The organism is Streptomyces turgidiscabies Car8 (genome assembly GCF_000331005.1).
GTDB classification, from domain to species: Bacteria; Actinomycetota; Actinomycetes; order Streptomycetales; family Streptomycetaceae; genus Streptomyces; species Streptomyces turgidiscabies.
In genome coordinates, this window is the sequence record NZ_AEJB01000648.1 from 1 (window position 1) to 54,931 (window position 54,931).

General features: G+C 70.6%; 56 protein-coding genes and 1 pseudogene. 25 read left to right on the top strand and 32 right to left on the bottom strand.

All coding sequences use genetic code 11. The features are described 5' to 3' along the window. Positions 1-13: 13 nt before the first annotated feature. On the bottom strand, positions 14-2,992 hold the full coding sequence (uvrA, locus tag STRTUCAR8_RS44905) for an excinuclease ABC subunit UvrA (protein ID WP_006383195.1): 2,979 nt from the start codon (positions 2,990-2,992) through the stop codon (positions 14-16). Positions 2,993-3,215: 223 nt separating this feature from the next. Between uvrA and STRTUCAR8_RS44910 the strand changes: the two genes are divergently transcribed. The 5 genes from STRTUCAR8_RS44910 to STRTUCAR8_RS44930 all read left to right on the top strand — a co-directional run bounded on the left by STRTUCAR8_RS44910 (position 3,216) and on the right by STRTUCAR8_RS44930 (position 7,460). Next, entirely contained in the window at positions 3,216-3,902 is a 687-nt protein-coding gene (locus STRTUCAR8_RS44910) for a maleylpyruvate isomerase family mycothiol-dependent enzyme (RefSeq protein ID WP_006383184.1), read from the top strand. A 29-nt stretch (positions 3,903-3,931) separates the two neighbouring features. Then, entirely contained in the window at positions 3,932-4,588 is a 657-nt protein-coding gene (locus STRTUCAR8_RS44915; protein ID WP_006383189.1) for an MBL fold metallo-hydrolase, read from the top strand. A gap of 318 nt (positions 4,589-4,906) precedes the next feature. Continuing rightward, entirely contained in the window at positions 4,907-5,791 is an 885-nt protein-coding gene (locus STRTUCAR8_RS44920) for an ABC transporter substrate-binding protein (protein ID WP_044473983.1), read from the top strand. Then, a complete protein-coding gene (locus STRTUCAR8_RS44925; protein WP_044473984.1) occupies positions 5,788-6,696 on the top strand; it encodes an amino acid ABC transporter permease in 909 nt (302 codons plus the stop codon). The genes STRTUCAR8_RS44920 and STRTUCAR8_RS44925 overlap by 4 nt, the downstream gene beginning before the upstream one ends. A gap of 35 nt (positions 6,697-6,731) precedes the next feature. After that, positions 6,732-7,460 (top strand): amino acid ABC transporter ATP-binding protein, encoded by a 729-nt coding sequence (locus tag STRTUCAR8_RS44930; RefSeq protein ID WP_179200465.1) that lies wholly within the window; start codon positions 6,732-6,734, stop codon positions 7,458-7,460. Position 7,461: 1 nt separating this feature from the next. Here STRTUCAR8_RS44930 and aroQ read toward each other — a convergent pair whose 3' ends face one another. Further along, positions 7,462-7,935 carry a type II 3-dehydroquinate dehydratase gene (gene aroQ, locus STRTUCAR8_RS44935; RefSeq protein WP_006383198.1) on the bottom strand — a complete coding sequence of 158 codons (474 nt, stop codon included), beginning with the start codon at positions 7,933-7,935 and terminating at the stop codon, positions 7,462-7,464. A 103-nt stretch (positions 7,936-8,038) separates the two neighbouring features. Between aroQ and STRTUCAR8_RS44940 the strand changes: the two genes are divergently transcribed. Next, positions 8,039-9,085 carry a S66 family peptidase gene (locus STRTUCAR8_RS44940; RefSeq protein WP_006383218.1) on the top strand — a complete coding sequence of 349 codons (1,047 nt, stop codon included), beginning with the start codon at positions 8,039-8,041 and terminating at the stop codon, positions 9,083-9,085. 92 nt (positions 9,086-9,177) lie between these two features. Then, positions 9,178-10,449 carry an MFS transporter gene (locus tag STRTUCAR8_RS44945; RefSeq protein ID WP_006383199.1) on the top strand — a complete coding sequence of 424 codons (1,272 nt, stop codon included), beginning with the start codon at positions 9,178-9,180 and terminating at the stop codon, positions 10,447-10,449. A 24-nt stretch (positions 10,450-10,473) separates the two neighbouring features. Here the strand turns inward: STRTUCAR8_RS44945 and STRTUCAR8_RS44950 are convergent, their stop codons facing one another. The 7 genes from STRTUCAR8_RS44950 to STRTUCAR8_RS44980 all read right to left on the bottom strand — a co-directional run bounded on the left by STRTUCAR8_RS44950 (position 10,474) and on the right by STRTUCAR8_RS44980 (position 19,510). Then, complete coding sequence (locus tag STRTUCAR8_RS44950; protein WP_006383181.1) at positions 10,474-11,574, bottom strand: calcium:cation antiporter; 1,101 nt, start codon at positions 11,572-11,574, stop codon at positions 10,474-10,476. Between the two features lie 266 nt (positions 11,575-11,840). Next, complete coding sequence (locus STRTUCAR8_RS44955) at positions 11,841-12,155, bottom strand: DUF1330 domain-containing protein (RefSeq protein ID WP_006383209.1); 315 nt, start codon at positions 12,153-12,155, stop codon at positions 11,841-11,843. A gap of 127 nt (positions 12,156-12,282) precedes the next feature. Continuing rightward, positions 12,283-13,284, bottom strand: coding sequence for a TerC family protein (locus STRTUCAR8_RS44960; protein WP_086025876.1), 1,002 nt, complete (start codon positions 13,282-13,284; stop codon positions 12,283-12,285). 285 nt (positions 13,285-13,569) lie between these two features. Beyond that, a complete protein-coding gene (locus tag STRTUCAR8_RS44965) occupies positions 13,570-15,621 on the bottom strand; it encodes a TerD family protein (protein ID WP_006383179.1) in 2,052 nt (683 codons plus the stop codon). Positions 15,622-15,672: 51 nt separating this feature from the next. After that, a complete protein-coding gene (locus STRTUCAR8_RS44970) occupies positions 15,673-16,239 on the bottom strand; it encodes a TerD family protein (protein WP_044473993.1) in 567 nt (188 codons plus the stop codon). Between the two features lie 226 nt (positions 16,240-16,465). Continuing rightward, complete coding sequence (gene uvrB / locus STRTUCAR8_RS44975) at positions 16,466-18,604, bottom strand: excinuclease ABC subunit UvrB (RefSeq protein WP_006383165.1); 2,139 nt, start codon at positions 18,602-18,604, stop codon at positions 16,466-16,468. Positions 18,605-18,643: 39 nt separating this feature from the next. Next, positions 18,644-19,510: an MHYT domain-containing protein gene (locus STRTUCAR8_RS44980; protein WP_006383213.1), complete on the bottom strand. Its 867-nt coding sequence runs from the start codon at positions 19,508-19,510 to the stop codon at positions 18,644-18,646. A gap of 313 nt (positions 19,511-19,823) precedes the next feature. Here STRTUCAR8_RS44980 and STRTUCAR8_RS44985 point away from each other — a divergent pair, with 313 nt between their 5' ends. Together STRTUCAR8_RS44985 and STRTUCAR8_RS44990 are read left to right on the top strand one after the other, a co-directional pair. Beyond that, a complete protein-coding gene (locus STRTUCAR8_RS44985) occupies positions 19,824-20,399 on the top strand; it encodes a methylated-DNA--[protein]-cysteine S-methyltransferase (protein WP_006383194.1) in 576 nt (191 codons plus the stop codon). A 156-nt stretch (positions 20,400-20,555) separates the two neighbouring features. Beyond that, positions 20,556-21,848: an MFS transporter gene (locus STRTUCAR8_RS44990; RefSeq protein ID WP_006383177.1), complete on the top strand. Its 1,293-nt coding sequence runs from the start codon at positions 20,556-20,558 to the stop codon at positions 21,846-21,848. Between the two features lie 27 nt (positions 21,849-21,875). Here the strand turns inward: STRTUCAR8_RS44990 and STRTUCAR8_RS44995 are convergent, their stop codons facing one another. Continuing rightward, the gene (locus tag STRTUCAR8_RS44995; protein ID WP_006383214.1) at positions 21,876-22,304 is read right to left on the bottom strand and encodes a VOC family protein; all 429 of its coding nucleotides are present in this window, start codon (positions 22,302-22,304) and stop codon (positions 21,876-21,878) included. 101 nt (positions 22,305-22,405) lie between these two features. Here STRTUCAR8_RS44995 and STRTUCAR8_RS45000 point away from each other — a divergent pair, with 101 nt between their 5' ends. Then, a complete protein-coding gene (locus STRTUCAR8_RS45000) occupies positions 22,406-23,311 on the top strand; it encodes a pseudouridine-5'-phosphate glycosidase (protein WP_044473986.1) in 906 nt (301 codons plus the stop codon). Continuing rightward, entirely contained in the window at positions 23,308-24,219 is a 912-nt protein-coding gene (locus STRTUCAR8_RS45005; RefSeq protein WP_006383168.1) for a carbohydrate kinase family protein, read from the top strand. The genes STRTUCAR8_RS45000 and STRTUCAR8_RS45005 overlap by 4 nt, the downstream gene beginning before the upstream one ends. 41 nt (positions 24,220-24,260) lie before the next feature. Here the strand turns inward: STRTUCAR8_RS45005 and STRTUCAR8_RS45010 are convergent, their stop codons facing one another. The 3 genes from STRTUCAR8_RS45010 to STRTUCAR8_RS45020 all read right to left on the bottom strand — a co-directional run bounded on the left by STRTUCAR8_RS45010 (position 24,261) and on the right by STRTUCAR8_RS45020 (position 26,612). After that, positions 24,261-25,055, bottom strand: a complete 795-nt coding sequence (locus STRTUCAR8_RS45010; protein ID WP_006383187.1) for a methyltransferase domain-containing protein — start codon at positions 25,053-25,055, stop codon at positions 24,261-24,263. A gap of 329 nt (positions 25,056-25,384) precedes the next feature. Beyond that, positions 25,385-25,813, bottom strand: a complete 429-nt coding sequence (locus tag STRTUCAR8_RS45015; RefSeq protein WP_006383229.1) for a CBS domain-containing protein — start codon at positions 25,811-25,813, stop codon at positions 25,385-25,387. 157 nt (positions 25,814-25,970) lie between these two features. Then, complete coding sequence (locus tag STRTUCAR8_RS45020; RefSeq protein WP_044473994.1) at positions 25,971-26,612, bottom strand: nucleoside/nucleotide kinase family protein; 642 nt, start codon at positions 26,610-26,612, stop codon at positions 25,971-25,973. A 91-nt stretch (positions 26,613-26,703) separates the two neighbouring features. Between STRTUCAR8_RS45020 and STRTUCAR8_RS45025 the strand changes: the two genes are divergently transcribed. The 3 genes from STRTUCAR8_RS45025 to STRTUCAR8_RS45035 all read left to right on the top strand — a co-directional run bounded on the left by STRTUCAR8_RS45025 (position 26,704) and on the right by STRTUCAR8_RS45035 (position 29,646). Further along, positions 26,704-27,438: a DUF2293 domain-containing protein gene (locus STRTUCAR8_RS45025; protein WP_006383186.1), complete on the top strand. Its 735-nt coding sequence runs from the start codon at positions 26,704-26,706 to the stop codon at positions 27,436-27,438. 120 nt (positions 27,439-27,558) lie between these two features. Next, a complete protein-coding gene (locus tag STRTUCAR8_RS45030; protein WP_006383167.1) occupies positions 27,559-28,038 on the top strand; it encodes an anthrone oxygenase family protein in 480 nt (159 codons plus the stop codon). Positions 28,039-28,158: 120 nt separating this feature from the next. Beyond that, entirely contained in the window at positions 28,159-29,646 is a 1,488-nt protein-coding gene (locus STRTUCAR8_RS45035; RefSeq protein WP_044473987.1) for a glutamate synthase subunit beta, read from the top strand. Positions 29,647-29,718: 72 nt separating this feature from the next. Here STRTUCAR8_RS45035 and STRTUCAR8_RS45040 read toward each other — a convergent pair whose 3' ends face one another. After that, on the bottom strand, positions 29,719-30,225 hold the full coding sequence (locus tag STRTUCAR8_RS45040; protein WP_044473995.1) for a carboxymuconolactone decarboxylase family protein: 507 nt from the start codon (positions 30,223-30,225) through the stop codon (positions 29,719-29,721). Between the two features lie 47 nt (positions 30,226-30,272). On the opposite strand from STRTUCAR8_RS45040, the gene pdxR reads away from it, so the two are divergent. After that, positions 30,273-31,727: a MocR-like pyridoxine biosynthesis transcription factor PdxR gene (gene pdxR, locus STRTUCAR8_RS45045; RefSeq protein ID WP_006383224.1), complete on the top strand. Its 1,455-nt coding sequence runs from the start codon at positions 30,273-30,275 to the stop codon at positions 31,725-31,727. A gap of 168 nt (positions 31,728-31,895) precedes the next feature. Here the strand turns inward: pdxR and STRTUCAR8_RS45050 are convergent, their stop codons facing one another. The 3 genes from STRTUCAR8_RS45050 to STRTUCAR8_RS45060 all read right to left on the bottom strand — a co-directional run bounded on the left by STRTUCAR8_RS45050 (position 31,896) and on the right by STRTUCAR8_RS45060 (position 34,004). Continuing rightward, on the bottom strand, positions 31,896-32,699 hold the full coding sequence (locus STRTUCAR8_RS45050; protein WP_006383225.1) for an SAM-dependent methyltransferase: 804 nt from the start codon (positions 32,697-32,699) through the stop codon (positions 31,896-31,898). 118 nt (positions 32,700-32,817) lie between these two features. Beyond that, positions 32,818-33,033, bottom strand: a complete 216-nt coding sequence (locus tag STRTUCAR8_RS45055) for a DUF397 domain-containing protein (RefSeq protein ID WP_086025877.1) — start codon at positions 33,031-33,033, stop codon at positions 32,818-32,820. Between the two features lie 110 nt (positions 33,034-33,143). Then, positions 33,144-34,004 (bottom strand): helix-turn-helix domain-containing protein, encoded by an 861-nt coding sequence (locus STRTUCAR8_RS45060; protein ID WP_006383216.1) that lies wholly within the window; start codon positions 34,002-34,004, stop codon positions 33,144-33,146. A gap of 222 nt (positions 34,005-34,226) precedes the next feature. Here STRTUCAR8_RS45060 and STRTUCAR8_RS45065 point away from each other — a divergent pair, with 222 nt between their 5' ends. Both STRTUCAR8_RS45065 and STRTUCAR8_RS45070 read left to right on the top strand, forming a co-directional pair. Further along, complete coding sequence (locus tag STRTUCAR8_RS45065; RefSeq protein WP_044473988.1) at positions 34,227-34,910, top strand: ATP-binding protein; 684 nt, start codon at positions 34,227-34,229, stop codon at positions 34,908-34,910. Continuing rightward, positions 34,901-35,353 (top strand): hypothetical protein, encoded by a 453-nt coding sequence (locus STRTUCAR8_RS45070; protein ID WP_044473989.1) that lies wholly within the window; start codon positions 34,901-34,903, stop codon positions 35,351-35,353. The genes STRTUCAR8_RS45065 and STRTUCAR8_RS45070 overlap by 10 nt, the downstream gene beginning before the upstream one ends. Before the next feature lie 36 nt (positions 35,354-35,389). Here STRTUCAR8_RS45070 and STRTUCAR8_RS53630 read toward each other — a convergent pair whose 3' ends face one another. The 4 genes from STRTUCAR8_RS53630 to STRTUCAR8_RS45085 all read right to left on the bottom strand — a co-directional run bounded on the left by STRTUCAR8_RS53630 (position 35,390) and on the right by STRTUCAR8_RS45085 (position 39,792). Then, a complete protein-coding gene (locus STRTUCAR8_RS53630; RefSeq protein ID WP_006383226.1) occupies positions 35,390-35,563 on the bottom strand; it encodes a hypothetical protein in 174 nt (57 codons plus the stop codon). Between the two features lie 165 nt (positions 35,564-35,728). After that, entirely contained in the window at positions 35,729-36,370 is a 642-nt protein-coding gene (locus tag STRTUCAR8_RS45075; protein ID WP_006383191.1) for a DUF899 domain-containing protein, read from the bottom strand. A 121-nt stretch (positions 36,371-36,491) separates the two neighbouring features. Next, a complete protein-coding gene (locus tag STRTUCAR8_RS45080) occupies positions 36,492-37,856 on the bottom strand; it encodes an amidohydrolase (RefSeq protein WP_006383164.1) in 1,365 nt (454 codons plus the stop codon). Positions 37,857-37,926: 70 nt separating this feature from the next. Continuing rightward, positions 37,927-39,792: an FUSC family protein gene (locus STRTUCAR8_RS45085; protein WP_006383208.1), complete on the bottom strand. Its 1,866-nt coding sequence runs from the start codon at positions 39,790-39,792 to the stop codon at positions 37,927-37,929. Positions 39,793-40,161: 369 nt separating this feature from the next. Here STRTUCAR8_RS45085 and STRTUCAR8_RS45090 point away from each other — a divergent pair, with 369 nt between their 5' ends. The 4 genes from STRTUCAR8_RS45090 to STRTUCAR8_RS45105 all read left to right on the top strand — a co-directional run bounded on the left by STRTUCAR8_RS45090 (position 40,162) and on the right by STRTUCAR8_RS45105 (position 43,040). Next, a complete protein-coding gene (locus tag STRTUCAR8_RS45090) occupies positions 40,162-40,863 on the top strand; it encodes a hypothetical protein (RefSeq protein WP_006383193.1) in 702 nt (233 codons plus the stop codon). A gap of 85 nt (positions 40,864-40,948) precedes the next feature. Next, positions 40,949-41,911, top strand: coding sequence for a GNAT family N-acetyltransferase (locus STRTUCAR8_RS45095; RefSeq protein WP_006383190.1), 963 nt, complete (start codon positions 40,949-40,951; stop codon positions 41,909-41,911). Between the two features lie 203 nt (positions 41,912-42,114). Beyond that, entirely contained in the window at positions 42,115-42,513 is a 399-nt protein-coding gene (locus STRTUCAR8_RS45100) for a RidA family protein (RefSeq protein WP_006383173.1), read from the top strand. 44 nt (positions 42,514-42,557) lie between these two features. Continuing rightward, positions 42,558-43,040 carry a GNAT family N-acetyltransferase gene (locus STRTUCAR8_RS45105; protein ID WP_006383204.1) on the top strand — a complete coding sequence of 161 codons (483 nt, stop codon included), beginning with the start codon at positions 42,558-42,560 and terminating at the stop codon, positions 43,038-43,040. Positions 43,041-43,326: 286 nt separating this feature from the next. Here STRTUCAR8_RS45105 and STRTUCAR8_RS45110 read toward each other — a convergent pair. Together STRTUCAR8_RS45110 and STRTUCAR8_RS45115 are read right to left on the bottom strand one after the other, a co-directional pair. Further along, positions 43,327-44,044 (bottom strand): annotated as a pseudogene (locus STRTUCAR8_RS45110) (aspartate/glutamate racemase family protein). A 2-nt stretch (positions 44,045-44,046) separates the two neighbouring features. Then, positions 44,047-45,540 (bottom strand): NCS1 family nucleobase:cation symporter-1, encoded by a 1,494-nt coding sequence (locus STRTUCAR8_RS45115; protein WP_006383207.1) that lies wholly within the window; start codon positions 45,538-45,540, stop codon positions 44,047-44,049. A gap of 173 nt (positions 45,541-45,713) precedes the next feature. On the opposite strand from STRTUCAR8_RS45115, the gene STRTUCAR8_RS45120 reads away from it, so the two are divergent. Both STRTUCAR8_RS45120 and STRTUCAR8_RS45125 read left to right on the top strand, forming a co-directional pair. Beyond that, positions 45,714-46,370: a GntR family transcriptional regulator gene (locus tag STRTUCAR8_RS45120; protein WP_006383210.1), complete on the top strand. Its 657-nt coding sequence runs from the start codon at positions 45,714-45,716 to the stop codon at positions 46,368-46,370. After that, on the top strand, positions 46,367-46,786 hold the full coding sequence (locus tag STRTUCAR8_RS45125) for a hypothetical protein (protein ID WP_006383203.1): 420 nt from the start codon (positions 46,367-46,369) through the stop codon (positions 46,784-46,786). The genes STRTUCAR8_RS45120 and STRTUCAR8_RS45125 overlap by 4 nt, the downstream gene beginning before the upstream one ends. A gap of 18 nt (positions 46,787-46,804) precedes the next feature. Here STRTUCAR8_RS45125 and pip read toward each other — a convergent pair whose 3' ends face one another. Both pip and STRTUCAR8_RS45135 read right to left on the bottom strand, forming a co-directional pair. Continuing rightward, positions 46,805-47,785, bottom strand: coding sequence for a prolyl aminopeptidase (gene pip, locus STRTUCAR8_RS45130; RefSeq protein WP_006383166.1), 981 nt, complete (start codon positions 47,783-47,785; stop codon positions 46,805-46,807). Between the two features lie 75 nt (positions 47,786-47,860). Beyond that, on the bottom strand, positions 47,861-48,562 hold the full coding sequence (locus STRTUCAR8_RS45135; RefSeq protein WP_006383223.1) for a uracil-DNA glycosylase: 702 nt from the start codon (positions 48,560-48,562) through the stop codon (positions 47,861-47,863). 50 nt (positions 48,563-48,612) lie between these two features. Between STRTUCAR8_RS45135 and STRTUCAR8_RS45140 the strand changes: the two genes are divergently transcribed. Beyond that, a complete protein-coding gene (locus STRTUCAR8_RS45140) occupies positions 48,613-49,134 on the top strand; it encodes an RNA-binding S4 domain-containing protein (protein WP_006383197.1) in 522 nt (173 codons plus the stop codon). 135 nt (positions 49,135-49,269) lie between these two features. Here STRTUCAR8_RS45140 and STRTUCAR8_RS45145 read toward each other — a convergent pair whose 3' ends face one another. The 4 genes from STRTUCAR8_RS45145 to STRTUCAR8_RS45160 form a co-directional block, all read right to left on the bottom strand. Next, positions 49,270-49,740, bottom strand: coding sequence for a DoxX family protein (locus STRTUCAR8_RS45145; RefSeq protein ID WP_006383220.1), 471 nt, complete (start codon positions 49,738-49,740; stop codon positions 49,270-49,272). 89 nt (positions 49,741-49,829) lie between these two features. Continuing rightward, entirely contained in the window at positions 49,830-50,372 is a 543-nt protein-coding gene (locus STRTUCAR8_RS45150; protein WP_006383201.1) for an MOSC domain-containing protein, read from the bottom strand. Between the two features lie 46 nt (positions 50,373-50,418). Beyond that, positions 50,419-51,096: a class I SAM-dependent methyltransferase gene (locus tag STRTUCAR8_RS45155; protein WP_006383222.1), complete on the bottom strand. Its 678-nt coding sequence runs from the start codon at positions 51,094-51,096 to the stop codon at positions 50,419-50,421. Positions 51,097-51,170: 74 nt separating this feature from the next. Continuing rightward, positions 51,171-52,163: an acyltransferase domain-containing protein gene (locus tag STRTUCAR8_RS45160; RefSeq protein WP_006383196.1), complete on the bottom strand. Its 993-nt coding sequence runs from the start codon at positions 52,161-52,163 to the stop codon at positions 51,171-51,173. 62 nt (positions 52,164-52,225) lie between these two features. Here STRTUCAR8_RS45160 and STRTUCAR8_RS45165 point away from each other — a divergent pair, with 62 nt between their 5' ends. Then, positions 52,226-52,489 (top strand): DUF6343 family protein, encoded by a 264-nt coding sequence (locus tag STRTUCAR8_RS45165; RefSeq protein ID WP_006383202.1) that lies wholly within the window; start codon positions 52,226-52,228, stop codon positions 52,487-52,489. Between the two features lie 52 nt (positions 52,490-52,541). On the opposite strand, the gene STRTUCAR8_RS45170 is transcribed toward STRTUCAR8_RS45165, so the two are convergent. The 3 genes from STRTUCAR8_RS45170 to STRTUCAR8_RS45180 form a co-directional block, all read right to left on the bottom strand. After that, positions 52,542-52,931, bottom strand: coding sequence for a tetratricopeptide repeat protein (locus STRTUCAR8_RS45170; protein ID WP_006383215.1), 390 nt, complete (start codon positions 52,929-52,931; stop codon positions 52,542-52,544). 50 nt (positions 52,932-52,981) lie between these two features. Continuing rightward, positions 52,982-53,590, bottom strand: a complete 609-nt coding sequence (gene coaE, locus STRTUCAR8_RS45175) for a dephospho-CoA kinase (protein WP_044473991.1) — start codon at positions 53,588-53,590, stop codon at positions 52,982-52,984. An 87-nt stretch (positions 53,591-53,677) separates the two neighbouring features. Further along, on the bottom strand, positions 53,678-54,616 hold the full coding sequence (locus tag STRTUCAR8_RS45180; protein WP_006383227.1) for a PAC2 family protein: 939 nt from the start codon (positions 54,614-54,616) through the stop codon (positions 53,678-53,680). Positions 54,617-54,931: the final 315 nt, after the last annotated feature.

Below are 54,931 nucleotides of genomic sequence, written 5' to 3' on the forward strand. Positions count from 1 at the left end.
ACTCGTGACCGGCTCAGGCCTTGCGGGCCCTCGCTGTCGTCTTCTTCGCCGCAGCCGCCTTCGTAGCGGTCCCGGCCGTCTTCTTGGCCGCCACCGCCTTCTTGGCGGCCGTCTTGCGCGGGGCCTTCACCGCGGTGGCGTCGCTGACCCGCTCGGCGCCCAGGACCTCGCGCAGGAACTTGCCGGTATGGCTGGCAGGGACCCCTGCGACCTCCTCGGGCGTGCCCTCGGCGACGACGAGACCGCCGCCGGCGCCGCCCTCGGGCCCCATGTCCACGACCCAGTCGGCGGTCTTGATGACATCGAGGTTGTGCTCGATGACGATGACCGTGTTGCCCTTGTCGACCAGGCCGGAGAGGACCTTGAGGAGCTTGCTGATGTCCTCGAAGTGCAGACCGGTGGTCGGCTCGTCCAGGACGTACACCGTGCGGCCGGTGGAGCGCTTCTGGAGTTCGCTGGCGAGCTTCACCCGCTGGGCCTCGCCGCCGGACAGGGTCGTGGCGGACTGGCCGAGCCTGACGTAGCCGAGGCCGACGTCGTGCAGGGTGTTGAGGTGGCGGGCGATCGCCGGGACGGCCTCGAAGAAGTGCCGGGCCTCCTCGATCGGCATGTTGAGGATGTCGGCGATGGACTTGCCCTTGTAGTGGACCTCCAGGGTCTCCCGGTTGTACCGGGCGCCGTGGCAGACCTCGCACGGGACGTACACGTCCGGGAGGAAGTTCATCTCGATCTTGATGGTGCCGTCGCCCGCGCAGTTCTCGCAGCGGCCGCCCTTGACGTTGAAGGAGAAGCGGCCGGGCAGATAACCCCGCACCTTCGCCTCGGCGGTCTCGGCGAAGAGCCGGCGGACGTGGTCGAAGACACCGGTGTACGTCGCCGGGTTCGACCGCGGGGTGCGGCCGATGGGCGACTGGTCGACGTGGACGACCTTGTCGACGAGGTCGTCGCCCTCCACGCGCGTGTGGCGGCCCGGCACGCTGCGGGCGCCGTTCAGTTCGCGGGCGAGGTGCGTGTACAGGATGTCGTTGACCAGCGTCGACTTGCCGGAGCCGGACACCCCGGTGACGGCCGTGAGGACACCCAGCGGGAACGACACGTCGATGTCCCGCAGGTTGTTCTCGCGGGCACCGTGCACGGTGAGCCGGCGGGAGGGGTCCTGCGGGCGCCGGATGTCGGGCAGCGGGATGGCCTTCTTGCCGGACAGGTACTGCCCGGTCATCGACTCGTCGTTGGCGAGCAGTTCCTTCAGGGAGCCGCTGTGGACGACCTTGCCGCCGTGCTCGCCCGCGCCGGGGCCGATGTCGACGATCCAGTCGGCGATCTTGATGGTGTCCTCGTCGTGCTCGACGACGATGAGCGTGTTGCCCATGTCCCGCAGCCGGACCAGGGTCTCGATCAGCCGGTGGTTGTCACGCTGGTGCAGCCCGATGGAGGGCTCGTCGAGGACGTACAGAACGCCGACGAGTCCGGACCCGATCTGGGTGGCGAGGCGGATGCGCTGGGCCTCGCCGCCGGAGAGCGTGCCGGCCGCGCGGTTCAGCGAGAGGTAGTCGAGGCCCACGTCGACCAGGAACTTCAGCCGCTCGTTGACCTCCTTGAGCACTCGCTCGGCGATCTTCTTGTCTCGGGGGTCGAGCTTCAGCTCGGCCAGGAAGTCCGCGCAGTCGCTGATCGACATCGCGGCGACCTCGGCGATGGACCTCTCCATGACCGTGACCGCGAGGACGATGGGCTTGAGGCGGGTGCCCTCACAGGTGGGGCAGGGCACCTCGCGCATGTAGCCCTCGAAGCGCTCCCGGCTGGCGTCGCTCTCCGACTCGCTGTGCCGCCGCTTCACGAACGGGACGGCGCCCTCGAAGGGCGTGGTGTACACGCGCTCCCGGCCGTAGCGGTTGCGGTAGCGGACCTCGATCTGGGTCTTGTGCCCGTGCAGGAGAGCCTTCCTGGCACGCTGCGGAAGGCCCGCGAAGGGGATGTCCGTGCGGAATCCCAGCGCGTCCGCGAGGGCGGTGATGAGGCGGCTGAAGTAGTCCTTGGTGTGGCCGTGCGACCAGGGGTGGATGGCCCCCTCGTCGAGGGACTTGTCCTCGTCCGGAACGATCAGCTCCGGGTCGACCTCCATGCGCGTGCCGATGCCCGAGCAGTCGGGACAGGCACCGAAGGGCGAGTTGAAGGAGAAGGAGCGGGGCTCCAGTTCCTCGAAGGACAGGTCGTCGTACGGGCAGTACAGGTGCTCCGAGAAGAGGCGCTCGCGCTCAGGGTCGTCCTCGGGGAGGTCGACGAAGTCGAGCACGACCATGCCGCCGGCGAGACCGAGTGCGGTCTCCACGGAGTCGGTGAGCCGGCGCTTGGCGGTGTCCTTGACCGTGAGGCGGTCGATGACCACCTCGATGGTGTGCTTCTCCTGCTTCTTCAGCGCGGGCGGGTCGGACAGCTGGATCGTCTCGCCGTCCACCCGCGCGCGGGAGTAGCCCTTGGTCTGGAGATCCGCGAAGAGATCGACGAACTCACCCTTGCGCTCGCGCACCAGCGGCGACAGCACCTGGAAGCGGCTGCCCTCCGGCAGCTCCAGGACCTTGTCGACGATGGCCTGCGGCGACTGACGCGCGATGGGGCGACGGCACTCGGGACAGTGCGGCTTGCCGATGCGCGCGAAGAGCAGGCGGAGATAGTCGTACACCTCGGTGATGGTGCCGACGGTGGAGCGTGGGTTGCGGGAGGTCGACTTCTGGTCGATCGAGACGGCCGGTGAGAGGCCCTCGATGAAGTCGACGTCCGGCTTGTCCATCTGGCCGAGGAACTGGCGGGCGTACGACGAGAGCGACTCGACGTAGCGGCGCTGGCCCTCGGCGAAGATCGTGTCGAAGGCCAGGGAGGACTTGCCCGACCCCGACAGGCCCGTGAAGACGATGAGCGAGTCGCGCGGGAGGTCGAGCGAGACATTCTTGAGATTGTGCTCGCGCGCGCCACGGACGATGAGACGGTCGGCCACGCCGGTCCGCACCTTTCTTGAGAGAAGTGACAGGGGCGGGGCCCCCGTGCTTTTTCAGACTAGGGGGAGCCACTGACAACGCCGGTCGGATTCCTGGGGAGGTAACAATCCCCGGCCATCCAGCATGCCCGACGCCGCACTCGACCATATAGCACGCACATTCGATTTACGGGCGTGGACCGCCACCTTCACCCGAACGTGTGGCGGGACTATCGTCGGCACCATGGCTGATCACGTGCGCGACCTGGCATCTCTACGTGAAGCGACGGAACGACTGCTCACCGCAGCCGCGAAATTGAACAACGATTCGATGGCCGAACCGTCACGGTTGCCGGGCTGGACCCGTGGCCACGTCCTCGCCCACCTCGCCCGCAACGCGGACGCTCTCGTGAACGTCACGGCTGGGCGCCCGATGTACCCGTCCGCGGAGGCCCGGGACGCCGACATCGACCGGGACGCCCCACGCCCCCTCGACGTCCAGCTGTCGGACGTACGCGAGAGCTCCGCCCGTCTCCAGGAGGTGTGGGCCGCGCCCGCGGACTGGACGCGCACGGTGGAGCTGCGCAACGGGGTCACCGACACCGCCTCCAGGGTGCCGTTCCGCCGCTGGATCGAGGTCGAGCTGCACCACGTCGACCTGGGGATCGGCTACGGCCTCGAGGATCTCCCGGCGGAGTTCACGGAGCGGGAGATCGCGTTCCTGGCCGCCCGGTTCACCGGCCATCCCGACGTGCCGCCCACGGTGGTCACGGACGGCACGCGCGTGTGGAGGACGGGAAGAGAGGCCGCCGAACCCGAGGCCACGGTCACCGGGCCGGCGCCCGCGCTGCTGGGGTGGCTCTGCGGCCGAGGCGACGGAGCCGGCCTCGACGTCTCGGGCGGAGCCCTGCCCGCACTGCCCCCGCTCTAGGCCGACGGCGTCGCTATAGGCTGCACGCCATGACGTACAGCGGAGCGGTGAAGGTCGGCGGCCCTGCCGATGTGCACGAGTTGCAGGACCTGATGATCACCAAGGTCGCGGTGGGCCCGATGAACAACAACGCCTATCTGCTGCGCTGCCGTGCCACGGACGAACAGCTGCTGATCGACGCGGCGAACGACGCGCATACGTTGATCACCCTGATCGGGGACGACGGCATCGCGTCGGTCGTCACCACCCACCAGCACGGGGACCACTGGCAGGCGCTCGCGGAGGTCGTGGAGGCCACCGGCGCCCGTACGTACGCGGGCCGGGACGACGCCGAGGGCATCCCCGTACCGACCGATGTGCCGGTCGCCGACGGCGACACGATCCACGTCGGGCGCGTGGAGCTCACCGTGCGCCATCTGGTCGGGCACACGCCGGGCTCGATCGCGCTCGTCTACGACGACCCGCACGGGCATCCGCACGTTTTCACCGGGGATTGTCTTTTCCCCGGTGGTGTAGGCAACACGCGCAAGGACCCGGAGGCGTTCGCCAGCCTGATCCGTGACGTGGAGACGAAGATCTTCGGCCAGCTCCCCGACGAGAGCTGGGTCTACCCGGGGCACGGCAGCGACACCACCCTGGGTGCGGAGCGGCCCCACCTGCCGGAGTGGCACGCACGAGGCTGGTGAGCCCGCGGGGTGAGACCTCGCATACGGGGTGGTGAACTCCAGCCAGGGGGCGTGCAGTTGCTGACCGCACGCCCCGTGCGAAACGAACACACATACCAGGAGCGCGCACGCGCTCCCGGCGTGCGCCCTGGCGTAGTCCACTGAAAAGCAGCCCCGCACAGGATGACGGCTCCTGAGCGGTACGGGCCGCCGACCTGTCGATCCCCGCCCTCGGTCGGCGGCCCCGGCGTTCACAGACATGCAACACACGTTCCCACTATGCGGACAATTCCGCCTGTGACCTGGACAAATGGCACGCTCCGCTGCCACTCTCCCGCCATGCACCTTGCCCCTCACACGCTGCGCCGTGTGGTCTCCGCCGCCACTGTCGCCCTGCTCGCCACCGCTGTCGGCTGCGCCCCGCAGCCGGAGGAGACGAGCGCCGCCAAACCCACCGGGACGGCCGGAGCCACCTGCGCCAAGGGCAAGCTGGCCACCCGGACCTCGGGCAAACTGACGATCGCCACCGACGAGCCCGCGTACGAGCCCTGGTTCAAGGACGGCAAGCCCGCCAGCGGCGAGGGCTTCGAGTCGGCGGTCGCGTACGCCGTGGCGCAGCAGCTCGGCTACGACAAGGCGAACGTCGTCTGGCAGAGCGTGCCCTTCAACAAGGCGTTCGCGCCCGGGGAGAAGACCTTCGACTTCGACGTCAACCAGGTGTCGATCAGCGCGGAGCGCAAGAAGGCCGTGGACTTCTCCTCCGGCTACTACGACGTGCGCCAGGCCGTCATCGCGCTGAAGAGCTCCAAGGCCGCGAAGGCGACCAGCATCGCGGACCTCAAGGGCCTCAAGCTGGGCGCCCAGGTCGGCACCACCAGCCTCAACTACATCGACGACGTGGTGAAGCCGACCCAGGAGCCGGCCGCGTACGCCAAGAACGACCAGGCCAAGTCGGCGCTGCAGAACGGCCAGGTCGACGCCATCGTCGTGGACCTGCCGACCGCCTTCTACATCACCGCCGCCGAGGTGACCGACGCGAAGATCGTCGGACAGTTCGAGAACCAGGGCGGTACGCCGGAGCAGTTCGGACTCGTGCTCGACAAGGGCAGCGCCCTCACCTCCTGTGTGACGACCGCGGTGGACGCCCTGCGCAAGGACGGCACGCTCGCCTCGATCGAGAAGCAGTGGCTGTCGGACGCCGTCGACGCTCCGGTGCTCAAGTGACCGCAGTGAAGGAGGAGTCCGGGCAGGAGGACCCGGCCGACCTGCCGGACCGGGGCGACGGTTACGTCCCCTCGCAGCGGCGGATCGACCGTGAGCGGTACAAGCGCACCCGCGCGCGCCGCGCCACGTCGATCGCCGCGCTGTCCACCCTGGTCACCGGGGTCGTCCTCTACCTGGTCGTGGTGAGCGCGCCGGGCTGGCCGCGCACCAAGGAGACGTTCTTCAACGGGCAGTACGCGCGCGAGGCGTTCCCCAAGGTCCTCGAAGGGCTGTGGCTCAACGTACGGCTGCTGCTGATCTGCGGGGTCGCCGTCCTCGTCCTGGGCATGCTGATCGCCATCGCCCGCACACTGCGCGGCCCGGTGTTCTTCCCGCTGCGCGCGCTGGCCGCCGCGTACACGGACTTCTTCCGCGGCCTGCCGCTGATCATCAACCTGATGATCGTCGTCCTGGGTGTCCCGGCGCTGCGGCTCCAGGGCATCACCGTGGACCCGGTGCTCCTCGGCGGTACGGCACTGACGCTGACGTACTCGGCGTACGTCGCCGAGGTGTTCCGGGCCGGCATCGAGTCCGTGCACCCGTCCCAGCGGGCGGCGGCGCGGTCGCTCGGGCTGACCAACCGGCAGGCGCTGCGGTACGTCGTGCTGCCCCAGGCCGTACGGCGCCAGGTGCCGCCGCTGCTCAACGACCTGGTGTCGCTGCAGAAGGACACGGGGCTCGTCTCGATCGGCGGCGCGGTCGACGCCGTACGCGCGGCCGACATCATCGTGGGCCGCAGCCTCAACTACACGCCGTACATCGTCGCGGGACTGGTCTTCGTCGCGCTGACCATCCCGATGACCCGCTTCACGGACTGGGTGACGGGCCGGATGGACCGGCAGCGGGCGCAGGGAGGAACACTGTGAGCGACATCCCCGACAGCTCCTCCCCCGTGCTGCGCATGGAGGCCGTGCGCAAGACCTTCGGTGACACGGTCGTCCTGCGGGACGTCGATCTGGAGGTCGCCCCGCACACGGTGACCGCTCTGATCGGCGCGTCCGGCTCCGGCAAGTCGACGCTGCTGCGGTGCGCGAACCTGCTGGAGGACATCGACGACGGCGCGATCTGGCTGGACGGCGAGGAGATCACCGACCCGCGGACCGACCAGGACGCCGTGCGCCGCCGCATCGGCGTGGTCTTCCAGGCGTACAACCTCTTCCCGCACATGACCGTGCTGGAGAACATCACCCTCGCCCCGCGCCGGGTGCACGGCGTGGACCGCAAGGAAGCCGAGCAGTACGGCCGTGAGCTGCTGGAGCGGCTCGGGCTGGGTGCGAAGGCGGGCGAGTACCCGGACCGGCTGAGCGGCGGCCAGCAGCAGCGGGCGGCGATCGTCCGCGCCCTTGCCGTACGTCCCCGGCTGCTGCTCCTCGACGAGGTCACCGCGGCCCTCGACCCGGAGCTCGTGGGCGAGGTCCTCGCCGTCGTCCGGGACTTGAAGGGCGACGGCATGACGATGGTGCTGGCCACCCACGAGATGGGCTTCGCCCGCGATGTCGCGGACCAGGTCTGCTTCCTGGAGGGCGGTGTGGTCCTGGAACGCGGCACGGCCGAGCAGGTGTTCGGCGATCCGCAACAGGAGCGCACGCGGCAGTTCCTGCGGCGGATCGTGGAGGCCGGGCGGCTGTAGGTCACGCCTCCGCGATCGCCGCTCCCACCAGCGCGGCGACCCGCTCCACGCCGAACACGTACCCCTGCACTCCGCACCCCGCGATGACGCCGTCGGCACGCAGTGAGACGTACGAGTGGTGCCGGAACGTCTCGCGCTGGTGGATGTTGGAGATGTGCACCTCCAGCACCGGCAGGCCGTCGCAGGTGTTGAGCGCGTCCAGGATCGCGACGGACGTGTGCGAGTAGGCGCCGGGGTTGATGACGATGCCGGCGTGGTGGAGGCGTGCCTCCTGGATCCAGTCGACCAGCTCGCCCTCGTGGTTGGACTGGCGGAAGTCCACCGTGCCACCGTGCCCGGCCGCCGCCTTGGCGCACAGGGCCTCTACGTCGGCGAGCGTGTCGGAACCGTAGATCTCGGGCTGGCGCTGGCCCAGGAGGTTCAGATTGGGCCCGTTGAGGATCATGATCGGGGCGTTGGCGAGGGTGCGGGGCACGGTTCCTCCGGTCCGTTCAGGGATGGCGGCCTGTCGAGGACCGCTGCTCAGCCCCCGGTTTATCATGGTGCGCCGACAACGGGGCGGCCCGTACTGTCCCGGCATGACGACCCCTGCCTATCCCCCCAAGCCCTCACCCGGCGACCGCATAGCCGTGATCTCGCCGGGCGCCGCCCTCCCCGGCCTCTTCCCTCGCCCGCACGAACTGGGACTGGAGCGGCTGCGCAAGGAGTTCGGGCTCGAACCCGTCGAGTATCCGGCGACCCGGAAGATGGGCTCGACGCCCCAGGAGCGCGCCGACGACATCCACGCCGCGTTCGCCGACCCGGACATCAAGGCGGTCATCGCGACGATCGGCGGCGACGACCAGATCACTGTCCTGCCTTTCCTGGACCGGGAGTTGATCCGGGCGAACCCGAAGCCGTTCTTCGGGATGAGCGACAACACGAACCTGCTGGCGTACCTGTACAGCACCGGGATCGTCGGCTACCACGGCGCGACCGTGATGACGGCGCTCGGACGTCCCGTGGCCATGGACCCGCTGACCGCCGAGTCCCTGCGGGCCGCCCTGTTCACGTCGGGCGAGTACGAACTGCGGCCCGCCGAGCGCTGGAACGACGTCAACCGCGACTGGGCCGACCCCGCCACGTTCGACGCCGAACCGGAGACCCGTCCCGGCAACGGCTGGACCTGGCTGAACGCCGACCGGGTGGTGGAGGGCCGCGGTTGGGGCGGCTGTCTGGAGATCCTCGGCTGGCTGCTGATGGCCGACCGCGAGATCTCCCACGATCTGACGGTGTACGACGGCGGAGTGCTGCTCCTGGAGACCTCGGAGGAACTGCCGAGCGGCGAGGAGGTTTTCCGCACGTTGCGCAACATGGGCGAGCGCGGACTGCTCCAGCGCTTCTCGGCGCTGCTGATGGGGCGCGCGAAGACCTGGTCCTTCGAACGCCCCAACAGCCCCGAGGAGGGCGACCGTTACGCCGCCGAGCAGCGGGAGGCTGTCCAGCGCGCGCTGAACACCTACGCTCCCGGCCTGATGACCGTCTTCGACGTGGACTTCGGCCACACGGATCCGCAACTCGTCCTCCCCTTTGGAGGGTCGATACGGGTGGACGGCCCCGACCGGCGCATCACCGTGACGTACTGATCCCGCTCGTCTCCCGCACGCCCCCGTAACGCACGGTCACCATGGGTAGTTGACCCGGCATGCACGACGTACGCAGGGTAAGGGCGCCTTCCATGGTGCGGCTGGCCGCCGCCTCGCTCGCGGGGACGGCCATCGAGTTCTACGACTTCTTCGTCTACGGCACCGCGGCCGCACTGGTTCTGGGGCCCCTGTTCTTCCCGACGTTCTCGCCGGTGGCCGCGACGCTCGCCGCCTTCGGGACGTTCGGTGTGGGGTTCCTCGCCCGGCCGCTGGGATCGGTGCTGTTCGGGCACATCGGGGACCGGCACGGGCGGCGGCCGGTCCTCGTCGCCTCCCTGCTGCTGACCGGGGCGTCGACGGTCGCGGTCGGCTGCGTACCGACGTACGAGTCGATCGGCACCGCGGCTCCCGTGCTCCTCCTCGCGCTGCGTTTCCTCCAGGGGCTAGGGCTGGGCGGGGAGTGGGGCGGGGCCGTTCTGCTGACCGCGGAGCACGCGCCCGCCGAACGGCGCGCTCTGTGGGCGAGCTTCCCGCAGATCGGCCCCGCGGTGGGCTTCCTGCTCGCCAACGGCGTGATGCTCGTGCTGTCGGCGTCCCTCACCGAGGGGCAGTTCGCCTCGTGGGGGTGGCGGGTGCCGTTCTGGGCTGCAGGCGTGCTCGCGGTGGCGGGGCTGTGGCTGCGTTCTTCGCTCCCCGAGAGCCCGAGTTTCCTGGAGATCGACGACCACGCGCGCGTGCCGCTCGCCGAAGTGGTGCGCGACCACTGGCGGCTGGTCCTGCTGACGGCGGGCGCGCTCGCGGTCGGATACGCGGTCTTCTACGCGGTGACGACCTGGTCCCTCGCCTACGGAACGGAACGGCTCGGTGTCAGCCGTACCGTCATGCTGGCCTGCATCATGGCCGCGGTGGTGGTCAAGGGCGCCCTGACACCCGTGGTGGCTCTCCTGGGTGACCGTTACGGTCGCCGCCCGCTGTGCCTCACGGGTTGTGCCGCGGCCGCCGTGTGGATGTGCCCCATGGTCACGCTGCTGTCGACCGGCGAACCGCTGCTGATGTTCCTCGGATTCGTGGTGGCAATGATCGCGTTCGTCACGATGTTCGCGGTGATCGCGGCCTATCTGCCGGAGCTGTACGAGCCCCGCGTACGGTGCACGGGCGCCGCCGTCGGCTACAACCTCGGCGGTGTCCTTGGCGGCGCGCTCACTCCGATCGTGGCGACGGCGCTCGCCGAACACGGGGGCCGGATCCCGTGGGGCGTGGGGCTGTATCTGACGGGGATCGCCCTGTTCAGCCTGGGGTGCTTCACGCTGCTGCCGGAGACCCGGCCGGTGCCTCGTCTCGCCGCCGTGCCGGCCACGGAGTGACGGGGGCGGTGATCGGGGCAGCGATCAGGGGTTGATGGCCAGCTCCAGGTAGGCCGCGAACAGCACCAGATGTACGCCTCCCTGGAGCGGTGTGGCCCGCCCCGGCACCACCGTCAGGGAACCCACCACCACCGTCAGGGCCAGCAACACCATGTGGGTGGAGCCGAGGCCGAGGACCAGTGGCCCGGAGAGCCAGATGGACGCCAGGGCCACGGCGGGGATGGTCAGGCCGATGCTGGCCATCGCGGACCCGAGTGCGAGGTTCAGGCTGGTCTGCACCCGGTCGCGGCGCGCGGAGCGCAGCGCGGCGATGGTCTCGGGAAGCAGCACGAGCAGGGCGATGATCACACCGACGACGGCATGCGGCAGGCCGGCCGCCTCCACCCCGGACTCGATGGTGGGCGACACGCCCTTCGCGAGGCCGACCACGCCTACGAGCGCCATGCCCAGCAGCCCCAGGCTGACCTTGACCTCGCGGGCGCTCGGGAGTTCGGCATGGCCGTCCGCGGTGATGACCTCGCCCTGCCGGGAGACCGGGAGGAAGTAGTCGCGGTGCCGCACGGTCTGGGTCGCCACGAACAGGCCGTAGAGGACCAGAGAGGCGAGCGCGGCGAAGGTGAGCTGGGCCGTGGAGAACTCGGGACCCGGCTTGCTCGTCGTGAACGTCGGCAGCACAAGGCTGAGCGTGGCCAGCGTCGCCACCGTGGCGAGGGCGGCGCCGGTGCCCTCCGGGTTGAAGACCGCGGTCCCGTGACGGATCGAGGCGGTGAGGAGGCTCAGACCGACGATGCCGTTGCAGGTGATCATCACGGCCGCGAAGACGGTGTCCCTGGCGAGGGTGGAACTCTTGTCCCCGCCGTCCGCCATCAGCGTGACGATCAGGGCGACCTCGATGATCGTGACGGCGACGGCCAGCACGAGGGAGCCGAAGGGTTCACCGACCCGGTGGGCGATCACCTCCGCGTGGTGCACGGCGGCCAGCACGGCTCCCGCGAGGACCAGTGTCACCAGTGCGACGACCACGCCGGGAAGGTCGCGTCCCCAGGTGAACACCAGCAGGACGACCGCGGCCATCGGCACGACGGCCGTCCACCGCGTCGCGAGCGACCGGAGCTGGACGATCATTCAGCGATCGTCACAGACGGGCCTGCGCCACGCGCGCGCACACCGGTCCGCGCCCGCTCATGACGCCCACCCCACAGACGGTTCTCCACACTGCTCCCTTCGCGTTCTGTCTCGGCGTCGGTCTGCTGCCCCGGAACGGGGCGCATACTCCCGTGCCCCGGACCCTCGCCCCGGCCTCCCGCACCGGTTCGCCAGGCCCGGAGCCTACGGCGGCACCCAAGCCCCGGCGCGCTCGCCGTAGGGCCCGCCGGGTTGTCCCGCCGCCGCTACTTCATCTCGGTCTTCTCCCGTACGTCGCAGTCGGTGAAGATCGGGGGCCTCGTACACATCGAGGCCATCTGCTCCGCCATCCTGCTCGTCTCCGGGTCGTCGCTGTTACGCATGGCCTCGTCGTGGGAGTCGAACTCGATCACCACCAGGTACCTGTTGGGCTGGTTCCTGTCCTGCAGGACGAGGCGGTGCGTGGGTCCGCCGACACGGCCGCCGAGAGTCGCGTCGGCCTCCTCGACCAGCGCCCGCATCTCCTCCATCCGGTCGGTCTCGATGTCGATGATCTGAACGAACTTCGTCGGTGTGTCCACGATGCCTCCACCCGGCCGCGGCGTCCCCGGGCAAGGGACGCTCACCACCCAACGAAGCACCGGGAACGGTGATCGGCAATTCGCCGCGCACCGCTCCCGATAGTGGTTGTTCCTACGTCCGACGTGGTCAGGCCTCGATACTGTCCTTCGGAGCGCCTTCGCTGTCGTGCTGCGCCGCCTTGAGCGCCTCCTGCTTCCTGGAGGCCATCAGGCTGGTGATCGTGGTGATGACCAGGACGCCGCAGATCACTCCGAGGGAGACCGGTATGGAGATCTCCGGTACGTGGACACCGGACTCGTGCAGCGCGTGCAGCACCAGCTTGATGCCGATGAAGCCGAGGATGACCGACAGGCCGTACGAGAGGTGGACCAGCTTCCTCAGCAGCCCGCCGATGAGGAAGTACAGCTGCCGCAGGCCCATCAGAGCGAACGCGTTGGCGGTGAAGACGATGTAGGGGTCCTGGGTCAGGCCGAAGATCGCCGGGATCGAGTCGAGGGCGAACAGGACGTCCGTAGTACCGATCGCGAGCATCACGACCAGCATCGGAGTCATGATCCGCTTGCCGTTCTCCTCGATCCACAGCTTGGTGCCGTGGTAGCGGTCGGCCACACCGAACCGCTTCTCGGCAGCCTTGAGCAGCTTGTTCTCCTCGAACTCCTCGTCCTCGTCGTCGGCACGGGCCTCCTGGATCAGCTTCCAGGCGGTCCAGATGAGGAAGGCACCGAAGATGTAGAACACCCACGCGAAGCTGGCGAGGATGGCGGCACCGGCGGCGATGAATATCGCGCGCAGGACGAGTGCGATGAGGACTCCGACGAGGAGTACGCGCTGCTGGTACTGCGAGGGCACCGCGAACTTCGCCATGATCAGGACGAAGACGAAGAGGTTGTCGACACTCAACGACTTCTCGGTGATGAAGCCCGCGAAGAACTCACCGGCCGGCTCACCGCCACTGAAGACGAGCAGCCCCACGCCGAAGAGGCCTGCCAGGGCGATCCAGACGACCGTCCAGATTCCGGCTTCCTTGATCGACACGTCGTGAGGCTTGCGCCCGATGAAGAAGTCCACCGCGATCAGAGCGGCGAGACCCACGATGGTAAGGACCCAAAGGGTCACGGAAACATTCACTGCGCCTCCGGCAGTAGTAACGGCAAATTTCAGCGTCGTCGCTACCGGAGGTCTCTTCCACCCGCGACAACCGGGCTCCTTCACGCGCCCGGACGCCTGCGGGCCGACGCCCCGGGATCTGGATTGATCCGTATTGACGGGTACGCCGCAGCAGGTAGGGAGTACTCCCCTCCGTTGGGAAGACAGTACCCCAATCACCAAGGAAAGGTAAAGAGATTAGTAAAAGAAAATCAAAAACCGCAGGTCAGGAGACTTTACGGATACTTGGTGAAGTGGCTGTGGGTGTCAGCGGTTCCATGAACGGCGGGCCGCCGCGACCTGGCCGAGTACCTGCTGCAGCACCTGGCTGCCCTCCGGCACGACCGACGGCTCATACGTCCACGCATGGCCGACCCACGGGTCGGCGAGATGGTCGTCGGGAACGGGCGTGAGTCGCATCAGCGAACGCCAGAGCGGGTCGAGCAAGGGTCCGTACGCGGCGGCGTCCTCGCGGTCGGCCACCATCATCAGGTGGACTCCGACGGCCGGGCCCTCGTCGGCGAGATACCTCAGCTGGGTGACCGCCCGGTCGTCGAAACCGTGCGGGAAGTCGTTGACGATCACCAGCTGCTGAGCGGTGTCGAGGTCGGGCGGCAGTGAGTCGGCCGCGCCGCCGCGCACCGCCATCTGCACCAGGTCGACGCGCTGGGTAAGCCGGCCCAGGACGTCCGCGACACCGGCGGCCCCGGCGGCGGGCGGACCCGCGAGCACACCGGTCCGCACCAGCGGCGCGAGGGCCGGGGCTCCTGAGCCTGCCGGATCGATGACGTGCACGGCGAATTCGCCCGCCGGATGGACCGCGAGCAGCCGTGCCGCGTGCGCCACCGCCGTGTCCATGGCCAGCCGCCGCAGCTCGTCGGAGTCGAGGAGCGAGCCGTCGAGGGACTCACCGCCGCTGTCGATCCACAGGCCGCGCTCCAACGGGAGCCGCACAAGCATCGGGATACTCAGCCCGGAACTCTCGGGCAGCCGCAGGTCGCCCACTCGGAGTGCCATGGGCATCTCCATCGGGACGCGGTAGCCGTGCCAGACCGGGTTGTCCCAGCGCGCGTACGCCAGCGGCAGCGCGGGCTCGACGACCTCGGCCTCGGCGGCGAGCTGGGAGAGGTCACGGTCGAGGGCGGCGCGGGCCTGGTCGACGAGCTGGGACTGCTTGGCGCGGGCCGCTTCCCGGGCGGCGTCGCCCCGGCCGCCGCCCCGGCTGCGTGGATCCGCCAGCGCCTTGTCGATCTCCTGCTCCATACGCGAGTCGGCGAAGTCCACGGCGCTGCGGTATGCGGCGACGGTTCGCGCCAGGTCCTCGAACATGCCCCAGACCTGGTTGTAGAGCCGCTCGTCCATGGACCATCCGGTCGCGTCGCCCGCGACCGGCCCCGCGGACTCACCGGACCGGGCCGGTGGTGCGGTCGGCGGTGCCGGTGGCGGAGCGGCCGTACGGCGGCTGGGATGGCTGTAGTTGACGGGAGTTCCGGCAGCGGTGTCGGCCTGCGCCGAACCGTCCGGTCGGCCGACCTGCGCCGGGGTGTTCTGCGGGTCCTGGACTTCGTACGGCGACGAAGGCCGGACAGCGCCCTGGTCCCCCTGAACCGGGGAACCGGCCTGCTCCGGGGTGCCGGGAGCCGGGGCGTCCTGCGGCCCCTGAGCCGCGTACGGCGACGTGGCTTGCGCGGGTGCGGGGGACGACGCCGTACGGCGGTTGCGGTCGCCGTCCGGTGTGCGGGGTGGCGGGGGTGCCACCGCGCGGGAGTGGGCCTGGGACACCGCCTCCTCGATGGCGTCCGCGAGCTGCCGGGCCTCGGGAAGGCCCTGGTCGGTGAGAAGTTCGGCGAGGCCACCGGCGTATCCCTGACCGATGGCGCGCACCTTCCAGGCGTCGTGCCTGCGGTAGAGCTCCAGGGCGACCACCGCCGACTCGGCCTCAAGGCCCGTGATCCGGTAACTGGCGACCTCGGTGCCGTCGAGGCCGGTGACGGCGACGAAGGGTGCGGCCACGGCGCCGAACCGGGCCGGCCCGCCCACACCGGACGGCAGGGCGAGCAGCACGCTGACCCGGTGCACGGACTCCGGCATGGCACCCAGGTCCACGGCGAGCCGGTGGTCGGCCGCCGCCTGCTTGGAGACCTCCAGGCCGGGGAGCGTGGGAGCTCCTGGATGGGCCACCCACTCGACGCCGTGAACCCTGCCCTGTTCGTCGCCGATCGTGGCCCCCGCCACGATCGGCGCACCGGCCGAGATCCGCACTTCGAGGCGGACCTGGGAGAGCGGATGGTTCTGCCCCCGGACCAGCTCGGCCGTCATCGCCTTCGTCCCCCCGTGTCGTTCTCTTGTTCCGTGGGCCGCCCGGCCCGGCTACAGATGCGGCAGGATCGCCGGCATCAGGTCCTGGAAGGTGCGGCCGTTGGCAGGCGTGCCAAGGGCTGTCATCTGCCAGCCCGCGCCCGCGCGGTGCACCTTCGCCATGATCTGGGCCGTGTACTGGCCCCCGCCGTCCAGCGTGTAGCGGGCGAGTTCGTCACCGTTGGTCTCGTCGACCAGACGGCAGAAGGCGTTCTGCACCTCCTGGAATGTCTGCCCCGTGAAGGAGTTCACGGTGAAGACGATCTGGTCGATGTGGACCGGCACCCGCGGCAGGTCGACGAGGATCGCCTCGTCGTCACCACCCTGGCCGACACCGCCGACGAGGTTGTCACCGGTGTGCCGCACGGAGCCGTCGTCGCTCACGAGGTGGCGGAAGAACACGACGTCCATGGGCTGCTTGTCGGCGAACAGGACGGCCGAGGCGTCCAGGTCGATCTCCCGCGTACGCGACCCGAACAGGCCTCGCCGGGGTGCCGCCTGCCAGCCGAGGCCCATCCGCACCGCGGTCAGGGTGCCCCCGTCGTTCTTCTGCAGGTTGATGGCCTGACCCTTGGTCAGATTGACGCTGCCACTGGGCGTTCCGCCCTTGGATACGTCCACCACGCGCTGTTCCCCTCTCGAGCCGTCCCCTGTTTCCGCGGGGTCCGCGGATGACCTGAACCCTACGCAGGGACACTGACAGTGCCGAAGCCTCGGGCGCACTTTGTGTCGGTGTTGCAACACTGCGCGTACGACGCAGCTCACGGACACCGACGGCCGCCGCCCCTCCTGCCCCGTGCGGCGGTCAGGCCAGGCCTGCCTCCTTCATCTGCCGCAGTTCCTTCTTCATCTCCGACACCTCGTCGCGCAGCCGGGCGGCGATCTCGAACTGCAGGTCGGCCGCGGCGGCGCGCATCCGTGCCGTCATCTCCTCGATCTGGTCGGCGAGTTCGGCTGCGGGGCGGTCGGTCGGCACCGTCTCCCCTGCCTTGCCCTTGCCGGCCCGGGCTCCCTTGGCGGCCTTGCCGCCGAGCGCGGGCACCGGGGCCTTGGCCGCCTTGCCGTCCTTCGACTTGCGGTAACCCGAGCCCAGGAGCTGTTCCGTGTCGACGTCCTCGCGGGCGATCTGCGCGACGATGTCGTTGATCTTCTTGCGGAGCGGCTGCGGGTCGATGCCCTTCTCCTTGTTGTACGCGACCTGCCTCTCCCGGCGTCGGTTGGTCTCCTCGATGGCCTTCTCCATCGCCGGAGTGATCTTGTCCGCGTACATGTGGACCTGACCAGACACATTGCGCGCCGCGCGGCCGATGGTCTGGATCAGGGAGGTGCCGGAGCGCAGGAAGCCCTCCTTGTCGGCGTCGAGGATCGACACCAGTGACACCTCTGGAAGGTCGAGGCCCTCACGGAGGAGGTTGATGCCGACGAGGACGTCGAACTCGCCCGCGCGCAGTTCGCGCAGCAGCTCGACCCGGCGCAGGGTGTCGACGTCGCTGTGCAGATACCGGACCTGGATGCCGAGTTCCAGGAAGTAGTCGGTGAGGTCCTCGGCCATCTTCTTGGTGAGCGTGGTGACCAGGACACGCTCGTCCTTCTCCGCGCGGGTGCGGATCTCGTGCACCAGGTCGTCGATCTGGCCCTCGGTGGGCTTGATGACGACCTCGGGGTCGATGAGGCCGGTGGGGCGGATGATCTGCTCGACGAAGCCGTCACCACGGGACAGCTCGTACTTGCCGGGGGTCGCCGACAGGTAGACGGTCTGGCCGATGCGCTTTTGGAACTCCTCCCATTTCAGGGGGCGGTTGTCCAGCGCGGAGGGCAGCCGGAAGCCGTGGTCCACGAGGGTGCGCTTACGGGACGCGTCGCCCTCGTACATGGCACCGATCTGCGGGACCGTGCTGTGCGACTCGTCGATGACCAGCAGGAAGTCGTCCGGGAAGTAGTCGATGAGGGTGTTAGGCGGAGATCCGGGGAGGCGGCCGTCGAAGTGCATCGAGTAGTTCTCGACGCCGGAGCAGGAACCGATCTGGCGAAGCATCTCGATGTCGTACGTCGTCCGCATCCTCAGGCGCTGGGCCTCCAGGAGTTTGTTCTGCTTCTCCAGTTCGGCGAGGCGGTCGCCGAGTTCCTTCTCGATGTCGTTGACGGCCCGCGCCATACGCTCGGGTCCTGCCACGTAGTGGGTGGCCGGGAAGACGTACATGTGCTCGTCTTCGCTGATGATCTCGCCGGTGAGCGGGTGGAGGGTGGAGAGGGCCTCGATCTCGTCGCCGAACATCTCGATGCGGACGGCCAGTTCCTCGTAGACCGGGAAGATCTCGATGGTGTCGCCGCGCACCCGGAACGTGCCGCGGGTGAAGGCCAGGTCGTTGCGCGTGTACTGGATGTCGACGAAGCGGCGCAGCAGCTGGTCCCGGTCGATCTCCTCGCCGACCTTGAGGGAGACCATCCGGTCCACGTACTCCTGCGGAGTACCGAGGCCGTAGATGCAGGAGACGGAGGCGACCACGATGACGTCACGCCGGGTGAGCAGCGAGTTGGTCGCGGAGTGGCGCAGCCGCTCGACCTCCTCGTTGATCGAGGAGTCCTTCTCGATGTAGGTGTCCGACTGTGGGACGTACGCCTCGGGCTGGTAGTAGTCGTAGTACGAGACGAAGTACTCGACGGCGTTGTTCGGCAGGAGTTCACGGAACTCGTTCGCCAACTGGGCGGCCAGGGTCTTGTTCGGCGCCATGACGAGCGTGGGGCGCTGAAGCTTCTCGATCATCCACGCGGTGGTGGCGGACTTGCCGGTGCCGGTCGCGCCGAGGAGCACGACGTCTTTCTCACCTGCTTCGATGCGCCGAGCCAGCTCGGCGATGGCCGTCGGCTGGTCGCCGCTCGGCTGGTAGGGGCTGACGACCTCGAAGGGCGCCACCGTGCGTTCGATCTTGGAAACTGGCCGCATGCATCCACCGTACGACCACCCACTGACAACGGGTCCTGATCACCGGTTCTGGGGAGTGCGGGACCGGCGCTCCCCGTGCCGCTGGCCGGCTCGCGGCGGGAGGCGTCGGCCGGGGTGCGGGACGGCCGGGTGGGCCGGGATGCCGGGCTTGTTGTCGGCGGGGCGTCGGCCGGGCTTGCCCATGATCATCAGGGGGTCGAACATCACGACGACGCCGGCCAGCAGGAGGAAGGCCAGCGGGCCGATCATCAGCGGGGCGAGCAGGGACGCGGGCGAGGCTCCCTCCGGGCTCCCGGACCCGGCGTGGAGGTGGACCCGCAGGGCGGCCATGCCCGTGTAGTGCATGCCGCTGACGGCGAGTCCCATGACGAGGCTGGCTCCCACGCTCCACAGAAAGCCGCGGACCTGCCCGGCCGCCCACAGGGCGGCGGTGGCGGCCACCACGGCTATCACGACCGAGGCGGAGACGGTGAGGGTGTTGTACTCCAGCTTCCCGTTGAGGCGCATTCCGGCCATGCCCAGGTAGTGCATGGAGGCGATACCGAGGCCGGTGATGGTGCCCCCGGTGAACAGTGCCGTTCCGCTCGTGCCCCGGTATCCGACGATGAAGATCCCGATGCCGACCATGACGACGGCGACCCCGAGGCTGGCGAAGGTCAGCCCCATGTCGTAGTTGATCGGGGTCTCCTTGACGGTGAACCCCATCATCGCGACGAAGTGCATGGTCCATATGCCGGAGCCGATCGCGGCCGACCCGAGCGCCAGCCACCCCGGTCGCCACGACTGGGCGACCAGCATCGATCTCGTGGTGCAGCGCAGACCCAGCGCGCCGCCCAGGCAGGCCATGAGGTAGGCCACCAGCGGAGTGACGAGTCCGTAGCTGAATCCGTCGACCGTGCCCTGCATGTGCGGCTGCCCTTCCGCCCTTTTGCGTTCCGGAATTCCCGGACTTGCTCCCCTGCCCCAGGACCGGCCAGCAGTCAGGGCTGTGGCAGAGAGTATGACTGGCTCCTGAAGGGTCGAACGATTTTCCGGCAAAGAAACACGACCTTGCCCCACTTGTGCGGCAGGGGTGTGCGGACTCGGGCAACTCCTTTCAATCTGTGTCTGTGCCGGACCTCTCTTCCCGTTGTGCCTCCCCTGTCACTCGTGGATCATGCGCACCCGCTCGGGATCCAGGCGCCGGGCGTTGTCAGTGCCGGGTCGTACGGTGGGGCGCATGGACAGCCACGGGCGGGACGAGCGGCGGGACCCGGAGAACGGGCAGCGGGTCGTGTGGGCGGTTGTCGGCACCGACATCGGCCCGCTACTGCTGGCCGCGACGCCCGAGGGCCTGGTGAACGTGGTGTTCCACGCCACGGAGCCGGTGCGCGAGAACGCTGTGGAGCGGCTCGCCGCCCGGCTGGGCGCGGAGCCCGTCGAAGAGCCCGGGTCCCCCTTCCTCGCCGAGGCGATACGCCAGTTCGCGGCGTACTTCGCGGGCGAGCGGCACGATTTCGAGCTGCCGCTCGACTGGACCCTGATCTCCGGCTTCAACCGGCAGGTCCTGCGCGAGCTCGCGTCGGGTGTGCCGTACGGCGCGGTCGTCGGGTACGGCGACCTGGCCGCCCGGGTCGGCCGGCCGGGCGCGGCTCAGGCGGTCGGCGCGGCGATGGGCGCCAATCCGCTGCCGCTCGTGGTGCCGTGCCATCGGGTCGTGGAGAGCGACGGTGGTATCGGCGGGTTCGGGGGCGGCCTGGAGACCAAGCGGAAGCTGCTCGCACTCGAAGGGGTACTGCCCGAGCCGCTGTTCTGAGGGTTTCAGCCGCGGGGCCCGAGGGTTTCATCAGTAGGGGGTCCTCAGTACGAGGGGACGGTCCCGTACGGGAAGAGGCTCCGTAGGGGACGGCGTGCGGAAACAAGGGGGGACCGCGCCAGTGGCCACATTCTTCGTCCGCGCGGGCGGGCCGCGGTGACCGCCGTCGAGGGGCGCCCTGGTGTGCCCGCCGCGGGTGAGCAGAGGATCGCGTTGCGGCGCCGGATCTCCGGTGTGCTGGTCGCGAGTCAGATTCTCGGCGGGCTCGGGGTGGCCACCGGCGTCGCGCTGGCTTCCGTACTGGCCCAGCGGATCAGCGGTACCGAGTCGCTGTCCGGGCTCGCACCCACCGCCATGGTCACGGGCACGGCGGTGGCCTCGCTGCCGCTGGCGGCGCTGATGACCGCGCGCGGGCGGCGGCCCGGGCTGGTCGTGGGGTATCTCGTCGGCGCCCTGGGGGCCGGCGTCGTCGTGGTCGCGGCGGTCGTCGACAGCTTTCCGCTGCTGCTGTGCGGCATGGCCGGGTTCGGTGCGGCGTCCGCGGCGAATCTGGGGGCGCGGTTCGCCGCCGCCGATCTCGCCGAGCCGGACCGGCGGGCCCGGGCCATCTCGAACGTCGTGTGGGCGACCACCATAGGGGCGGTCCTCGGGCCGAACATCGCCGCGCCCGCGGGGCGCAGTGTGTCCGGACTCGGGATACCCACGACGGCGGGACCCTTCCTCTGGGCCGCCGGGATCTTTCTGGCCGCCGCGGTGACGGTGGCCGTCCTGCTCCGCCCCGACCCGCTGCTCACGGCTCGCGCCCTCGCCCCCGTGGAGGAGCGGTCGGCCGGGGGCCGGTCGCTGCGGGCGGGCTTCGCCGCCGTCGCGGCCTCGCCGCGTGCCCGGCTCGCGCTCGTGACGGTCGCCATGTGCCACACGGCCATGGTGTCGGTCATGTCGATGACCCCGGTGGCGCTCGAACACCATGGCGCGAGCATCGATCTGATCGGTCTGGTCATCAGTGGCCACATCGCGGGCATGTACGCGTTCTCGCCGCTCATGGGGCGGTTGTCCGACGGGGTCGGACGACTGTCCGGCATCGGTCTCGCCGTGGGGCTGCTGGCCTGTGCGGCGTTCCTCGCGGGCACGGCCGACGGCAGTCACGGTCGTACCGCGGTGGGGCTCTTCGTCCTGGGGCTGGGCTGGTCGGCCGGGCTGGTCTCCGGGTCCGCCCTGCTGACGGACTCCGTGCCCGACGCCGTGCGCGCGGCGGCGCAGGGGCTGTCCGACCTCGTCATGAACACCGCGGCTGGCCTCGGCGGAGCGACCGCCGGTCTCGTGATGGCCACGGCGGGCTACGGGTGGCTGAATCTCGCCGCCGCGTGTCTGCTGATACCCGTGGGCGCGCTGGCGCTGTTCACCCGCGGCGGCCTGCGGCGGGGCCGGGATGCGAAGGCGCGCGGCTGAGCCCCCGGCCCGGAGGCCGGGCGGTCGTCACGCGTAGTGCCGCGCCTCGAAGACGTTGCCGTCGGGGTCGCGGAAGTAGAAACTGCGCTTCGCCGTCCCCCGGGCACCGTAGGAGTCGTACGAGAGCTCCGATACGGGGACGTCCCGATCCCGCAGGCGGGTTCGCAGGGCGTCGAAGGAGTCTCCGGACAGGGACAGACACACGTGGTTGACGGGGTGGCCCGCGCTGTCGGCGGCGCCGGGGAGCATGTTCATGCGCTCCGCCAGAGAGAGCGGCGCGAGATCGAAGATGGTCTCCTCGTTGAGGCGTACGGACGGGAACGACACCGTCCCGGCGGTGTACTCGGTGATCCTCAGGGGCTCCATGCCGACCGTCTTCTCGTAGAAGTCGGCCGCTGCGACCGGATCGCGTACCCAGAGGACGACATGGTCGAGACGCGTCGAGTTGTCCGTCATACACCCAGGCTGGTGGCCTGTCCCACAGGCCGCAAGGGTTTGACCGGGCGCGCCGCCCGCCAGAGATGAGGGAAGACCGAACGACAGGAAGCAGGCGTGTGATGCTGGTGGTGTCCGAAGAAGTGCGGGAAGCGGTCGACGCGCGTCGACCCGTGGTGGCCCTGGAGTCCACGATCATCGCGCACGGGCTGCCGCGCCCCCGCAATCTGCAGGTGGCGCTGGAACTCGAGGACGTCGTACGACAGGAGGGCGCCGTCCCGGCCACGATCGCCGTCCTGGACGGGCGCCCCCATGTCGGCCTGGACAAGGAGCAGTTGGAGCGGGTCGCGAACGAGGACGGGATCCGCAAGCTGGGCCACCGCGATCTGCCGCTCGCGGTGGCCACCGGAGCGAGCGGGGCGACCACGGTGTCGGCGACCGCGCTGCTGGCCGCCCGTGCCGGCGTACGGGTGTTCGCCACAGGTGGGCTCGGCGGAGTGCACCGGGAGTGGACGGTGACCCAGGACGAGTCCGCCGACCTGGGGCTGCTGGCGCGCACCAGGATCACGGTCGTCTGCGCGGGCGTGAAGTCGATTCTGGATGTGCCGGCCACCTTGCAGCGCCTGGAGACCCTCGGGGTCGCCGTGGCCGGATTCGGGACCGAACACTTCCCGGGCTTCTATCTCTCCGACTCCGGGCATCCGGTGGACTGGACGCTGCACACGCCGGAGCAGGTCGCGGACGTGATGCTGGCCCAGGACGGGCTCGACTCCCCCGAGTCGGCGTTCATCGTCGCCAATCCGGTACCCGAGCAGCAGCAGCTGGATCCCGGGCTCCACGCGCGCGTGCTCGCCGACGCGCTGCACGCGTGCGAGGAGCAGGGCGTGAGCGGACAGGCCGTGACGCCGTTCCTGCTCGACTACCTGGTGCGGCACACCGACGGCGCGTCACTGAGCGCCAACCTGGCGGCGGTCCGCGGCAACGTCCGGCTCGCGGGGCGGATCGCGGCGGCCTGGGCCCGGGCATGACCGAGCCGGGCGGAGCGCTGCTGGTCGTCGGGGACGTGATCACGGACATCGTCGCCCGGCACCGGGGTCCGCTCGCCGCGGGGACCGACACGACTGCCTCGATCCGGTCCCTGCCGGGTGGTGCGGGCGCCAACGTGGCCTGCTGGGCGGCCCATTGGGGCCGCGCGGAGGTACGCCTGCTCGGCCGGGTGGGCACGGACGCGGCGGAGTGGCACGAGCGCGAGCTGACCGCCTCCGGGGTACGGCCGCGTCTCGTCGTCGATCCCGAGGCGCCGACCGGGACGGTGATCTGCCTGGTGGACAAGGGCGCGGCGGCCGAGCGCACGTTCCTGACCCAGAGTGGCGCCGCGGTGCGGCTGGACCCCGACGACTGGTCGGACCTCCTGCTCGACGGGGTCGCACGGCTGCATCTGTCGGGCTATCTGCTGTTCTCCGCGCCGAGTCGGGCGTTGGTGGCGGTCGCGCTGGAGTCGGCACGCGCGCGTGGCGTGCCGGTGAGTCTGGATCCGGCGTCGGCGGGGTTTCTAGCCGAACTGGGAGTCGACCGCTTCCTGGAACTGGTGACGGGAGTGGACGTCCTGCTGCCGAGCCGTGACGAGGCCTGTCTGCTGACCGGGCTGCCCGACCCCGTGGACGCGGCGGCCAAGCTGAGCCGCCACGTCCCTTTGGTGGTCGTGAAGCAGGGGGCCGAAGGCGCGCTGGTGGCCCGCTCTGGGACCGTGTGCGCCCGTGTCCCGGCCGCGCCCGCGACACCCCGGGACACGACGGGCGCCGGTGACGCCTTCACCGGTGCGTTCCTCGCCGCGCTGCTCGTGGGTGCCGACCCCGAGGACGCGGCGGCGGAGGGCTGCCGGGCCGGCGCACGGGCGGTGGAGCGGGTGGGTGGGAGGCCGCCGGTTCTCGGTTGAGGGGACGGTGAGCCGCGCCCTCACCCGAAGGTCGTCGCCGGCTATCCCTTGCGTCCCCACGCCGAGATCATCGGTGCGGTCGCCAGATCCATCCCGCCTGCGGCGACATTGGCCAGGTGACGGTCGATGTCCTGGTCCGTGGCATGGCCCCCGGCGACGAGCCGCTCCCGGATCTGACGGATCGTCGCGGACTCCAGCGCGGCGCAGGCGGGCGAGGTGACGGGGAAGTACGCGTCGGCCTGGACGTTGCGCAGCCCCGCCTCGCGCAGCAGCCGCGGGAGTTTCCGGCCGTACGCCAGGTCGGCGCCGCTGTCCGCGAGCAGCTGACGGAAGCTGTGGCGCAGCCGGTTGGCGAGTTGCTGCTCGGGGCCGTGTTCGTCGGGGCAGAGCAGGGGCTGCAGCGCGGGATCGGCGTCCTCGATCAGGAGCCGTCCGCCGGGACGCAGCGACTTGATCATCGTGCGCAACGCCTGCTCCCGGTCGGGCACATGGACGAGGACGAGCCGGGCGTGCACCAGGTCGAACCCCTCCCCGGGCGGCCCGTCGACGCCGACGTCGTGGACGCGTACCTCGACCGGCGGACGGGCAGCCGGGGCCAACCACGAGGTGTCGAGGTCGGTCGCGACGACCTTCCCGGTCGGGCCGACCTTCTTGGCCAGCCAGGAGACCACCGAGGTGCCCCCGGCACCGGCCTCCCAGCAGCGCCAGCCGGCTCCGACGCCGAACCCTTCGAGGTGCCGGAACGTCGTGGGGTCGAAGAGGGCGGCGAAGGCGTCGAAGCGTTGTCCTGCCTCGGTCTGCCGGTTGTCGAGGAGATACCCGTCGGGTCGCGTCATGCCGCGATCATCCCAGTCATCCGCTTTGTTCTGCCGGGTCGACGCTCCCGTACGACGAGATGTCCGACGATCACGCCGTACCGAAGAAAGTGGAGCGGAACGTTCCGTTCCCCCAGCCTCCTCCGGCGTTCGCGAAGGACTGCCAAGCTGGCGAGCCAGGCGCACGGTGCGGACAGCACGGCGCGAGAGATTCACCCGAGGAGGCCCGGATGTCCATGGCGGGGAATGCGCGGAAGGTCACCGGTCCCGGCAGCGTGGGCGGCCTTCGCGAGGACACACGCTCGCCCGGCGCGGGCGGCCGGGCGAGGGTGGGTGGCGGTCCGGTGGGGTCAGCGCATCGTGGTCCTGGCGTAGACGGTCTCGGCCCAGGACGCGATCTGGTCGTCCGTGAGGTGCTGGGCCAGGTCGGCCTCGCTGATCATGCCGACCAGACGCTTGTTCTCGATCACCGGGAGCCGGCGGATCTGGTGGTCCTTCATCTCGTCGAGCACTTCGCTGACATCCGCGCTCGCGTCGATCCAGCGCGGGGTGCCCTGGGCCATCTCGCCCGCGGTGACCCTGGCCGGGTCGTGGCCCATGGCCACACAGCCGACGACGATGTCCCGGTCGGTGAGGATGCCGCAGAGGCGTTCGTTCTCGTCGCTGATCGGCAGGGCACCCACGTTGAGCTCGCGCATCATCTGGGCGGCCCGGTCGAGGGTCTGGTGGGCGGGAATCCACTGGGCGCCGCGATGCATGATGTCTCCGGCGGTGGTCATGAAGTACCTCCCGGTGCCGGACGGCCGGCGCGGCACGGAGGGCACCGCTAGTCCCGGCGCCCTACATTCTCGCCGCGCTCCCGATGATGCGCACCCGGAAGTCCGCGGTTTTCGGGCTCCTCGTACGGCGCCGGACCGGACTGCCGGGGCGGGCGGGTCAGCCGTTCCACGCCGGGTGGCGCGGATCGTCCGCGCGGATCAGGACGTCGGCCGTGGCCGCGGGGTCCGTCTCGTTCTCGTAGCGCTCGAAGGCGGGCAGGGTCCAGTGCTCGGCCTCGGGGGTACGGCGACGCAGGGCCGCCGGGGAGAGAAGGACGTGAACGGTCAGGTCGAACGGGAACCAGTGGCGCAGCAGGAGAGGACCGTGCAACAACAGGAGCCCGCCGGGCGGGAGTTGGACGTAGGGGCTGCGAGTGGAGCGGTCGGTGAGCGGGTCGCGCAGGTCGGGCAGGACGCGGCCGTCACCGCCGGGTTCGAGGGGGCCGAAGACCTCGCGCCAGAGGGCGCCGGTGTCGAACCAGCCGTCGTAGTAGGCGTCCACGTCCTCGTGGCCGTATTCCAGCCGGAGGGAGGCGGGGCGCAGAAATCCGGCGGTGGCTACGGCGAGGGAGGGCCGGCCACGGATGCGCAGCGCCTCGGCCACCCGTTCGGCGAGCTCTCCAGGGCGGGCCGCCGGGGCTCCGTCGAAGGCGATGCGCGGCCAGGGGCTGCCGTCGTCCGGCTTCAGGTCGAGCACGCGTTCGGCGAGGAGGTCGCCGAGGCGGTCCCAGGTGATCGGTTCCAGTCGCACACCGCCCATGATGCCGGTCGCGGGTGCTCCGGAGACGGGCGGCTTCGAAGGGGCCGGATCCACGCGGGGATTCCTGGTCCGAGTGGGGAAATAAGTACCTGTGGACAGCCGTGCGACTCCCCCGCTCCGTGCCGCGCTTCTCGTCGTGCAGCCGCTCAGGCGTCGGCACTGCGCCGAGTGCCGCCGTGGGCCCCTGTCGTTGCTCGTGCCGGAGGAGGGGGCGCCTCGCTGTCTCGACTGTGCCGATCTCGGGCATCTGGTGTTCCTGCCCAGGGGCGACACCGCGTTGACACGCAGGTCGCGGGAGGAGAGCGGGCTGTGGGCGGTGGTCGTGCGGTTCAACCGTCGGAAGGGGCGGTACGAAAGGCAGGGCGTTCTGGTCGAGGAGGCGGGGCTCGCCCGCGCCGAGGTGCGATGCCTGGCGGACGCCGAGGCACGGCAGCGGCGCCGGGTCCGGGACGCACGGCGGCGGGCCGCGGAGGACCTGCGGTTCGCGGAGGCGTTCGCGCGGGAGATCCGCCGGCTGTTTCCGGGATGCCCGACGGATCGGGCGGAGGCCGTCGCCGGGCACGCCTCGGTGCGTGGCAGCGGGCGGGTGGGGCGGAGTGCGGCGGGGCGGGCGTTGTCCGAGGGGGCGGTGATCTCGGCGGTCGTGGCGTCCGTACGGCATGTGGACACGGCGTACGACGCGTTGCTGATGAGCGGGGTCGCCCGGCACGAGGCACGCCGACGGATCGCCGGGGGCGTCGAGGCGAGGCTCAGGGAATGGGGGACGGAAGCGGGTGGGGGTGCGGGCACGGAGACGAGGGACGGCGCCGGGGCCGAGTCGGGGTGAGCGGGCGGCGGCCTCCGTGACCTGGCTGCTCCCGGGGTCGCCGCGCCGGTCGGACAGGGGCATTGTCAGTGGCAGGGGGTTCACTGGTGGGGACTGATGGGGAGCGACGGGGGAGTCTGCATGATCGATGGGGCGTTTTTCGTACTCGTGGTGCTGGGTGTGCTCGGTACCGGGCTGGTGGCCGGGGTCTTCTGCGGTTTCTCGACCTTCGTGATGAGGGGGCTCGCCGCGCTGCCGCCCGCGCAGGGCGTCGCGGCGATGCGGGCCATCAACGTCACCGCGTTGCACCCGCCCTTCATGCTCGTGTTCCTCGGGTCGGCCGCCCTGTGTCTGGTGATCGTCGTGGTCACGCTCGTCGTGTGGCCGACCGACGGCGCCGTGGAGCTGTTGACGGGCAGCGCGCTCTATCTGCTCGGCTCGTTCGGGCTCACCATGGGCGCGAACGTGCCGCGCAACAACGCCCTGATGGAACTGGAGCCGGGCTCTGCGGAGGCCGCCGCCTACTGGCCCGTGTACGTGCGCGAGTGGACCCTGTGGAACCACATACGCACGGTCGCCTCGGGGGCCGCCGCGGTGCTGTACGTCCTGGCCGTCGCCTAGGGCCTTGTCCGGCCCACTCGGCGAGCGGGGTCGAGGGGTCGTATCGTGGCCGGAGGAGAGTGCCGCCCGATGACGCACGGCCCGTCATGCGTACGCAGAGGAGACGGCGAGGACACGGTCATGGGCGATCCCAAGGGTTTTCTCACCAGAGCACGCCTCGACTGGCCGCGCAGGCCCGTCGAGGAGCGGGTCCGTGACTGGGACGAGGTGTACGTCCCCGGCGCGCTGCTCCCCATCGTCAGCGGGCAGGCCGATCGATGCATGGACTGCGGTGTCCCGTTCTGCCACGAGGCCTGTCCGCTCGGGAATCTCATCCCCGAGTGGAACGACCTGGTCTCCCGGGAGGACTGGCGCGCGGCGAGCGACCGGCTGCACGCCACGAACAACTTCCCCGAGTTCACCGGGCGGTTGTGCCCCGCGCCCTGTGAGGCGGGCTGTGTGCTGGCCATCAACCAGCCCGCGGTGACCATCAAGAACGTCGAGGTGGCCATCGCGGACCGGGCCCTGTCCGACGGCTTCGCGCCGCCGAGGCCGCCGGACCGGCTGTCGGGTCGTACGGTCGCGGTGATCGGGTCGGGGCCCACCGGGCTCGCCGCGGCCCAGCAGCTGACCCGGGCCGGACACACCGTCGTCGTGTACGAGAAGGACGACCGGATCGGCGGGCTGATGCGGTACGGCATCCCCGGCTTCAAGATGGAGAAGCACCATCTGGAGCGGCGTATCGAGCAGATGCGCGCCGAGGGGACCAAGTTCCGTACGTCGACCGCCGTCGGGCGGGATGTCGAAGCCGCCGAACTGCGGTCGCGCCACGACGCCGTGGTGCTGGCCGTGGGGGCCACGGCGTGGCGTGAACTGCCGCTTCCCGGGAGGGAGTTGGCAGGCGTCCAGCAGGCGATGGAGTATCTGCCGCTGGCCAACCGGGTGTGCCAGGGGGATCTGGCGGTGTCCCCGATGTCCGCCGCCGGGAAGCATGTCGTCATCGTCGGCGGCGGTGACACCGGGGCCGACTGTCTGGGCACCGCGGTGCGTGAAGGTGCGGCATCCGTCACCCAGTTGGACATCTACGCCCAGCCGGGAGCGGAACGCGACGAGGACGCCGATCCCTGGCCGACGTACCCGAAGGTCTACCGGCTGTCGGCCGCGCACGAGGAGGCCCGTGACCTGGAGTCGGCGCCCGCCGCCGACGCCGACGCCCGGCTCTTCGCGGCGTCCACGCTGCACTTCTCTGGCGACCGGGACGGGCATGTGAGGGCGCTGCACCTCGCCGAGGTGGACGCGGAGCGCCGGCCGTTGCCCGGATCCGTGCGGACGCTTCCCGCCGACCTGGTGCTGCTCGCCCTCGGCTTCTCCGGGCCCGACCGGGAGGACGGACTGATCGACCAGCTCGGACTCACCCTCGACCCGCGCGGCACCATCGCCCGTGACGCGGACTTCGCGACGAACGTGCCTGGCGTGTACGCGGCGGGGGACGCGGCCCGCGGGCAGTCGCTGATCGTGTGGGCGATAGCGGAGGGGCGAGCGGTCGCGGCGGCCGTGGACCGCCGGCTGATGGGCCGTACGCAACTGCCCGCGCCCATAGGGCCGTACGACCGGCCGATGACCGTGTGACCGTCCCGGCCCGTTCCCGCCCGTGCCGCCCGTGTCGCCCGTGTCGGACGTGTCGGACGTGTCGGACGGGGCTCAGCGCTCGTCCGTGCCCGCCACCTTGCGGGTCGCCAGGGCCACCCGGTTCCAGGTGTTGATCGTGAGGATCAGGGACAGGACCTGGGCCAGTTCCCGGTCGTCGAAGTGGGCCGCGGCCTCGGTGTAGACGTCGTCCGGGACGCCGGCGTCGGCGACCAGGGTGACGGCCTCCGTGAGGGCCAGCGCCGCCTGTTCCCTCGGGGTGTAGAAGTGGCGGGCCTCGCGCCACACCGCGACCAGGTGCAGCCGGTCCTCGCTCTCGCCCGCCTTGCGCGCGTCGTTGGTGTGCATGTGGAGGCAGTAGGCGCAGTGGTTGAGGTGCGAGGCGCGGATCTGGATCAGCTCGACGAGCGCCGGGTCGAGGCCCTCGCGGGCCGCCGCGTCGAAGCCGACGAGGGCACGGAAGACCTTGGGTGCCGTCTTCGCGAGGTTCAGGCGGGGCGTTTGGGCAGCACCGTCGAAGTGGGCGGTCGTGGGGTTCACGGTGTTCGTGTTCGTCGTCATGACCATGAATCTACGGGCCGTAAAGACCGAGTGTAGGGTTCATTTTCGTGGCAGAAACATGGGTCAATTCCGCCGAGCGCATCGGCGCCGACCTGCATCTGGAGCTGGGGCCTCCGGGGTCCGGCGGGCGGCGGGCCGCGCTGATCGGTGCCCTGCGGGACGCCGTCCGCAGCGGCCGGCTCACACCGGGCACCCTGTTGCCTCCGTACCGTTCCCTCGCCGCCGATCTCGGCGTGGCCCGCAACACGGTGGCCGACGCGTACGCCGAACTCGTCGCCGAGGGCTGGCTGACCGCCCGCCAGGGGTCGGGCACCCGGGTCGCCGAGCGGGCCGAACCCGTCACGGCGGCCCGCGTCCCCGTAAAAGCACCTCCACGCGCGCGTGGGCCGCGCCACGACCTGCGCCAGGGCAAGCCGGACACGTCGGGGTTCCCGCGTTCCGCCTGGCTGGCCTCCTACCGGCGGGCGGTCCAGCAGGCGCCGAACGAGGCGTTCGGGCCCGGTGACCCGGCCGGCCGGGCCGAACTGCGGGAGGCGCTCGCGACGTACCTGGCACGCGCGCGTGGCGTTCGTACGGAGCCCGGACGCATCGTCATCTGCTCAGGGTTCGCACACGCCCTGCGGCTCCTCTTCGGCGGCACGAGCGGCAGCGGGGGCGCGGACGCCGTACTGCGCGGGCCGTTGGCCGTGGAGGCGTACGGACTCGGCTTCCACCGGGAGCTGCTGGCCGGGGCCGGGGTACGGACCGTGCCGCTGCCCCTCGACGAGGACGGCGCACAGGTCGGTCTGCTCGGCCGGGAACGAGCCGTGCTGCTCACCCCCGCGCACCAGTTCCCGACCGGCGGCCCGCTGCACCCCGAGCGCCGCGCGGCCGTGATCGACTGGGCACGCGCGCGTGGCGGGCTGATCCTGGAGGACGACTACGACGGGGAGTTCCGTTACGACCGCCGGCCGGTCGGCGCCGTCCAGGGCCTGGACCCGGAGCGGGTGATCCATCTCGGCTCGGTGAGCAAGAGCCTGTCCCCCGCGCTGCGGCTGGGCTGGATGGTGCTCCCGGAGCGGTATGTGGAGCCCGTACTCGCGCTGAAGGGCGAACGCGAGGGGTGGACGAGCGCACTCGATCAACTGGCACTCGCGGACTTCCTCGGGTCCGGATCGTACGACCGTCATGTGCGGCGCATGCGGCAGCGTTACCGGCGCCGACGTGACCGGCTCGTGGCCGCCCTCGCCACGCACGCACCGCATGTCGAGGTCACCGGTGTCGCGGCCGGACTGCACGCGGTGCTGCGGCTGCCGCCCGGGACGGAGCGGTCGGCGGTGAAGGCGGCGGCCTGGCGGGGAATCGCCCTCGACGGGCTCGCGGAGTTCCGCCACCCGGAGTTCCCGGAGAGAGGGCAGGGTTCGATCGCGCCCGACGGTTTGGTCGTGGGGTACGCGGCACCCTCCGAGCATGCGTACGGGGCGGCACTGGAGGCGCTCTGCGAGGCCCTGCCACCGGAGTGAGGGAGGTCCCTGCGGAGGCCTGATGGGGGCGGCGTTCCCGGCCGGACCGACGGACAGTCACCGTCGGCGGCGGTCCGGCGCGGGTTCGCTGTCGGACCGCCGCCGATCGAGCGGATCTCCCACGGGCCTGCACTCGTAGACCCACCGCCCCCGGCCCGCGCCTCCGTGTCAGGACGTGCGGCCCACCGCCCCGTATCCGGGAATCACCCCGTCCTCCTGGCCCGGGACCGGCTCGCCCAGCTCCGGATGCCACTTGTCGACCACCTCGACGCCGGGCTCGACCAGATCGAGGCCGTCGAAGAAGTGGCCGAACTCGGTGCGGGAGCGCAGGGCGAGGGTGACGCCCGCGGCCCTGAGCTTCGCCGTCGCCGTCGCCGACTCCTCCGGGGAGAAGTCGGCGGTCGCGTGGGTCATCATCAGATAGCTGCCGGCGGGCAGGGCGGCGAGCAGACGGCCGACCAGCTCGTGCGCGCCGTCCTGGTCGGAGATGAAGTGCAGCAGGGCGACCAGGGAGAGCGCCACGGGCCGCTCGAAGTCCAGGACCTTCTTCGCGCCCTCGATGATGGCGTCCGGGTCGCGCACATCGGCCTGGAGGTACTCGGTGACGCCCTCCTCCGTGCCGCGCAGCAGGGCCGCCGCGTGGGCCAGCACGATCGGGTCGTTGTCGCAGTAGACGACCCGCGCGTCGGGCGCGATCTCCTGGGCGATCTGGTGGAGGTTCGGCTCGGTCGGGATGCCGGTGCCGACGTCCAGGAACTGCCGGACGCCGTGCCCGGCCAGCCAGCGCGTGGCGCGGTGCATGAACGCACGGTTGACCTTCGCCATCACCGGGACCCGCGGGTCGAGGGCGAGCATCTGCCGGCCCATCGCCTCGTCGACCGGGTAGTTGTCCTTGCCACCCAGATACCAGTCGTACATCCGCGCGGGATGAGGCTTGGTGGTGTCGATCTCGATGGGGTGCTGCCCGGTCATGGCAAACTCCGTAAGTTTCTGCGGTGTCTAACGTGGCAAGTGATCAACTGAGCACCAAAATTAGGCAATTGACTGAACACAACGGAACCGCCGACACACGAACGGCTGGAACCGGACCTCAGGAGAGCAGAAAGTCGGCCTCCCCCGCCTTGGCGCCCTCGATGAAGGCGAGCATCTCGGCCGTGGTGTAGATGAGCGCCGGGCCTTCGGGATCGGTGGACTGCCGCAGGGCGATCCGGCCGTCGGCGAGCTTCATCGCCTCCAGGCAGTTGCCGCCGTTGCCGCCGCTCCACGGCTTGTGCCAGCCCTCGCTGCCCAGCTCACCTGCGGGCATGCCGTTGTAGATACGGGAACTCACCCGCTCGGCGACCCGTTCAGTGGTCAGCTCATTGATTCGCTCGTGGCGCATCCGGGCCTTGGACATCATGCGATCCATGCAGAGATTCAGAGCTCCTTGCGGAGATCCCGGAGGATCTCCTTCGTGCGATGTGCTGTAGCGGACTGAGCCGCCATGCGGTCCATGACCTCCAGGTGGGTGGCCACCTCGGTGCGCGAATCCAGATAGATGGCGCCGGTCAGGTACTCGCTGTAGACCATGTCCGGGAGTTCCGGCACGGCAAAACGGAAGAGCACGAACGGCCCGTACGTCCCCGGGTGCGGCCCCGACAGGAAGGGAGCGACCTGGAGCGTCACATTGGGCAGGTTCGTGGCTTCGAGCAGTGTGTCGATCTGCGCACGCATCACCTCCGGGCCGCCCACCGGGCGGCGCAGAACGGTCTCGTCCATCACGACCCACAGCCGGGGCGCGCCCTCACGGGTGAGCAGGCTCTGGCGTTCCATGCGCAGCGCGACGTGGCGTTCGATGTCCTCGGGTCTGGTCTGGCCGATGGCGCCCGATTTCAGGACACCGAGCGCGTACTCCTCGGTCTGCAGCAGTCCGGGGACGAAGTGCGGCTCGTACTGGCGGATGAGGCTCGCCGCGCCCTCCAGGCTGACGTGCATGGAGAACCAGCCGGGCAGCACGTCGTGGAACCGCTGCCACCACCCGGGCTGATTGGCGTCCTCGGCCAGCTGGACGAACGCGTCGGCCTCGTCGTCCGAGACGCCGTACGACTTCAGGAGGAGCTGGAGGTACGGGATCTTGAGGGCGACCTCCGCCATCTCCATACGCCGGACGGTGGCGGGGGCGACCCGGAGGATGCGCGCGGCCTCCTCACGCCGCAGGCCCGCACGCTCCCGCAGGTCCAGCAGGCGCCGGCCCAGGACGACCTGTCCGACCGTCGGCGCGGACCGCGGTTCGCTCACGCTCCACCTCCATCGAGCACCGGCTCTGCCGGTGAAGATTCCTGACAGCCCGGCGGCGCCACCGGGATTTTGTTCGAAGGTTTATTCGAAAACCTGCCGAAAGTCCCAACTGGCGCCGCTCCGCGTGCTGTTGCGAGCAGTGTGCCACGCCGTTTCACTTCGTCACACCGCACTCTGCATTTTTCAGAGTGACACTTGCCAAGTGTTCATGGCGGGGAGATAGTGGCAAGCGTGATTCCGTCCCCGCCCTTAGGAACAGACGCCGCCGCGGACCGCTCCGGTCCCGGGGCCGTGGCCTTGCCGCGCCCCGGTACGGCGGCCGAGCGCCGGTTCCGCTTCGAGCTGGCCGCCCATCCGGGCTCGCCCGCGCAGGCCCGGCGCCTGACGCGTGCCCGGCTCACGGGCTGGTCGGTGTGCGAGGACACCTGCGACACGGCGGCCCTGGTCGTCACCGAGCTGGTCACCAACGCCATCGTGCACACCGCGAGCAGCCACATAGTCTGCGAGCTGCACGACGGCGCCGACCTGGTGCGCATAGCCGTGCGTGACGAGGGCTGCGCGCCCGGCGTACCCCATCAGTCACCGCAGCGCGCCGATGACGAGGGTGGCAGGGGACTGCTCCTCGTAGAGGCCATGTGCAGGGCCTGGGGCGCCCAGGAACACGGCCCCGGCCTGCTGGTCTGGGCGGAACTCGCCCGGGCAGCCGACACGGGCGCCGCCACCCTCGACGACACCGAGATCCGCAACGATCTCGGCTGGGGCGCACCACCACCACGACCCGGCACGGCCGGCGACCCCGACCCGGAGCCCGCCGACGAGACACAGGCCGCAGGCAGCCACCACGGGCGCCACAGGTTCCAGAAGCACGCGAACACGGGGACGGGGACAGAGGCCGAATGGGTGTAAGGGGTTCGTCCACGGGGGCCCGGGTCGTCAGCATGGACACACTGATGCGCGTGCAGCGCGGTCTGCACGGCCCGCCCCACCCGGGAACCCCCCTGCGCCTTCCGATACCGGCCGGCATGACCGCCCCCCTGGGCTGCGACGCGGTGGCCGTGCCCGCCCGCTTCGGCCCCCAGATACTCCCCCGGCTACCGCGCGTGGGCTGCGTGTACGCGGACGCGGGTCACTGGTGGTGGCTCGTCCCCGCCGACTCCGACTACGCCCTGGAGTGGCCGGCCCCGGCGCACTACGCCACGGGAGCGGTGGTCCTGGACGCCCCGCGCGTCCCGCCCCTGCTGCACCGCCCGCACGACACCCTCCCGTACACCCCGCCCATACCGCTGTACCTCGCCCTGTGCCAGGTGACGGGGACGATTCCCACCTGGTCGAGGCCAATCAGCGCCTGAGCCCCGTCCCCCTTCGCGAGGGGCCCGACGACCGCCTCACTCCCCTGCGCCCCCACCCCGGACGATCACGAGGAACGTGTCCGTCGCGAGGTCCATGACGACCTCCGCGGCCTGGCCCTCCAGCCGCCGCTCCCGCGCGAACTCCTCCGCGGGCCAGGAACCGCGTGGCCCGCCGGCGGGAAAGCGTTCGAGCACCTTTCGCCCGTTCACCCTGCACCTCCATGTAGCGCCGATCTCATAGACTTAAACGCTCATCATGGGGAAAGGGCCTCGCCAGGTGACCGTACTGAGACGTAGTTGACACCTGTTCACCGCCAGATGTGGGAATGAACTCATCCCGTTACATCCCCTGCACCCCTTTTGTCACTTTCTGCTTCAGTCGTCGTACGCGTCGTGATGGCGCACGCTCTCGCCGTCCGCGTCCGGTCCCAGGGGCATGAGGTCCAGGAAGCCGGCGGCCGAGCCGAGGCCTTCCAGGCCGCGCCCGTACGCCGAGTACGTGTGGAAGACCCGGTCACGGTCGCGCAGGAAGCAGCTCACGCCGGACCGCTCGACGACCTCCCCGGCGCTCTCGGACGTCACCAGGAAGTCGCGGTTGAAGTCGTTGCCGTACGACGAGAACCACGGCACCGTCCACCCCATCCGCGCCTTGAACGGCAGGATCCGCGTGTACGGCGCCCGGGAGACGACCGCGAAGGAGGCGTCGCGTGCCCACAGGTGCGCCAGGTGACCGACGTGGTCGAGGAACTCGGAGCAGCCGGGGCAGCCCTCGTCCCACTCGGGGGCGAACATGAAGTGGTGGACGACGAGCAGGCGGCGGCCCTCGAAGAGGTCGAGCAGGGTCGCCTTGCCGTCGCCGCCCTCGAACACGTACTCCTCGTCGACCGCGACCACGGGCAGTTCGCGCCGCTCGGCGTTCAGCGCGTCACGCGCGCGCGTGACGACCTCCTCCTTGACCAGCAACGCCTCGCGTGCCGCCCGCCATTCGTCGCGCGAAACGATCCGCGGAAATGTCATCGCCCCTCCAGTCCCCGTCGCGGAACGGTCTGTTCCCAGGGGTTGGACCGGTGGGGCACGCGAAACTCATCGGAGCCGGCGAAAAGACTTCAGGTGTTCAGAGTTGTCAGGTGTGCACGTTTCATGTGCCGTACTCCTGGATCCGTCTGCCGTGGCTCCGGTCGACGAGCGCGGGCAGCCGCTCCCCCAGCTCGCGGACGATTTCCGGCACATCGAGGGTCAGGAGCTCGCGGTCGCGCATGAGGACGCGGCCGTCGACGATCGTCGTACGGACGTCCGAGGAGCGGGCGCTGTGGACGAGGGTGGCGGCGAGGTCGTGCACGGGCTGGGTGTGCGGCCCGGTGAGGTCGACGAGGATGATGTCGGCCTTCCGGCCCGGCGCCAGGCTCCCGATCCGCTCGCCGAGTCCCACCGCCCGTGCGCTCTGCAGCGTGGCGTGGTCCAGTGCCTGCCGGGAGGTCAGCCAACGGGGGTCACCCTCGGTCGACTTCTGGATCAGCGAGGTGAGTGCCATGGAGTCCCACACGTCGAGCGAGCTGTTGGAGGCGGCGCCGTCGGTGGCCAGTCCGACGGGGACGCCGATCTCGCGCAGGGCACGTACCGGGGTGGTGGTGGGCCAGGCGAACCTGAGGTATCCGCGGGGCGCGGTCGCCACGGCCGTACGTCCGTTGGTGCGCTCCAGGACGGGGAGGTCACGCTCGATGACGCCGGTGCCGTGGGCGATGAGGACGTCTAGGTCACCGGTCAGGACGCCGGTACGGGCCAGGACCTCGATCGGGGTGAGACCGTGCCGGGCGAGACTGGCGTCGGTCTGGTCCCGGTTCTCGGCGGCGTGGATGTGCACGGACAGGCCGTGGGTGCGGGCGAGGTCTGCGGTGGCGGCGAGGTCGGTGTCATCGACGGTGTACGGGGCATGCGGGGCGAGGGCGGTGGTGATACGGCCGTCGGCGCCGCCCCGGTGCCGGAGCGCGAACTCCAGTGACCTCTCCCGCCCTTGCGGCCCCTGCGAGGAGAAGTACGCCTCTCCGAGATGCGCCCGCGTCCCGCACTCCTCGACCACCGCGGCCACGGTGTCCATCGAGAAGTAGTGGTCGGCGAAACAGGTGACGCCGCCGCGGATCATCTCGGCGCAGGCGAGCCGCGCGCCCAACTCCACGTCGATGTCGGTGAGGTTGGACTCGATCGGCCACACGACGTCGTTGAACCACTCCTCGGTGGGCAGGTCCTCGGCGATCCCGCGCAGCGCCACCATGGGGGCGTGCGTATGGCAGTTGATGAGCCCTGGCATGGCCAACTGCCCGCGCGCGTCGATGCGTTCGACCGCGTCCGGGAGGTCGACTCCCTCGCCGATCGCCTCGATGATCCCGCCGCGTACGACGATCGAGGCGTCCTCCGTGAACTCGATCGCGTCGCCGGCGCCGGTGTGGCGGAGCGCGGTGCAACCGGTGATGACGAGATCCGCGGGGGCGGCGGGAGAAGGCGTCATGCGGCCACCGTACGGCGCGGTCGTGCCCTGGGCGGCGCCAACCGTGGGAACGGGCGGGCACCGGTCGGCGTCAGCCGGCGAGCGGCCTCTCGCCGGCCTCCGGAACCCGCGTGCGCAACCCGGCACGCTCGCGCCGCACGGCGAGTTCGTCCAGGAGTTCGGTGAGGTGTTCGGTGTGCCGACGGGTGAGGTGTCCGGTGTCGTCGAGGTGTACGGCACAGGCGGTCGCAGTGTCGACAATGCGTTCGAGGGTGGCGGCGACCTCTTCCGTTCCCTCGGTGTGCCGTGCCAGCGCGGGCAGTTCGGCAGCGGAGTGCGCGATGGCCGTACGGGCCTCGGCGAGCGCGCGATACGCCTCGCGACGCAGCATCCAGCGCGCGTGCCGGTCGTCCGAGCCGCTCATCACATGCTGGAGGTAGTCCTGCGCGGCCTCGGCGGCCCGCGTCAGCCGCGCCCGTACGCCCCCGCCCCGCTGCCCGGGCATGGGCAGATGCCCGACGATGAGTACGAGGGCACAGGCGACCAGGGTCTCCAGGATCCGGTTCCACGACGCCTGGGGCTCGCCGCCCACCATCACCAGGGCGAGCACGAGCACCGTGACGACGGCGGTCTGGGCGGCGAAGTGCCGGGTGGCGACCGGGATCAGCGCGCCGCTCACTGCGACCAGCGCGACGAGCCCCTCGGGCCGCGGCAGTACGGCGGCGAACCCGGCGAAGACGACGGCCCCGAGGACCGTCCCCGCCGCCCGGCACAGGACACGCGAGACGAGCGGTCCGAGGTCGGGCTTGACGAGGAAGACGGCGGTGGCCGGAATCCAGTACCAATGGGCGTGGTGCGTGGCCTGCGCGACCGCCGCACCGGCGCCGAAGCAGAGCGCCACCCGCAGCCCGTACTCACGCCCACCGGAGTCGACAGCCGTGCGGAGGAGGGTCGCGACGCCACGGCGCCGGGTGTGCAGGTCGTCTGTGTCGCCGCCCCGGTCGAACGCGTCGGCGGCGTGCAGCAGCGCGTCGTCGAGGGCGCGCAGCCCCGGCGCGGAGCGGGCCGGGGCGGGCAGCGGCCCGGTGTGCGTGTTGGTCCGTACGGCGGCGGCGAGACGCCGGGGCCCTTCCGCCACGCGCGCGTGGAGGGCGTCTCCGGTCCAGGCGAGGGCTGTCGCGGCCTCGGCGAGGGGCAGCGCGGCCGCGTACTGGGTGCGCAGCCGCCGCTCGTCCGCGGAACTGGCGTACTGACGGATCCGGGGTCCCCCGAGCGCGTCCTGGGCCTGGTCGAGCGCGGCGGTGAGGGCCACGCGCCGGGTACCGGCCTCGTCCGTACCGGCGGCGTCGAGGAGTCGGGCTACGGCGTCGTACACGTCGGCGACGGCGGTACGTTCCCCGTCGAACCGGAAGTCACCGGCGCTGCCTCCGGGGGTGGGCAGCGCGAGCCGCAGGGTGAGCAGCCAGCCGGCGCCCGCCAGGAAGACCAGCGCCCGTTCCCAGCCCGGCTCGGGCAACGGCATCCCGGCCCCGATGGCGGCGGCGACGAGCAGTTGCGTACCGGCGCCGGACGCGACGGGCCCGATGGCGCTGATACCGCCCGCCAGAAGCCCGAGGCCGGTGAGGAGAAAGGTCAGCGGCACGGCTCCGAACTGCTGTCCGGCGTACGTCCCGACGACCAGCCCGAGGGCCCCTGCGGACGCGGGCACGCCGAGCCGCCTGACGGAGGAACGCCGGCTGCCCGGCCGGTCGTTGATCCCGGCGAGCATGGCACCGAGCGCGGCGACGACGCCGAGGGAGGTGCGGTCCGACAGCACACCGGCCAGCAGCAGCGGCCCGGCGGCCAGCGCACCCCGGAGGACCGCGCTCCAGGGAACGGGGCCGCGCTGGGCGCGGAGGGTGTGGGCGAGCCAGGGCGGCAGGGCGAAACGCGGGCGCGTGCTGCTGGGGCGTGACACAGAGCTCCTGTCGGGCGAGGGCTGGGGTGCGATGCCTTCGGGCGACGTCGGCCGGGCTGTGGTGTCCACCGTAGTTCGGGGCGGTGGAGGAGATGGGACGCAAGTATTTCGGGGATGTGACGGTCTGCGGGAAACCCGCGTTCTTTATGAACGCAACGACGATGCGCCCAGCGGTTCGAGGGGTGGATGTGACCTGTCCCGGGCTCCGGGTCGACGACCATGACCCGTCGGCGCGGATCGCCCTCGCCGCGTCCCGCCACATGGGCGGTCGCCAGCTCCCACGGGCGGCTCGGGCGATTGTCAGTGGTGGGCGCTTCAATGAGAGGTGTCGTCACAGAGCGTCACGACCGAGCTACGGGGGAGGTAGTCATGGATTGTCATGCCGGCGATCGGGGCTATGAGGACAGTCGGGATCCGCAGAGCTCACAGAGCGGTGATCGTCATGAGGAGGACGGGCAGCGGTACGTCTCCTCGGCGGGACTGCGGGCTCGCGGGTGGACCGGCGGAATGGTGCACCGGCTGCTCGGGGCACCGGACCGCCTCAGCGTCAATCCGCGGCTGAGCGCGGCGCCGCAGGTTCGGCTGTACCGCGTCGAGCGGGTCGAGACGGCCGAGCGGACCGACGAGTTCCGGAGGGTGGCGGCATTCTCGGCACGGCGATCGGAGGCGGTGCGGAACGCGGTACGCCGTCGGCGCCTGGAGGTTCTGGAGCGCATCAGGACCGAGCCGATCGAGGTACCGCGGCTGGATCCGGGCAAACTCGCCCTGCGGGCGGTCGAACACCGGGCCCGGCGCGAGGCGGCGGCCGGCTGTCGGATCGAGCTGGCCGACGACGACTCCGCGCAGGACACCGGTCGCGTCCATCGCGCTTCTCTCGCCCCCTGGAAGGTCGACTACCTACGGCACCGGATGAGTCACTACGACGGGCTCCTGGACGGTCTGCCGGGAGGCGAGCGGGACTCCGGCCGGAAGGAAGCCACGGAACTGCTCCGCCGGCGGATCTGCGCGGCCATCGCCGAGGCGTACCCGCCGCTTGAACAGGAGTGCGAGAGGCAAACGCGCGACCAATGAGCGGGTCCACCGCCAAGGTGAATCCCCAGGTGAGATCCCCTCCCGGGCCGGACATGCGCCCTGCCCACGTCCCTACGCTCCGGCCATGGAAGATGATCTCGCCCTGCGCGTGCACGAACGTCTGGCGGCGTGCCCCGGCCTGCGCCCGGTCGGGGCCGCCGAAGGACACCGGTTCGGCCTCTGGGACCTGGCCTCACTCGCCGAGGGCGCCCTCGGCGAGTGTGCCGACCCGGACTCGCTCACGGCTTCGCACGAGAAGCGGTTGCGCCTTCGGCTGGGGGCGACCGGGCGGGAGTACGCACACAACGACGACTACTGCAGGAGGTACTGGATCGGGGACCCCGCCGAGGACAAGAAGGGCGGGCGGCCGAGGGGACCGCTCGGAACGGTCGCCGTGGACACCTGGCCGAGCGGCGTGGGCTCGCTGCGCGTCTCGTCGCTGTACGTCCATCCCGTCGCCCGGCGACGCGGCCTCGCCTCGTCGACGCTGGACACCGTGTACGAGGCGTGCCGCGCCGAGGGTCTGCACGGCTTCCGGCTCGACACGTGCTGGACCTGGCAGCGCAGCGTTCGCTACTACCTCAACCGGGGCCTGTGGGTGACGTCGTGGAAGCACGCGCTGGGGCTCGCCCGGCTGTCGTACCTGCCCCGGTACGAAGTCAGCGAGTCCGAGGGCGAGTTGACGTTCCTGGTGACGGATCCGGAGGCGTGCGCACCCGGAGCGACGGCCCCGCTGCTCGTCGCCGATGCCGTCGACGGACGGTTGCGGCTGCGGGAGACCGAGCAGTACGCCCGTACCCGCGACGAGCTGAACGCCGTCCGTCACTACGCGCGGTCGACACTCGCGCTGCATCTCGCCGTGCGCGGGCTGCCGTTGGTGAGAGGGGAGGAGGAGTGGGCCGAGGCGCTCGCGGGCCGGTGGTGCGACATCGGCGACCCGGAGGGTCTCGCGCGGAAGATCGAGACCTTCGAGAAGGTGGCACGCGACGACGGCTGGCGACTGACAGGCCTGTACGGCCGCCGGCCGTCCCACTCGCGCGGCGACTGACACCTACCCGCGCTCACCAGCGACACGGACGGGCCGGACATCGGACGCCGTACGACCACAACAGCGCGCCAACGACGGAAATCCGGGTGCGCAGACACCCGGATTTCCGCATGATCGGCGGGTCGCCCTGCGGGCGCCCTTCGCGTCCGCGCCGTCCGTCCTCCGTCAGCCGTCCCACCACTCACCTCCCTGAGGAGCCCGCCATGGTCAAGCGCGTCACCGTCCCCGGTCTGTTCCCGCCGCCCACGTACTCCCATGCGTCCGTCGTCGAGGCGGGCACACGGCTCGCGTTTCTCGCCGGCTCCGTGCCGCTGGACGCGGAGGGGCGGATCGTGGGCGTGGGCGATCCCGTGCGGCAGGCGGAACAGGTGATCGCCAATCTGGGCGAGCAACTCCGGGCCGTGGGCAGCGATTTCTCGCATGTCCTGGCGACCGATGTGTACGTCGTGAGCGGCGAGCCGGGGGTACTGGGCGCCGTCTGGGAGGTCGTCGAGGCGTCGGGGCTGTCCACCGGACCGCATTCGTCGACCCTGGTCGGGGTGGCCTGCCTCGGTTACACCGGACAACTGGTGGAGATCACGGCGACGGCCGCCGTCCCGTAAATCCAGGTGCGTTCGGTACGGCACCTCTGGCAGGCTCCGCCCCCGTGACCCCCTCAGCCCCCGCCCCGAAGATCACCCTCCGCCGCGCGACGGCCGACGACGCCGGTGCCGCGGCCGAGGTGCTGTTGCGGTCCAGAACCGTCGCCCTGCCCACCGTCACCTGGCCACGGTCCGACGACGAGGTCCGCGACTACTTCCGGGACGTGGTGGTGCCGTACCGCGAGACCTGGGTCGCGGAGGCGCCGTCCGGGGCTGGGACGGTCGGCGTGATGGTGCTCGCCGGTGACGAGGTGTCCCAGCTGTATCTGCTCCCCGACTGGCGTGGACACGGCATCGGTGACCTCTTCGTCGCCCTCGCGAAGGAACGCAGCCCGGGCGGACTGACCCTGTGGACCTTTCAGGTCAACAAGCCCGCCCACCGCTTCTACGAGCGCCACGGCTTCGTCGCCGTCGAGCACACGGACGGCCATGAGAACGAGGAGCGTGAGCCGGACGTGCGGTACGTCTGGCAGCCGAACCGCACATAGGGGCGGCGGGCCCGGGCTCACCGCCGTGCGTCGCGGGCCAGGTCGAGGGCGCGACACCTGCTGCTGTCCGGCCGGCGGCCCGCCCCGGCAGGTGCCGTCGGACTCGCCCGACCGTCCGATCCACGGCCGGGCGTCGAACCGCGCGTGCCGGTGACCGTCCCGGACGGCCTCCCCAAGCCCCGGAGTCCGCCGTCACGCCGCCCGCTGCCCGCGCCCATCACCCGCCGAGCGGCCCCGAGAGCACCTCACAGGCACCCCGGAACTCCCGCCCCTGAGCCCCGCCCCCTCACTCCGCCGGTCGTCCCCACCCCCGCCTCTTGGGCAACGGCTTCGCATAGCTCCCCGCCCGGCTCGTCGTCAGTCCCAGGGTGACCAGTGACTCCGCCAGCTTGACCGCCGCGCCCACCCCGTCGACCACCGGCAGCCCCAGCTTCTCCCCCACCGCCCGCTGCAGACCGGTCATCCCGGCGCAGCCCAGGACCAGTACCTCGGCCCCCGCCGCCACCGCCCGCTCGGCCGCCGCGACGAACGCCTCCTCGGTGCGCCGGTCGTCGCCGAGTTCGAGGACGCCGAGCCCGGTGCCGACGACGGCGGCGCAGTTCCGGCCGACGCCGGCGGTGTCGAGGCTGTCCTCGATCTGGCCGCACGAGCGTTCGAGGGTGGTGACGACCCCGTAGCGCCGCCCGAGCAGACACGCGAGGTGCGCGGCGGCCTCGGTGATGTCGACGACGGGTACGTCCATCAACTCCCGCACGCCCTCCCGCCCGTGCTCACCGAACCCGGCCATGACGACGGCGTCGCAGGGACCCTCGTAGGTCCGCAGGGTGTCGAGGACGGCGGCGGCCGAGAGATAGCTGTCGAGCCAGCCCTCCGCCGACTCGGGGCCCCACGCGGGGGTGAGACCGCGCACGGTGGTGCCCGGGCCTGCGGCGGCCCGGGCACCCCCGTTTACAGTTCTCGGTCATCGTCCGCGTCGTGTTGCAGTTGGTGACGACGATCCGCACGCTCAGCCCGCCGCAGACTCGGTAGCGGAAGCGGACGACGTTTCGGCGCCGACCGCCTCGGCCCGCTCGTCCCGGCACAGGAGCGCGTACAGCCCCGCCGCCAGCGCCGTGCCGATGAACCACGAGTACGGGGCCACATCGTGGAAGTCCTTCACCAGGGCGAGCACCGCCGCGACACCGGCCGCGGGCAGGAAGGCCCACAGGGCCTTGGGGTTGACGCCCTTGCGGTAGTAATAGCGCGACCCGGGCTCGCCGTTGAAGAGTTCGTCGACGTCGATGCGGCCCTTCTTGACCCAGAAGTAGTCGAGCATGATCACGCCGAACAGCGGTCCCAGGAAGGCGCCGAGACCGCCGAGGAAGTACTGGACGACCGTCGGGTTCGAGAAGAGGTTCCACGGGGTCACCACCAGCGCGGCCACCGTGCTGATCATGCCGCCGATCCTGAAGCTGATCTTCTGCGGCCAGACGTTGGCCAGGTCGTAGGCGGGTGAGACGAAGTTGGCGACGATGTTGACGCCCATGGTGGCGATGGCGAAGGTCAGGGCCGCCAGTACGAGCACCCAGGTGTTGCCGACCTTGGCGACCAGCTCCGCGGGGTCGGTGATGGCCTCGCCGAACACCTCGATGGAGCCGGCCGTGACGATGACCGAGACGATCACGAAGGCCGTCGAGTTGAAGGGGAGTCCCCAGAAGTTGCCGCGCTTGACGGTCCTGTAGTCGGGCGCGAAGCGGGAGAAGTCGCAGAAGTTGAGCATCAGCGTGCCGTACGTGGCGATGATCAGCCCGATCGCACCGAACCACTGCCGCCACTGCTCGCCGACGGAGACCGGGTGCGGGGTGGAGGTGAGCGAGATGGTCCAGCCCGCCTTGGAGAGGACCCAGACGGCGAGCGCGATCATGACCAGCCAGATGGCCGGACCGCAGAAGTCCTGGAACTTCCGTACGGACTCCATGCCCTGACTGATGATCAGCGCCTGGATCAGCCACAGCGAGACGAAGGAGAGCCAGCCGAGCGCGTCGAGCCCGAGGAACGAGCTGTGCGTCCATGATTCGAGCCCCGGCCAGGCCGCGAGGAGCATGACGTTGACGGCGACGGAGGCCAGGTAGGTCTGGATGCCGTACCACATGATGGCGATGACGGCCCTGATCAGCGCGGGGATGTTGGCGCCCCAGACGCCGAAGCTGATCCGGCTGATCACGGGGAACGGAACGCCGTGCCGCTGGCCGATCCTCCCCATCCAGTTCATGCCGACATAGATGATCACGAAGCCGACGAGGAGGGAGGTGAAGATCTGCCACACGTTCATGCCGAGGACCAGCAGACCTGCCGCGAACGTGTAGTTGCCCAGGTTGTGGACGTCCGACATCCACATCGCGAAGAGGTCGAAGACCTTCCAGTTGCGCTTGCCCGCGGGCGCGAGGTCCTCGTTGGTGAGCCGGGGATCGGGGACGAAGGCTGGGGTACCGGTGACTTCGGCACGGTCGGCTAGGGACACGGTGACTCCAGGGGCGAGGGGACGAAGCGGGAGGAGGCGGGGGGATGGTGGAGCGAGAGGCGGTTTTGTTTGGTATACCAAACTGCCGTCATGGTCCCTCCGTCAAGAGTCCGGTCCGATATCCGCTCTGTTACGGCTCCGTAAATCACCCCCAGGTCGGCGAAGATGGGCCCATGACGAAGATCGAACCGCTCGGAGCGGTGCGCGAGCGGGTCCTGGCGGCCCTGCGGGAGGAGATCATCGCGGGCCGGCTCGGGCCCGGGGACCGGCTCGTCGAACGCGAACTGGCCGAGCGATTCGGGGTCTCCCGGGTCCCCGTCCGCGAGGCGATCCGGGCCCTGGTCGCCGAGGGCTTCGTCCTCTTCGAGACCCCGCGGCGCACGGTCGTACGCCGTCTCACCCGGACCGACGTGGCCGAACTCTTCGAACTCCGCGAGGCGTTGGAGGTCTACGCGTCCGGCCTCGCCGCGACCCGCGCGACCCCGGCGGACCTGGCGGAACTGGCGGAACTCCTGGACCGGGCCGCCGCGGCGACGGCGGCGGACGACGCCGAGACCATCACCGACGTCAACACCCGCTTCCACGACCGCATCCTGGCCACTGCCGGCAACAGCCTGCTGATCTCGGTCATGGAACCGGTCGACGGCCGACTGCGCTGGCTCACCCGCCGCAACGAGGAGTGGCCCCATCTCCTCACCGAACACCGCGAGTTGTACGACGCGATCGCGTCCGGCGACCCGGCGCGGGCCCGCGCCCACGCCCTGACCCACGTCCAGGCCAACCACCGCTCGACGGTACGGCACCTCTTCGGAACGGGAGGCGACCTGTGAGCGCCCGTACGGTGATCGGCGCCGCCCGCACCCGCCCCTGCACGCTGGTCGTCTGCCGTGGCTGCTGCTGCGGCGACCCGCGCAAGTACCCCGGCTACGACCACGACTGGCAGCTGGACCGGCTGCGTGCGGCGGCCACGGCCTCCGCCGGACGCCTCTCGGTCCGTACGGCGGACTGCCTCGGCCCCTGCGACCAGGCGAACGTCATCGTCGTACAGCCGTCCGGCGAGGGCCGCAGGCGCGGCGGGAAAGCCGTGTGGATCGGCTGGTCGATGGGCGACGACTGCACTGACGAGATACTCCGCTGGGCGGAGGCGGGCGGCCCGGGAGTCGCCCCTCCCCCGCCCACGCTGGAACTGCAGTTCATCCAGTCCTCGGGCGAGCGCACCCGGGACCGTACCCGACGCAATCGCTAGCGGACAGCCGGCACGCGGTCAGCCGACTCGGCCGCGGGCGGCGTACCGGTCCGTGGCCGCCACCAGCTCGTCCACCATGCCGGGCGCCCCCGCGTTGTGCCCCACCTCGTCGACGACGATCAACTCACTGCCGGGCCAGGCGTGATGGAGCCGCCACACGGTGCCCAGCAGGTTCCCGGGGTCGAGGCTGCCCTGGACGAGGGTGCCGGGGATGTTCTTGAGCAGGTGCGCGTCGCGCAGTACGACGCCGTGCGCGCCCTCGTTGCCCTCACCCAGGAAGTGGTCGGCACCCCAGTAGTGGGTGACGGTCCGGGCGAAGCCCATGCGGAACACCGGGTCCTCGTAGCGCGGTACGGAACGGGGCGGCGCCGGGACCATGGCCGTCTCCCAGTCGGTCCACGCCCGCGCGGCGCGCTCTCGTACCTCGGGGTCGGGCGACTCCAGCAGCCGGTTGTACGCGGCGGCCAGGTTCCCGTCCCGCTCGTCTTCCGGCACCCCGGCGCGGAACTTCTCGAACGCCTCGGGGAACAGTTGCCCAAGTCCCCTGGTCAGCAGGGCCACTTCGGCGTCGGAGCCGGTGGCGACGGCGGTGAGCACCAGCTCGGACACGACCTCCGGGTGCGTCTGCGCGTACCGCAGCCCGAGCGCCGACCCCCACGACACCCCCCACACCAGCCAGCGTTCGATCCCCAAGTGCCGCCGCAGCAGCTCCAGATCGGCCAGGATGTGGGCCGTCGTGTTGACACTCATATCGGTGTCGTACGCGCTCGCGTGCGGTGTCGAACGCCCCGCGCCACGCTGATCGAACAGCACGATCCGGTACGCGGCCGGATCGAAGTACCGCCGGGAGAAGGCGCTCGCTCCGGACCCAGGCCCCCCGTGCAGGAACACCGCCGGTTTGCCCCGCGGGTTGCCGCAGACCTCCCAGTAGACGTGGTTGCCGTCCCCGACGTCGAGCATGCCGTGGTCGTACGGTTCGATCTCCGGATACAGGCCCATCAGGGCAACGTAACGCGCGTACGCCGGTCCGGTCGCGCGAATTTCGTGCGGGCGCCGGTCCTGGCATCGGCGCTCTCACCGCTCGTGCGGAAGGCCGGCCGCGCTCGCCGCGTCCCGCAGCACATCCCGGAGCATCGCGGGTGTGAGGCGGCCGGTGAAGGTGTTGCGCTGACTGACGTGGAAGCAGCCGAAGAGGCGCAGCCCGCCGCCGAGCGTGACCCGCGCCCCGTGTCCGAAGGCGGGACGCGGACGCGGCACGCTCCAGCCGGCCGCGTCGAGGGCGGGCAGCGCCGCCTGCCAGCCGAACGCCCCGAGCACCACCGCGGCCCGCAGGGTCGGCCGGAGCAGCTCCAGTTCGCTCACCAGCCACGGCCGGCACGCGTCCCGCTCCTCGGGCGTCGGCTTGTTGGCGGGCGGGGCGCAGTGCACGGGTGAGGTGATGCGTACGCCGTACAGTTCGAGCCCGTCGTCGACGCTCACCGCACCTGCCTGCGAGGCGAGCCCGACCTCGTGCAGCGCCGCGTACAGCACATCTCCGGAGCGGTCCCCGGTGAACATCCGGCCGGTGCGGTTCCCGCCGTGGGCGGCGGGCGCCAGCCCGACGATCAGCAGCCGGGCGTCCGCCGGCCCGAACCCCGGCACCGGCCGCCCCCAGTAGTCCCAGTCCGCGAAGCCGGCCCGCTTCGTACGGGCGACCTCCTCCCGCCAGGCGACCAGCCGAGGGCAGGCCCGGCACCCGGCGATCCGCTCGTCGAGCTCCGAGAGACTGGTGTCCATACGTCCACGGTAGAGCCGGAGCACTGGACCGGAGTACTAAAGTCGAGGGCATGGCATCTGGCAGGGCTCCCGAGGACACGGACACCGAAGGCAGCGCGCACCCCGAGGACAGCACCCAGGACGGCACCGTGGCAGACACCGCACCGGCCTCCCCTGCGGTGGCCGCGGCCGACGCCGCCCGTCCGGCGAGCGGTGAGAGCGTCCGGATCGACAGCTGGATCTGGTCCGTACGTCTCGTGAAGACCCGTTCCATGGGGGCGACCGCCTGCCGAGGCGGCCACGTACGCGTCAACGGCGAGCGCGTGAAGCCCGCGTACGCCGTGCGCGTCGGCGACGAGGTCCGCTACCGCCACGCCGGTCACGAGCGGATCGTCGTGGTGAAGCGCCTGATCCGCAAGCGGGTCGGAGCCCCGGTGGCCGCCGAGTGCTACGTCGACAACAGCCCTCCCCCGCCTCCCCGCGAGGCCGTCGCCCCGGCAGGCATCCGCGACCGCGGCACGGGCCGCCCGACGAAGCGTGACCGCCGCGAGATGGACCGCCTCCGAGGCCTCACCGGCCCCGACGACGAGTAGGAGGAGCCGGCGGCCGGCTCCCCTGTCCTCGCAAAGCCCTCATGGGCCTGACCCCGCACGGGCCGAGGACGCGGCAGTGGCGTCCGGCAGGGTCCCCGCGACCCCCGAACGCCACCCCCACCGTACGCCGGCATCTCACGCCTGTCGCCGCACCAGCCGCAGCAGGTCCGCGTTGTGTCCTCGGCGGGCCCAGGCGATGAGGGTGAGCGGCACGATGAGGATCAGGGGCGTCGCCGCGTACTGCCCGTCGAAGACGGCGACCTGCACGACGAACGCGCCCACCATCAGCGCGCTCAGTGCCATCGCGGCCACCGACTGCAGCACGGGGATCAACAGCGCGACCGCTCCGGCCAGTTCGAGCAGCCCGATGGTGTACATGCCCGCGCTGCCCCAGCCCATCTTGTCGAAGGACTCGGCGGCCGACGAGTGCGCGATCAGCTTGGGCAGCGCGCTCGCGAGCCCGTAGAAGAGTGCCAGCACCACCTGAAGCACCCGCAGCGCGATCCAGGCGCGCCGTCCACGGGCGGACACCGGCTTGGCTGAAGCGACCTGCGTCGTGGACGCGGCGGCGGTGAGGGACGTGACGGGAGCGGTGGTCTCGGACATGGAGGTCTCCTGTGTGAAGCGGTTCGCGTTGCTGTCACAGAGGTAGACCGACCGTCGGCCCAGAACTCATCGCCGCCCGGCGGGACTTCTCAGACCGGGCGCAGAGCCTGGTGCGGTCCGCTGGGAAGCTCGGCCTTGATGGTGTCTCCGGGGCGCACCTCGCCTCCTTCCGTGACGATGCTCATGATTCCGGCCTTCCTGACGACGTTTCCGGCGGCGTCGCGTCCGACCACGCGTTTCAGCAGCCCGTCCTCGAAGTGGTCGATCTGCAGACAGGGGTTGCGCAGACCGGTCACCGTCAGCACCACGTCGTCGCCGATGTGCAGCAGGGTGCCGACCGGAAGCGCGAGCAGATCGACCCCCCGGGTGGTGATGTTCTCGCCGAGTTCTCCGGGAGCCACCTCGAACCCCTCCTCACCGACCTCGGCGAGGAGTTCCTCGTGGATCAGGTGAACCTGGCGCAGGTTCGGCTGCGTGGGGTCCTTCGCCATCCGCGATCGGTGCTTGACGGTAGTCCCGGCGTGCACGTCGCCCTCCACGCCGAGCCCGGCCAGCAGTCTGACGCTGTCCCGGTTCGGCTTGCTGAACGAGTACCCGCCGTTACTGCTGACCGCCACCACTGTGCCGCTCATCCCACAACCCCCTGCCTCATGTGTCCCGGTGCACTACACCCTTTCCCTACCCACTGACCGCTCTCACCCAGACCCCGTCCTCCGTCAGATACCGGTCGACTCTCAGCCCCGCCTCCCCCAGAGCCTCCTCGAACTGCTCCGGTGTCAACGGCCGGGCCAGGAAGGTCTGGGTCCACACCGCGTCCGGGAACTCGTACTCCGCGCGCACCGAGTGGACACCGTCCCCGACCGGCTCCGACGACACCAGCCGTATCGTGGAACCGCTCGGGCCGACCCGTTCGCGGGGCAGGTTCGTGTGGTAGTCCGCGCCCTCCCGCTGGATCAGCACCTGGCCGCCCTCGGCGAGATGCCGGGCGCAGGTGCGCAGCAGTCCCCGCCGAACCTCCGCGTCGCCGGCGTGCACGAGGAACGACGCGAGCATCACCACGTCGAACTTCTCCCCCAGATCGAGATCCTCGATCGGGACGCATATCGTGCGCGCTCCCCGGACGCGCTCCAGCATCTCGGCCGACTCGTCGACCGCCGTGACCGTGAAACCGCGCTCCAGGAGCGGGTGGGTCATACGTCCGACGCCACTGCCGAGCTCCAGGATGTGCGCGCCTTCGGGCGCCGACGCGGCGATGATGTCCGGCTCGTCCCCGATCGGCAGCCGCGAGTAGAGCTCCACCGCGCAGCCGTCCGGGGTGATCGCACCGGGTCCCGTGCCCTCATAGCCTTCACGCATTTCCAGCCTCATGCCCGCACAACGGCCTGCAGCGGCACGGCCGTTCCCGCCCTCTGCTTGTTCACCCGTTCGAGTCAAACCGGCGGGAGCGGGAACCATCCGTGCCCGATGTACCAGTGGCCGCCCGCCCGCAGATGGTCCCCCACGGCCCGTTCCACTGTGGTCCGCCGGGGCAGTTCGGCGACCGGGAGGTCCGGGTTCCCGAACACGAACTGGACCGGTTGGGTGTCGGCCGGCTCTCCCGTCTCCGGTGCGATCCGGAAGCGTTCCTGGAAGCGGACGATGTTGGAGTCCGCACCCAGATACCGCTTCAGCTGCGGATCCAGCAGCCAGGAGTGACAGACCCCGGCCGTGTACCGCTCCCCCGGAAAGTGCCGCGCGAAGAAGTCCGGGGCCAGGGCCAGGGACCGGTCGCAGGCGGCCGGGGACAGCGGTCCGTGGAAGTCGGGGATGTGCACGCTGAGACACATGGCGTCGGCGTCCGAGGCGAGGCCGGCGGCGGAGAGCGGCCCCGCCGCCTGTTCTCCCACACGTGCCCGCTGGAACTGCAGCCGCCCCAGCTGGAACAGCTCACCGTGAAAATGCAGCCGGAGCCACCACGGGGCCTGGGCACCACCCTGGCCGTGCCTTCTGCGGTGCAGCGCCATGTTCCGCCCGACATCGGCGAGCGTACGACGGGACACCTCGGGCGAGATCCCCAGGGCAAGGTGATGGGCGCGTACGCGGGGAAGCGCCGCGACGTACACGTACGCGGCGAAGTACCGGCCCAACGCGGCCGCCGCCCCGTCCGCCCGTTCCTCCGCCCGCCCGGTGAACAGCTCCGCGATCCGGTCGGCGGGCCATGGTGCCGCCCCGCCGATCTCGCCCATGTTCCGGACCAGCCCCTCGACACACTCCTCCAGGAGTCGCATCGCGGCGGAGTCACGGGTCAACGGGCTCCGCAGTGCGACCAGTTCGTTGATGTCCTCATGAGGCACGGCCAGGTCGAGCAGGATCTCGGGGAGGTCGTCGGCGTCCGGCAGCACGGTGTGGTTCTCTCTCGTCGTCTCGGTGGGCCGGCGGTCCAACCCACGGTCTTTGGTCAACGTCAGGCGCGAAGAGTAGGTTGCAGAAAGGAGTGGTGGTCCCGATGCGTACAGGCAGTGAGCCGATGACCGCGCGCAGTGCTCTGCGGGCGCGGCTGTGGCTGAGCGTGTGGGGGCTGGTCTGGGCGATCGCGGGGACGGCCGCGTTCGCGCTCGCCGGGCGTCCCGGGTGGGCGGCTGCCTGCGGTGTGCTGTGGCTGGTCGTCACGGTCGACCTGACCATGATCCTTCGGCACATCCGACAGGGCCCGCACTACCAGCCGGGCCCCGACATCCCGCCGTACCGGCCGCCCGAACACGGCCCGTGACCTCACGCACGCGGACGCGGTCATCGGAGTCGAACCGTCCACCGGCGAAGGCTCAGGACGGGGAGTCGTCGAAGCGCGCCGCTTCCAGATAGCGCGGGTTCGGGTCGAGTGCCGCCGCCAGCCGGAAGTGCCGCTTGGCCTGCTCGGGGCGGCGCTGGCGCTCGTAGGTGCGGGCGAGCGCGTAGTGCGCGAAGGCGTTGTCCGGCTCGCGCTCCAGGACGATCGTGAACTCGAGCTCGGCAGGGCGCAGTTGAGCGGCGGCGAAGAAGGCACGCGCCCGCAGCAGTCGGGCGGCCGTGTTCTCGGGGTGCGCGGCGATCACGGAGTCGAGCAGTTTCACCGCGCCACGGGGATCGCGGGCTTCGAGCAGTCGCTCGGCCGCGCGGAAGTCGATGACATGCGTCTCCGGAGTACGTCCGGTCCATCCGCTGGTCTCGGGCACGGCTGAGTCCTTCCCTCACTAGGGCGGTTCAACGCCAGGACACGGCAACGCTATTCCCGCGCGGCCCGCGCTCTGCGTACGAGTTCCGCCCATACGTCCGTCACACGCTGTTCCAGCTCTCGCAGCGGCACGTCGTTGTCGATGACCACGTCCGCGATCTCCAGGCGCTGCTCGCGGGTGGCCTGGGCGGCCATACGCGCGCGTGCGTCGTGTTCCGTCATGCCGCGCAGCCGGACCAGCCGGTCGAGCTGGGTTTCGGGGCTCGCGTCGACGACGATCACGAGGTCGTACAGCGACTTGAGTCCGTTCTCCGCGAGCAGCGGTACGTCGTGGATCACGACCGCGTCGTCCGCCGCGGCGGCTTCGAGAGCGCGGGAGCGGACGCCCACCAAGGGGTGCACGATCGAGTTGAGCGAGGCGAGCTTCTCCGGGTCGGCGAAGACGATCGAGCCCAGCTTGGGCCGGTCGAGGCCGCCGTCCTCGGCGAGCACCTCCGTACCGAAGGCGTCGACGACCGCCTCGAGGCCTTCGGTCCCCGGCGCGACGACCTCGCGCGCGATACGGTCCGCGTCGATCAGGACGGCGCCACGCGCGACGAGGAGCCGCGACACCTCGCTCTTGCCGGCCCCGATGCCGCCGGTCAGGCCCACTGTCAGCATGACCGGCAGCTTAGGGCCTGCCACTGACAGCGGCCGCGACAGGGCGGCCCTGCGGGCTCGGCCCCTGTCAGGCCGACCGTCGGCGGCTCAGCCCTCGCCCTCCCGCTCCGCGAGGAACCGCTCGAACTCCAGGCCGATCTCGTCGGCGGACGGGATCTCGACCGGCTCCGCGAGCATGTTGCCCCGGCTCTCGGCGCCGGCAGCCGCGTCGTACTGGTGTTCAAGGCCCTGGACGAGGGCCACGAGGTCCTCGTCGCCCTCCTGGATCTGACGGTCGATCTCCGTCTGGGTGCGGTGGGCATCCGTGCGCAGTGCGTGCGCGATGCCGGGCAGGACCAGACCCGTGGCGGCCGTGATGGCCTCCAGGACGGTCAGAGCGGCGTCCGGGTACGGAGAGCGGGCGATGTAGTGCGGGACGTGCGCGGCGACGCCCAGGACGTCGTGGCCGGCCTCCATGAGGCGGTACTCGACGAGCGACTCGGCGCTGCCGGGAACCTGTGCCTCCTCGAAGGGGCTGCGATGGCCCGGCACCAGTTCGTTGCGGTTGCCGTGCGGGGTGAGGCCCACGGGGCGCGTGTGCGGGACGCCCATGGGGATGCCGTGGAAGTTCACGGCCAGGCGGACACCGAGGCGCTCGATGATCTGCTGGACGGCCACGGCGAAGCGCTCCCACTCGACGTCCGGTTCGGGTCCGGACAGCAGCAGGAACGGCGCCCCGGTCGCGTCCTGGACGAGCCGCACATCGAGTGTGGGGACTTCGTAGTCGGTCCACCGGTCGCGCTTGAACGTCAGCAGCGGGCGGCGCGCGCGGTAGTCCACGAGCCGGTCGTGATCGAAGCGGGCCACCACTTGGTTGGGCAGCGTGTCGAGCAGCCGGTCGACGATCTGGTCGCCGGTCTCACCCGCGTCGATGTACCCATCGAAGTGGTAGAGCATGACAAGACCGGCCGACTCCTGCGCCAGCGCCATGTCGACGACGGCCAGGCCTTTCGGCTCCCATGCGTACAAACCCTGCGGATCAAGCACTGTGACCGCTCCTCCTCGTGTTCGTACTGCACAACGTGAAACGGAGCATGGGCATTCCCGCCCGGCACCCGCTCACAGGTACGACTTACCCGCCAGGGACACGGCATGACCGCCGGACGGACACCACGCGCGCGTGGAGCGCTGTTACGGCCGGGCGTCGGTGCGCCTGGGCCGGTCACGGGTGAACTGCGTCTGCCCGGCGGCTCGTTGCCGGGAAAGGTGTACAAAGGCCGGTTGCGCCCCACCAGTTGCCGCTGTGTCCCGCACGTTTTTGTCCCACCGCCGTAGGGCTGCGGGCAGCCGGCCGCGCACAAC

Excerpts from the sequence above, each read along its gene's own strand:
- STRTUCAR8_RS45095 (WP_006383190.1), top strand. The coding sequence starts at position 40,949 with ATGGAAGATGATCTCGCCCTGCGCGTGCACGAACGTCTGGCGGCGTGC.
- STRTUCAR8_RS45145 (WP_006383220.1), bottom strand. The coding sequence starts at position 49,740 with ATGTCCGAGACCACCGCTCCCGTCACGTCCCTCACCGCCGCCGCGTCC.
- pip (WP_006383166.1), bottom strand. The coding sequence starts at position 47,785 with ATGGGCCTGTATCCGGAGATCGAACCGTACGACCACGGCATGCTCGAC.
- STRTUCAR8_RS45120 (WP_006383210.1), top strand. The coding sequence starts at position 45,714 with ATGACGAAGATCGAACCGCTCGGAGCGGTGCGCGAGCGGGTCCTGGCG.
- STRTUCAR8_RS45020 (WP_044473994.1), bottom strand. The coding sequence starts at position 26,612 with ATGGGCGGTGTGCGACTGGAACCGATCACCTGGGACCGCCTCGGCGAC.
- STRTUCAR8_RS45150 (WP_006383201.1), bottom strand. The coding sequence starts at position 50,372 with ATGAGCGGCACAGTGGTGGCGGTCAGCAGTAACGGCGGGTACTCGTTC.
- STRTUCAR8_RS44980 (WP_006383213.1), bottom strand. The coding sequence starts at position 19,510 with ATGCAGGGCACGGTCGACGGATTCAGCTACGGACTCGTCACTCCGCTG.
- STRTUCAR8_RS45050 (WP_006383225.1), bottom strand. The coding sequence starts at position 32,699 with ATGACCGGGCAGCACCCCATCGAGATCGACACCACCAAGCCTCATCCC.
- STRTUCAR8_RS45040 (WP_044473995.1), bottom strand. The coding sequence starts at position 30,225 with ATGACGACGAACACGAACACCGTGAACCCCACGACCGCCCACTTCGAC.
- STRTUCAR8_RS44945 (WP_006383199.1), top strand. The coding sequence starts at position 9,178 with ATGGTGCGGCTGGCCGCCGCCTCGCTCGCGGGGACGGCCATCGAGTTC.
- STRTUCAR8_RS44920 (WP_044473983.1), top strand. The coding sequence starts at position 4,907 with ATGCACCTTGCCCCTCACACGCTGCGCCGTGTGGTCTCCGCCGCCACT.
- STRTUCAR8_RS45155 (WP_006383222.1), bottom strand. The coding sequence starts at position 51,096 with ATGCGTGAAGGCTATGAGGGCACGGGACCCGGTGCGATCACCCCGGAC.
- STRTUCAR8_RS45035 (WP_044473987.1), top strand. The coding sequence starts at position 28,159 with ATGGGCGATCCCAAGGGTTTTCTCACCAGAGCACGCCTCGACTGGCCG.
- STRTUCAR8_RS45055 (WP_086025877.1), bottom strand. The coding sequence starts at position 33,033 with ATGCCCGCAGGTGAGCTGGGCAGCGAGGGCTGGCACAAGCCGTGGAGC.
- STRTUCAR8_RS45075 (WP_006383191.1), bottom strand. The coding sequence starts at position 36,370 with ATGACATTTCCGCGGATCGTTTCGCGCGACGAATGGCGGGCGGCACGC.
- STRTUCAR8_RS45140 (WP_006383197.1), top strand. The coding sequence starts at position 48,613 with ATGGCATCTGGCAGGGCTCCCGAGGACACGGACACCGAAGGCAGCGCG.
- STRTUCAR8_RS44930 (WP_179200465.1), top strand. The coding sequence starts at position 6,732 with ATGGAGGCCGTGCGCAAGACCTTCGGTGACACGGTCGTCCTGCGGGAC.
- STRTUCAR8_RS45000 (WP_044473986.1), top strand. The coding sequence starts at position 22,406 with ATGCTGGTGGTGTCCGAAGAAGTGCGGGAAGCGGTCGACGCGCGTCGA.
- STRTUCAR8_RS45135 (WP_006383223.1), bottom strand. The coding sequence starts at position 48,562 with ATGGACACCAGTCTCTCGGAGCTCGACGAGCGGATCGCCGGGTGCCGG.
- uvrB (WP_006383165.1), bottom strand. The coding sequence starts at position 18,604 with ATGCGGCCAGTTTCCAAGATCGAACGCACGGTGGCGCCCTTCGAGGTC.
- STRTUCAR8_RS44910 (WP_006383184.1), top strand. The coding sequence starts at position 3,216 with ATGGCTGATCACGTGCGCGACCTGGCATCTCTACGTGAAGCGACGGAA.
- STRTUCAR8_RS44915 (WP_006383189.1), top strand. The coding sequence starts at position 3,932 with ATGACGTACAGCGGAGCGGTGAAGGTCGGCGGCCCTGCCGATGTGCAC.
- STRTUCAR8_RS44985 (WP_006383194.1), top strand. The coding sequence starts at position 19,824 with ATGGACAGCCACGGGCGGGACGAGCGGCGGGACCCGGAGAACGGGCAG.
- STRTUCAR8_RS44995 (WP_006383214.1), bottom strand. The coding sequence starts at position 22,304 with ATGACGGACAACTCGACGCGTCTCGACCATGTCGTCCTCTGGGTACGC.
- STRTUCAR8_RS45165 (WP_006383202.1), top strand. The coding sequence starts at position 52,226 with ATGCGTACAGGCAGTGAGCCGATGACCGCGCGCAGTGCTCTGCGGGCG.
- STRTUCAR8_RS45030 (WP_006383167.1), top strand. The coding sequence starts at position 27,559 with ATGATCGATGGGGCGTTTTTCGTACTCGTGGTGCTGGGTGTGCTCGGT.
- coaE (WP_044473991.1), bottom strand. The coding sequence starts at position 53,590 with ATGCTGACAGTGGGCCTGACCGGCGGCATCGGGGCCGGCAAGAGCGAG.
- STRTUCAR8_RS45080 (WP_006383164.1), bottom strand. The coding sequence starts at position 37,856 with ATGACGCCTTCTCCCGCCGCCCCCGCGGATCTCGTCATCACCGGTTGC.
- STRTUCAR8_RS44940 (WP_006383218.1), top strand. The coding sequence starts at position 8,039 with ATGACGACCCCTGCCTATCCCCCCAAGCCCTCACCCGGCGACCGCATA.
- STRTUCAR8_RS45090 (WP_006383193.1), top strand. The coding sequence starts at position 40,162 with ATGGATTGTCATGCCGGCGATCGGGGCTATGAGGACAGTCGGGATCCG.
- STRTUCAR8_RS45010 (WP_006383187.1), bottom strand. The coding sequence starts at position 25,055 with ATGACGCGACCCGACGGGTATCTCCTCGACAACCGGCAGACCGAGGCA.
- STRTUCAR8_RS45100 (WP_006383173.1), top strand. The coding sequence starts at position 42,115 with ATGGTCAAGCGCGTCACCGTCCCCGGTCTGTTCCCGCCGCCCACGTAC.
- STRTUCAR8_RS44965 (WP_006383179.1), bottom strand. The coding sequence starts at position 15,621 with ATGACGGCCGAGCTGGTCCGGGGGCAGAACCATCCGCTCTCCCAGGTC.
- STRTUCAR8_RS45070 (WP_044473989.1), top strand. The coding sequence starts at position 34,901 with ATGGGTGTAAGGGGTTCGTCCACGGGGGCCCGGGTCGTCAGCATGGAC.
- STRTUCAR8_RS45015 (WP_006383229.1), bottom strand. The coding sequence starts at position 25,813 with ATGACCACCGCCGGAGACATCATGCATCGCGGCGCCCAGTGGATTCCC.
- STRTUCAR8_RS44950 (WP_006383181.1), bottom strand. The coding sequence starts at position 11,574 with ATGATCGTCCAGCTCCGGTCGCTCGCGACGCGGTGGACGGCCGTCGTG.
- STRTUCAR8_RS45005 (WP_006383168.1), top strand. The coding sequence starts at position 23,308 with ATGACCGAGCCGGGCGGAGCGCTGCTGGTCGTCGGGGACGTGATCACG.